The sequence below is a fragment of the Nocardiopsis sp. FIRDI 009 genome (genome assembly GCF_003386285.1).
Classification (GTDB): Bacteria; Actinomycetota; Actinomycetes; order Streptosporangiales; family Streptosporangiaceae; genus Nocardiopsis.
Genome location: NZ_QPNC01000012.1, coordinates 56,405 through 113,588 on the forward strand (window position 1 = coordinate 56,405; position 57,184 = coordinate 113,588).

General features: G+C 71.9%; 52 protein-coding genes and 1 tRNA gene (2 of these 53 cut by a window edge). 32 read left to right on the forward strand and 21 right to left on the reverse strand.

What is annotated here, in order from left to right; genetic code table 11:
• A protein-coding gene (locus tag DVR05_RS10625; RefSeq protein ID WP_116245687.1) for a glutaredoxin family protein crosses the window boundary here: on the reverse strand, positions 1-21 show its start. 246 nt of this gene lie to the left of the window's left edge; the window shows 21 of its 267 coding nt (coding positions 1-21); the start codon lies at positions 19-21; its stop codon lies beyond the left edge, outside the window.
• 34 nt (positions 22-55) lie between these two features.
• The gene (locus DVR05_RS10630) at positions 56-313 is read right to left on the reverse strand and encodes a MoaD/ThiS family protein (RefSeq protein WP_116245688.1); all 258 of its coding nucleotides are present in this window, start codon (positions 311-313) and stop codon (positions 56-58) included.
• 110 nt (positions 314-423) lie between these two features.
• On the opposite strand from DVR05_RS10630, the gene DVR05_RS10635 reads away from it, so the two are divergent.
• The 9 genes from DVR05_RS10635 to DVR05_RS10680 all read left to right on the forward strand — a co-directional run bounded on the left by DVR05_RS10635 (position 424) and on the right by DVR05_RS10680 (position 8,816).
• Entirely contained in the window at positions 424-1,197 is a 774-nt protein-coding gene (locus tag DVR05_RS10635) for a response regulator transcription factor (protein ID WP_116245689.1), read from the forward strand.
• 456 nt (positions 1,198-1,653) lie between these two features.
• On the forward strand, positions 1,654-2,757 hold the full coding sequence (locus DVR05_RS26580; protein WP_157982424.1) for a hypothetical protein: 1,104 nt from the start codon (positions 1,654-1,656) through the stop codon (positions 2,755-2,757).
• 65 nt (positions 2,758-2,822) lie between these two features.
• Positions 2,823-3,815, forward strand: coding sequence for a mycothiol synthase (mshD, locus tag DVR05_RS10650; RefSeq protein WP_116245691.1), 993 nt, complete (start codon positions 2,823-2,825; stop codon positions 3,813-3,815).
• 327 nt (positions 3,816-4,142) lie between these two features.
• A complete protein-coding gene (gene pstC, locus DVR05_RS10655; RefSeq protein ID WP_116245692.1) occupies positions 4,143-5,105 on the forward strand; it encodes a phosphate ABC transporter permease subunit PstC in 963 nt (320 codons plus the stop codon).
• A complete protein-coding gene (gene pstA, locus DVR05_RS10660) occupies positions 5,105-6,187 on the forward strand; it encodes a phosphate ABC transporter permease PstA (protein WP_116245693.1) in 1,083 nt (360 codons plus the stop codon). Before pstC ends, pstA begins: the two co-directional genes overlap by 1 nt.
• Before the next feature lie 55 nt (positions 6,188-6,242).
• The gene (pstB, locus tag DVR05_RS10665) at positions 6,243-7,022 is read left to right on the forward strand and encodes a phosphate ABC transporter ATP-binding protein PstB (RefSeq protein WP_116245694.1); all 780 of its coding nucleotides are present in this window, start codon (positions 6,243-6,245) and stop codon (positions 7,020-7,022) included.
• A 93-nt stretch (positions 7,023-7,115) separates the two neighbouring features.
• Complete coding sequence (locus tag DVR05_RS10670; protein ID WP_116245695.1) at positions 7,116-8,084, forward strand: nucleoside hydrolase; 969 nt, start codon at positions 7,116-7,118, stop codon at positions 8,082-8,084.
• A gap of 58 nt (positions 8,085-8,142) precedes the next feature.
• The gene (locus DVR05_RS10675) at positions 8,143-8,493 is read left to right on the forward strand and encodes a type II toxin-antitoxin system RelE/ParE family toxin (protein ID WP_116245696.1); all 351 of its coding nucleotides are present in this window, start codon (positions 8,143-8,145) and stop codon (positions 8,491-8,493) included.
• Between the two features lie 101 nt (positions 8,494-8,594).
• A complete protein-coding gene (locus DVR05_RS10680; protein ID WP_369974518.1) occupies positions 8,595-8,816 on the forward strand; it encodes a helix-turn-helix domain-containing protein in 222 nt (73 codons plus the stop codon).
• A 56-nt stretch (positions 8,817-8,872) separates the two neighbouring features.
• Here DVR05_RS10680 and DVR05_RS10685 read toward each other — a convergent pair whose 3' ends face one another.
• Positions 8,873-9,490: a DUF47 domain-containing protein gene (locus tag DVR05_RS10685; RefSeq protein ID WP_116245698.1), complete on the reverse strand. Its 618-nt coding sequence runs from the start codon at positions 9,488-9,490 to the stop codon at positions 8,873-8,875.
• Between the two features lie 435 nt (positions 9,491-9,925).
• Here DVR05_RS10685 and DVR05_RS10690 point away from each other — a divergent pair, with 435 nt between their 5' ends.
• From DVR05_RS10690 to purM, 3 genes are all read left to right on the forward strand, one after another.
• Positions 9,926-10,402, forward strand: coding sequence for a sterol carrier family protein (locus tag DVR05_RS10690; RefSeq protein ID WP_116245746.1), 477 nt, complete (start codon positions 9,926-9,928; stop codon positions 10,400-10,402).
• A 9-nt stretch (positions 10,403-10,411) separates the two neighbouring features.
• Positions 10,412-11,914 (forward strand): amidophosphoribosyltransferase, encoded by a 1,503-nt coding sequence (purF, locus tag DVR05_RS10695; protein WP_116245747.1) that lies wholly within the window; start codon positions 10,412-10,414, stop codon positions 11,912-11,914.
• Between the two features lie 104 nt (positions 11,915-12,018).
• A complete protein-coding gene (purM, locus tag DVR05_RS10700) occupies positions 12,019-13,083 on the forward strand; it encodes a phosphoribosylformylglycinamidine cyclo-ligase (protein ID WP_116245699.1) in 1,065 nt (354 codons plus the stop codon).
• A gap of 158 nt (positions 13,084-13,241) precedes the next feature.
• Here purM and DVR05_RS10705 read toward each other — a convergent pair whose 3' ends face one another.
• Positions 13,242-13,469: a DUF3073 domain-containing protein gene (locus tag DVR05_RS10705; RefSeq protein WP_116245700.1), complete on the reverse strand. Its 228-nt coding sequence runs from the start codon at positions 13,467-13,469 to the stop codon at positions 13,242-13,244.
• Between the two features lie 253 nt (positions 13,470-13,722).
• On the opposite strand from DVR05_RS10705, the gene DVR05_RS10710 reads away from it, so the two are divergent.
• The 3 genes from DVR05_RS10710 to DVR05_RS10720 all read left to right on the forward strand — a co-directional run bounded on the left by DVR05_RS10710 (position 13,723) and on the right by DVR05_RS10720 (position 16,991).
• A complete protein-coding gene (locus DVR05_RS10710) occupies positions 13,723-14,556 on the forward strand; it encodes a hypothetical protein (protein ID WP_198659128.1) in 834 nt (277 codons plus the stop codon).
• Between the two features lie 705 nt (positions 14,557-15,261).
• Entirely contained in the window at positions 15,262-15,465 is a 204-nt protein-coding gene (gene bldC, locus DVR05_RS10715) for a developmental transcriptional regulator BldC (protein WP_017600591.1), read from the forward strand.
• 290 nt (positions 15,466-15,755) lie between these two features.
• The gene (locus DVR05_RS10720; protein ID WP_116245702.1) at positions 15,756-16,991 is read left to right on the forward strand and encodes an FAD-dependent oxidoreductase; all 1,236 of its coding nucleotides are present in this window, start codon (positions 15,756-15,758) and stop codon (positions 16,989-16,991) included.
• A 56-nt stretch (positions 16,992-17,047) separates the two neighbouring features.
• Here DVR05_RS10720 and DVR05_RS10725 read toward each other — a convergent pair whose 3' ends face one another.
• Together DVR05_RS10725 and DVR05_RS10730 are read right to left on the reverse strand one after the other, a co-directional pair.
• Positions 17,048-18,361 (reverse strand): hypothetical protein, encoded by a 1,314-nt coding sequence (locus tag DVR05_RS10725; protein WP_232832075.1) that lies wholly within the window; start codon positions 18,359-18,361, stop codon positions 17,048-17,050.
• Between the two features lie 390 nt (positions 18,362-18,751).
• Complete coding sequence (locus DVR05_RS10730) at positions 18,752-20,074, reverse strand: LPXTG cell wall anchor domain-containing protein (protein WP_116245704.1); 1,323 nt, start codon at positions 20,072-20,074, stop codon at positions 18,752-18,754.
• Positions 20,075-20,546: 472 nt separating this feature from the next.
• Between DVR05_RS10730 and DVR05_RS10735 the strand changes: the two genes are divergently transcribed.
• From DVR05_RS10735 to DVR05_RS10755, 5 genes are all read left to right on the forward strand, one after another.
• Complete coding sequence (locus DVR05_RS10735) at positions 20,547-21,449, forward strand: N-acetylmuramoyl-L-alanine amidase (RefSeq protein WP_116245705.1); 903 nt, start codon at positions 20,547-20,549, stop codon at positions 21,447-21,449.
• A 70-nt stretch (positions 21,450-21,519) separates the two neighbouring features.
• A complete protein-coding gene (locus tag DVR05_RS10740) occupies positions 21,520-21,651 on the forward strand; it encodes a DivIVA domain-containing protein (protein WP_116245706.1) in 132 nt (43 codons plus the stop codon).
• A gap of 27 nt (positions 21,652-21,678) precedes the next feature.
• Positions 21,679-22,350: a DivIVA domain-containing protein gene (locus DVR05_RS10745; RefSeq protein ID WP_116245707.1), complete on the forward strand. Its 672-nt coding sequence runs from the start codon at positions 21,679-21,681 to the stop codon at positions 22,348-22,350.
• Positions 22,351-22,478: 128 nt separating this feature from the next.
• On the forward strand, positions 22,479-23,417 hold the full coding sequence (locus DVR05_RS10750; RefSeq protein WP_369974519.1) for a peptidase M48: 939 nt from the start codon (positions 22,479-22,481) through the stop codon (positions 23,415-23,417).
• 120 nt (positions 23,418-23,537) lie between these two features.
• Complete coding sequence (locus DVR05_RS10755) at positions 23,538-23,798, forward strand: DUF6504 family protein (protein ID WP_116245708.1); 261 nt, start codon at positions 23,538-23,540, stop codon at positions 23,796-23,798.
• An 80-nt stretch (positions 23,799-23,878) separates the two neighbouring features.
• Here DVR05_RS10755 and DVR05_RS10760 read toward each other — a convergent pair whose 3' ends face one another.
• From DVR05_RS10760 to DVR05_RS10770, 3 genes are all read right to left on the reverse strand, one after another.
• The gene (locus DVR05_RS10760; protein WP_116245709.1) at positions 23,879-24,232 is read right to left on the reverse strand and encodes a peptidase inhibitor family I36 protein; all 354 of its coding nucleotides are present in this window, start codon (positions 24,230-24,232) and stop codon (positions 23,879-23,881) included.
• 423 nt (positions 24,233-24,655) lie between these two features.
• Entirely contained in the window at positions 24,656-25,123 is a 468-nt protein-coding gene (locus DVR05_RS10765) for an NUDIX domain-containing protein (protein ID WP_116245710.1), read from the reverse strand.
• Between the two features lie 38 nt (positions 25,124-25,161).
• Positions 25,162-25,743, reverse strand: a complete 582-nt coding sequence (locus DVR05_RS10770) for a GNAT family N-acetyltransferase (protein ID WP_116245711.1) — start codon at positions 25,741-25,743, stop codon at positions 25,162-25,164.
• 617 nt (positions 25,744-26,360) lie between these two features.
• On the opposite strand from DVR05_RS10770, the gene DVR05_RS10775 reads away from it, so the two are divergent.
• From DVR05_RS10775 to DVR05_RS10790, 4 genes are all read left to right on the forward strand, one after another.
• Positions 26,361-27,608, forward strand: coding sequence for a hypothetical protein (locus tag DVR05_RS10775; RefSeq protein WP_198659129.1), 1,248 nt, complete (start codon positions 26,361-26,363; stop codon positions 27,606-27,608).
• A gap of 110 nt (positions 27,609-27,718) precedes the next feature.
• Positions 27,719-28,753: an AEC family transporter gene (locus DVR05_RS10780; protein ID WP_116245712.1), complete on the forward strand. Its 1,035-nt coding sequence runs from the start codon at positions 27,719-27,721 to the stop codon at positions 28,751-28,753.
• Between the two features lie 43 nt (positions 28,754-28,796).
• The gene (locus DVR05_RS10785) at positions 28,797-29,093 is read left to right on the forward strand and encodes an MTH1187 family thiamine-binding protein (RefSeq protein ID WP_116245713.1); all 297 of its coding nucleotides are present in this window, start codon (positions 28,797-28,799) and stop codon (positions 29,091-29,093) included.
• A 24-nt stretch (positions 29,094-29,117) separates the two neighbouring features.
• Complete coding sequence (locus DVR05_RS10790; protein WP_116245714.1) at positions 29,118-29,990, forward strand: fumarylacetoacetate hydrolase family protein; 873 nt, start codon at positions 29,118-29,120, stop codon at positions 29,988-29,990.
• Positions 29,991-30,052: 62 nt separating this feature from the next.
• On the opposite strand, the gene DVR05_RS10795 is transcribed toward DVR05_RS10790, so the two are convergent.
• The 4 genes from DVR05_RS10795 to DVR05_RS10810 are packed head-to-tail and all read right to left on the reverse strand — an operon-like array spanning position 30,053 to position 34,135.
• Positions 30,053-30,841, reverse strand: coding sequence for a DUF1295 domain-containing protein (locus DVR05_RS10795; protein ID WP_116245715.1), 789 nt, complete (start codon positions 30,839-30,841; stop codon positions 30,053-30,055).
• Positions 30,838-32,088 (reverse strand): cyclopropane-fatty-acyl-phospholipid synthase family protein, encoded by a 1,251-nt coding sequence (locus DVR05_RS10800; protein ID WP_116245716.1) that lies wholly within the window; start codon positions 32,086-32,088, stop codon positions 30,838-30,840. The genes DVR05_RS10795 and DVR05_RS10800 overlap by 4 nt, the downstream gene beginning before the upstream one ends.
• Positions 32,085-32,858, reverse strand: a complete 774-nt coding sequence (locus tag DVR05_RS10805; RefSeq protein WP_232832076.1) for a DUF1365 domain-containing protein — start codon at positions 32,856-32,858, stop codon at positions 32,085-32,087. Before DVR05_RS10805 ends, DVR05_RS10800 begins: the two co-directional genes overlap by 4 nt.
• Entirely contained in the window at positions 32,855-34,135 is a 1,281-nt protein-coding gene (locus DVR05_RS10810; RefSeq protein WP_116245718.1) for an NAD(P)/FAD-dependent oxidoreductase, read from the reverse strand. The genes DVR05_RS10805 and DVR05_RS10810 overlap by 4 nt, the downstream gene beginning before the upstream one ends.
• Positions 34,136-35,008: 873 nt before the next feature.
• Here DVR05_RS10810 and DVR05_RS27005 point away from each other — a divergent pair.
• Entirely contained in the window at positions 35,009-35,323 is a 315-nt protein-coding gene (locus DVR05_RS27005) for a barstar family protein (protein ID WP_198659130.1), read from the forward strand.
• Between the two features lie 114 nt (positions 35,324-35,437).
• Here the strand turns inward: DVR05_RS27005 and DVR05_RS10820 are convergent, their stop codons facing one another.
• The 3 genes from DVR05_RS10820 to DVR05_RS10830 form a co-directional block, all read right to left on the reverse strand.
• Complete coding sequence (locus DVR05_RS10820) at positions 35,438-37,627, reverse strand: hypothetical protein (RefSeq protein WP_116245719.1); 2,190 nt, start codon at positions 37,625-37,627, stop codon at positions 35,438-35,440.
• Between the two features lie 90 nt (positions 37,628-37,717).
• Positions 37,718-40,213 carry a hypothetical protein gene (locus DVR05_RS10825; RefSeq protein ID WP_116245720.1) on the reverse strand — a complete coding sequence of 832 codons (2,496 nt, stop codon included), beginning with the start codon at positions 40,211-40,213 and terminating at the stop codon, positions 37,718-37,720.
• Between the two features lie 256 nt (positions 40,214-40,469).
• Positions 40,470-40,988, reverse strand: a complete 519-nt coding sequence (locus tag DVR05_RS10830) for a hypothetical protein (RefSeq protein WP_116245721.1) — start codon at positions 40,986-40,988, stop codon at positions 40,470-40,472.
• Positions 40,989-41,058: 70 nt separating this feature from the next.
• Here DVR05_RS10830 and DVR05_RS10835 point away from each other — a divergent pair, with 70 nt between their 5' ends.
• Positions 41,059-41,556 carry an SMI1/KNR4 family protein gene (locus DVR05_RS10835; RefSeq protein ID WP_116245722.1) on the forward strand — a complete coding sequence of 166 codons (498 nt, stop codon included), beginning with the start codon at positions 41,059-41,061 and terminating at the stop codon, positions 41,554-41,556.
• Positions 41,557-41,676: 120 nt separating this feature from the next.
• Positions 41,677-42,933 (forward strand): ROK family transcriptional regulator, encoded by a 1,257-nt coding sequence (locus tag DVR05_RS10840; protein WP_116245723.1) that lies wholly within the window; start codon positions 41,677-41,679, stop codon positions 42,931-42,933.
• A 2-nt stretch (positions 42,934-42,935) separates the two neighbouring features.
• Here DVR05_RS10840 and DVR05_RS10845 read toward each other — a convergent pair whose 3' ends face one another.
• A complete protein-coding gene (locus DVR05_RS10845) occupies positions 42,936-45,731 on the reverse strand; it encodes a glycoside hydrolase family 3 protein (protein WP_116245724.1) in 2,796 nt (931 codons plus the stop codon).
• A gap of 204 nt (positions 45,732-45,935) precedes the next feature.
• Between DVR05_RS10845 and DVR05_RS10850 the strand changes: the two genes are divergently transcribed.
• The 4 genes from DVR05_RS10850 to DVR05_RS10865 all read left to right on the forward strand — a co-directional run bounded on the left by DVR05_RS10850 (position 45,936) and on the right by DVR05_RS10865 (position 49,659).
• Positions 45,936-47,600, forward strand: a complete 1,665-nt coding sequence (locus tag DVR05_RS10850) for an extracellular solute-binding protein (RefSeq protein WP_116245725.1) — start codon at positions 45,936-45,938, stop codon at positions 47,598-47,600.
• Positions 47,593-48,639: an ABC transporter permease gene (locus DVR05_RS10855; RefSeq protein WP_369974520.1), complete on the forward strand. Its 1,047-nt coding sequence runs from the start codon at positions 47,593-47,595 to the stop codon at positions 48,637-48,639. Before DVR05_RS10850 ends, DVR05_RS10855 begins: the two co-directional genes overlap by 8 nt.
• Positions 48,636-49,547, forward strand: a complete 912-nt coding sequence (locus tag DVR05_RS10860) for a carbohydrate ABC transporter permease (RefSeq protein ID WP_116245726.1) — start codon at positions 48,636-48,638, stop codon at positions 49,545-49,547. Before DVR05_RS10855 ends, DVR05_RS10860 begins: the two co-directional genes overlap by 4 nt.
• Positions 49,548-49,586: 39 nt before the next feature.
• A tRNA-Cys gene (locus DVR05_RS10865) sits at positions 49,587-49,659 on the forward strand.
• A 76-nt stretch (positions 49,660-49,735) separates the two neighbouring features.
• Here DVR05_RS10865 and DVR05_RS10870 read toward each other — a convergent pair.
• The 4 genes from DVR05_RS10870 to DVR05_RS10885 all read right to left on the reverse strand — a co-directional run bounded on the left by DVR05_RS10870 (position 49,736) and on the right by DVR05_RS10885 (position 56,069).
• Positions 49,736-50,035 (reverse strand): type II toxin-antitoxin system RelE/ParE family toxin, encoded by a 300-nt coding sequence (locus DVR05_RS10870; RefSeq protein WP_198659131.1) that lies wholly within the window; start codon positions 50,033-50,035, stop codon positions 49,736-49,738.
• A complete protein-coding gene (locus tag DVR05_RS10875; RefSeq protein ID WP_232832077.1) occupies positions 50,032-50,301 on the reverse strand; it encodes a type II toxin-antitoxin system Phd/YefM family antitoxin in 270 nt (89 codons plus the stop codon). Before DVR05_RS10875 ends, DVR05_RS10870 begins: the two co-directional genes overlap by 4 nt.
• 249 nt (positions 50,302-50,550) lie before the next feature.
• Positions 50,551-53,367 (reverse strand): cellulose binding domain-containing protein, encoded by a 2,817-nt coding sequence (locus DVR05_RS10880; protein WP_116245728.1) that lies wholly within the window; start codon positions 53,365-53,367, stop codon positions 50,551-50,553.
• A 170-nt stretch (positions 53,368-53,537) separates the two neighbouring features.
• On the reverse strand, positions 53,538-56,069 hold the full coding sequence (locus tag DVR05_RS10885) for a glycoside hydrolase N-terminal domain-containing protein (protein ID WP_116245729.1): 2,532 nt from the start codon (positions 56,067-56,069) through the stop codon (positions 53,538-53,540).
• Between the two features lie 85 nt (positions 56,070-56,154).
• Between DVR05_RS10885 and DVR05_RS10890 the strand changes: the two genes are divergently transcribed.
• Positions 56,155-57,184, forward strand: partial view of a beta-galactosidase gene (locus DVR05_RS10890; protein ID WP_116245730.1) — the beginning only. It continues 1,151 nt past the right edge of the window; 1,030 of the gene's 2,181 nt are visible here — the first part of the coding sequence; it begins with the start codon at positions 56,155-56,157; its stop codon lies beyond the right edge, outside the window.

Below are 57,184 nucleotides of genomic sequence, written 5' to 3' on the forward strand. Positions count from 1 at the left end.
CCATTCCGGTGTTTCGTCCATGTCTCCTCCGTGTTCCGCACCGTTTTCGACGACCTCACCCGCCCGCGAACGGCGGTAGGACCTCGATCACAGTGCCGTCCGTGACGGCGACCTCGCCGTGCGCCCGCCGACCGACCGGCTGTTCGTCGACCAGGAGCGACGAAGCCCCCAGAACACGCTGGAAGCGGTCGTCTGGGTGCAGCCGACACGCCGCCGCCAGGGCCTCCTCGAGCGTGCCCGCCTCGACGTGTTCCTCGGCCGTTCCGGCCGCTTCCTTGGCCGCGGCCCAGTACCTGATAGTGCACTTCGCCATCTGTTGATTATCCTTGGTGTTGCTCGGAGGCGACGTATTCGACAAATCTTCACCGGGGGCAAAGGCGCCTTCGTTCGTCCGCATCGCGCGGGGTTGACGAGAAGAGACGCATGAGCCATCTGCTGCTACTGACGAACTCGAACGAACCGTCCGACCACGTGCTGCCCGCTCTCGGACTCCTCCTGCACTCGGTGCGGGTGGCGCCCGCGGAGGCCGGCGCGCTCCTGGCCTCCGGTGGTGGTAACGGAAGCTCCAGTGCTCCCGTCGACGCCATTCTGGTCGACGCGCGAACCGACCTGGCAGCCGCCCGGAACTTCTGCCGCCTGCTCGACACCACGGGGCTGGACTGCCCGCTGCTGGTCGTCCTGACCGAGGGCGGCGTCGCGGCGCTGACCCCGGACTGGCAGGTCGACGACTTCATCCTGACCACCGCGGGACCCGCCGAGGTCGAGGCGCGGCTCCGACTGGCCGTGGGCTCGGCCGACGCCGGCTCCGACGACCCGGACGAGATCCGCCGCGGTGACCTGGTGATCGACGAGGCGACCTACATCGCCCGGCTGCGGGGCCGCATCCTGGACCTGACCTTCAAGGAGTTCGAACTCCTCAAGTTCCTGGCCCAGCACCCCGGCCGCGTGTTCACGCGGGCACAGCTGCTCCAGGAGGTGTGGGGTTACGACTACTTCGGCGGCACCCGCACCATCGACGTCCACGTGCGACGCCTGCGCGCCAAGCTCGGCTCGGAGTACGAGTCGCTCATCGGCACGGTGCGCAACGTGGGTTACCGCTTCGTCCCGGACCCGGTCGCCAAGACCGCACCCGGACAGAACGAGGCCGCGGAGTCGCTGCCCGCCGCCCGGACCCCGGAGAACAGCGGGAAGAAGTAGGGCGGGCGCCGCAGGCGGGAGAGCCGCTCGGCGGACACGGTCGGCGCGACCGGGACCGACGCGGGTCCCGGTCACCGCCGCGCCCGGGGACCGTTCTTCCGGACGGCCGCCCCGGGGGGCGCCGTTCGGGCGCCGGCGGGGTTCCGCACGACGGGGTGAGCCGCGTGGCGAGGAACGGGCGACAGGCGCGGCCGAAGGAGAAACCGCGCCGCAGGCCCCCGTCGAGGGTGGTGGCGGGCGGCGGACGGGCCGAAGCGAAGCGGAGACCCACAGCGGACACGGTCACCCACCGTCACCATCGGTGTGAATTCGGGCACCCGGGACACTCGTCTTCCGGGCTCGCACGGCTTAGGATTCGTGGGGCGACCCGAGTCGGGTGAGGGCTGGCGCGGTGCCACTCCCCGGACCGGGAGCGTCCCACCGTTCCGGCGCGCCACTGAGGAGTGAATCGCACCGATGTCCACCCCCACCGCGAGATCCCCGCTCACCGCGCACCCCCGAGGTCTGAGCATCGCGCTCGGCACCACCTTCGTCGGGTCCAGCCTCGTCGCCGTGATGGCTCCGGCCTACGCCGATCCCTCCCCCTCCGAGGAGCCCGGCGTCGGCACCCCCTCGGTCTCCGTCGTGTTCCACCTCAGCGACAGTGAGATGGAACTCGGCTCGGACGCGCCGACCAACACCGTGACCGCCACCAACACGGGCGACCTCGCCGTCTGCCTGGTCAACCTGTCCACCGACGTCACCGGCTTCCGTGTCGACGGGTTCGAGCCGCGGCGTCTGGCCCCCGGCGGGAAGGCCCCGGTGGGCGAGGTCAACGGCACCCCCAAGGAGTCGGTCGACGTCGTCGCCACCCTCACCTACGCCCGCCCCGACGACCAGGCCGGGTGCGCCGAGCCCGGCACGGCCACCAGCGTCGTCACCGGAGCGTGGTCGATCACCGTGCTCGACCCCCGCCCGACACCGAGCCCCTCCCCGAGCCCGGACCCGACCGCGTCCCCCTCTCCCTCTCCGTCCCCCAGCCCCACGCCGAGCCCCAGCCCCACGCCGAGCCCCAGCCCCACGCCGAGCCCGACACCGAGCCCCAGCCCCACGCCGAACCCCAGGCCCACGCCGAGTCCGAGCCCCAGTGCCACGGAGAGTCCCAGCCCCGCACCCACCGACGACGGGTCGGAGGAGTCGACCGGTGGCTCCGGCGGCGACCGGCGTCCGGACCCCACCCCGACCTCGCGGAACACGTCCTCGCCCAGCACCCCACGTCCCGGTGTGAGCTCACCGCCGACCACCGACGGCGACGTTCCGACCATCCCCAGCGGCGTGGCGGACCTGCCCGACCTCTCCCCCGGCGGCGAGGACCTCGCCGACCTGCCGATGGTCACCCCGACCGAGGACGGCGCGGAGGAGACCGAGGTGGCCGCCGATCACACCGACCTGCGCCCGTCGACGGCTCCGTCGATCCTGTTGGCCGCCGTCCTCCTGGCCCTGCTGCTCGCCACGCCCCTGGCGCCCGCGCGCCGTGTCCGGACCGGGACCCGCTACCAGGGCAGGCGCCGCCGTTCCTGACCCGCTCGGCCGTCCCGCCGCTCCCGGATCGGCCCCCGCCGACGAACCGTCGTAGGCTTTCGACCATGAGCACCCCGCACGTCACCGACGGCCTCGGCACGGACCTGGCCGACCAGATCCTGGCCCTCGCCGAGGCCGCCCGCCGCGAGGACGGCGTCGCCCCCCTGTCGGAACACACCATCCTCCGCGTCCGGCACGGCGCCCCCGCGGGCAGCAGCCGGTTCCACACGGTCACCCGGGACGGCCGGGTCGTGGGCTTCGCGTTCGTCGAGCGCATCGCGGGCGAACCCGACTCCGGCGAACTCGTGGTCGACCCGGCCCACCGCCGCCGCGGCCACGGCACCGCGCTCCTGCGCTCGGTCCGCGACGACGCCGGGCCCGACGGGGTACGCGTCTGGGCGCACGGCCGCACCCCGCAGGCGGTGTCGGTCGCCGAGGGGAACGGTTGGCGCGCCGTCCGCGAGCTGCACAAGATGCGGATGCCGCTGCGCGACCTCCCCGCCGACGCCCCGGGCGGCCCCCGAACCGCGCCCGAACTGCCCGAGGCCGAACTCAGGCCCGAGGTGGCCGACCGGGTCCGGGTGCGCGCCTTCGTCGTCGGCCAGGACGAGGAGGCGTGGCTGCGCGCCAACGCCCGCGCCTTCGCCGACCACCCCGAACAGGGCCAGCTCACCCTCGACGACCTGCTCCAGCGCGAGGTCGAGGACTGGTTCGACCCGCACGGCTTCTTCCTCGCGACCGCCACCGACGGTTCGGTCGCCGCGTTCCACTGGACCAAGACGCACGCCGACGGCGCCGGGCTCACCGACGGCGAACCGGTCGGCGAGGTCTACGTCGTGGGTGTGGACCCCGACTGGCAGGGGACGGGGCTGGGCCGCACACTCACCCTGACCGGCCTGCACCACCTGCGCGACGCGGGGCTGCCGTGGGTGCACCTGTACGTGGACGGGGACAACGAGGCCGCCGTGCGGCTGTACGCCTCCCTCGGGTTCGAGGTGTGGGACACGGACGTGATGTACGCGCCGCCGTCGGAGGGCGTCGCACCCGCCTCCCCCTGAGGTGCGACACGTCACATTCACCACCCGAACCCCTTGAGGCCACGGGAGTGCGACATGTCGTTCATCTCCCGTTCATCTTTCTTGGGACAACTGGTCACCTGCCGCGCCTACCTTCGCACTCGGCGCGGAAGGGCCAAACCGCGCGTGGTGACCGTGACAACACGGCTACCGACCGGCTACCTCTGAGTCGTGGCGGACTCCCGGACACACCCCGTGGACGACGCCCGCCCGGATCCACGGTGCCCGGAGCCGTCGCGCGAGCCGCGCGCCGACCCGGCACGGCCCAGGTGACCAGCCCTGACATCCTTTCCGAACCGGAGCCAATCCATGACGACCACGGACGCGCCCCAGGCGGCACCACCGCCCACGGGAAGGCGCCGGATCGGCGACACCGTCTTCGCCGGGCTCGCCCGAGGCTCGGGCCTCCTCATCCTGCTGATCCTCGCCGGGGTCGCCGCCTTCCTGATCATCCAGGCCTGGCCCTCGCTCGCCGCCAACACCGCGAACTTCCTCACCACCCAGGAGTGGGACGCCAACGTCCGGGAGAACCCCGCGTTCGGTGTCGCGGCACTGGCCTTCGGCACCGTCCTGGCGGCCGCCATCGCGCTGCTGCTGGCCACCCCCGTCGCCGTCGGGATCGCGCTGTTCATCGTCTACTACGCGCCCCGCAGGGTCGCCGCCGTGCTCGGCTACCTGGTCGACCTGCTCGCCGCCATCCCCAGCGTCGTCTACGGCCTGTGGGGCATCGGGTTCCTCGCCCCGCAGCTCGTCCCCGTCTTCCGCGGCATGACGGAGTACCTGGGCTGGATCCCGCTGTTCTCCGGCCCCGCCTCCACCTCCGGCCGCACGATCCTCACCGCCTCCGTCGTGCTGGCGGTCATGATCCTGCCGATCATCACCGCGATGTCGCGCGACGTGTTCCGGCAGGTGCCGCAGGGCCACCGTGAGGCCGCGCTCGCGATGGGGGCCACCCGCTGGGAGATGATCCGGCTGGCCGTGCTGCCCTTCGGCCGCTCCGGCGTCGTCGGCGGCGCGATGCTCGGTCTGGGCCGTGCCCTGGGCGAGACCATGGCCGTCGCGATGATCCTGTCGCCGTCGCTCGCGATCTCCTTCGACCTGCTCCGGAGCGGCAACCAGACCATCGCCGCGCACATCGCGCTCCAGTACCCGGAGGCCACCGGGTACGGCGTGTCCGCGCTGATCGCCGCCGGTCTGGTCCTGTTCGCGATCACCCTCGCCGTCAACATGGGCGCCCGCTACATCGTGGCGCGGGGCAGCAAGGAGGCCTGATGAGCACGACGACCACGCAGCCCCCCGGTCCCGAGACCGGACCGACCGAGGCCGCCCTCCGGCACGCGTCCCTGCCCCGCTACTTCCCCACCGCCCTGCTCGCGTCCTGCGCCGCCGTGGTGGCCGGGGTCCTCCTGGCCTTCTCCTCGTTCGGCGCCATCCTGTGGGCGCTGCTGACCGCCGCGTCCTACGTGGTGATCACCGTGACCGCCTCCGCGCGTGTCGAGGGCGGACGCAAGGCCACGGACCGGTTCGTCACGTCGCTGGTGTACGGGTGCTTCCTGCTCGCGATCGCGCCCCTGGTGTCGGTGCTGTGGACCGTGCTCCGGAACGGCTTCGACCGCTTCGACGGGTACTTCCTGTCGGTGTCGATGAACGGCGTCCTGCCGAGCATGGACGCGGGCGGCGTCTACCACGCGATCGTCGGCACGCTGGCGATCACCGGGATGGCCACGCTCATCTCCGTGCCGATCGGCGTCATGACCGCCGTGTACCTGGTGGAGTACGCCAGGGGCCGGATCAAGCGCGTCATCACCTTCTTCGTGGACGTCATGACGGGCATCCCGTCGATCGTCGCCGGCCTGTTCGTCGTCGCCCTGTGGATGGTGCTGTTCGGCCCCGGTCACACCAACGGAGCCGCGGGCGCCATCTCCCTCGCCGTGCTGATGATCCCCGTCGTGGTCCGCTCCAGCGAGGAGATGCTCCGCCTGGTCCCGCGCGACCTGCGCGAGGCCTCCTACGCGCTGGGCGTACCCAGGTGGCGGACGATCACCAGGGTGGTCCTGCCCACCTCGGCCGCCGGTCTGACCACCGGGATCATGCTCGCCATCGCGCGCGTTATCGGGGAGACGGCGCCGCTGATCCTCACGGCGGGCTCCTCGGCGGTGTCGATCAACTGGAACCTGTTCGACGGCCAGATGATGAGCCTCCCGGTCTTCATCTACTCACAGGTCCGCATGGGCGGTGCCGTCAACTACGAGCGGGCCTGGGCCGCGGCGCTGACGCTGATCCTGACGGTGATGCTGCTGTTCTTCCTGGCCCGGATGATCGGCCGCGCGTTCGCGCCGAAGTCCGCCCGCTGACCCGTACCAACCGCCCCGCGCACCGCGCGTCGAGCTCACTCACGAGGAACATCCAGTGGCCAAACGAATCGACGTCTCCGGACTCCACGTCTACTACGGCGACTTCCTCGCCGTGGAGGACGTGTCCATGACCATCGAACCGCGGTCGGTGACCGCGTTCATCGGGTCGTCCGGCTGCGGCAAGTCGACCTTCCTGCGCACCCTCAACCGGATGCACGAGGTGACCCCGGGCGCGTACGCGCGGGGCAAGGTGCTCCTGGACGACCTGGACATCTACGGCCCCGACGTGGACCCCGTGCTGGTCCGCAGCGAGGTCGGCATGGTCTTCCAGAAGGCCAACCCGTTCCCGACGATGTCGATCTACGACAACGTCATCGCGGGCGCCAAGCTGAACAACAGGCGGATGAGCCGCTCCGAGGCGGACGACCTGGTGGAGGAGTCGCTGCGCGGCGCCAACCTGTGGGAGGAGGTCAAGGACCGGCTGCACAAGCCGGGTTCGGGCCTCTCCGGCGGTCAGCAGCAGCGCCTGTGCATCGCGCGCGCCACGGCGGTCAAGCCGTCCGTGCTGCTCATGGACGAACCGTGCTCCGCGCTGGACCCGATCTCGACGCTGGCGATCGAGGACCTCATCCACCAGCTGAAGGAGGACTACACGATCGTGATCGTCACCCACAACATGCAGCAGGCGGCGCGCGTGTCCGACCGGACCGCCTTCTTCAACCTGGCCGGTCCGGGCAAGCCCGGCAGGCTCATCGAGATGGGCGAGACCAACCAGATGTTCACCCGGCCGGAGAAGAAGGAGACGGAGAACTACATCACCGGCCGGTTCGGGTGACCGGTCCCCTCACGCGGCCCCGGCGGGGCCGGTGACCGACCAGGGGTCCGGTTCGGGTAGATTTCCCCTCTGACCTCGGACAAGGGAGGCCCCGTGCCCACTCCTGTGGTGATCGACACCGACACGGCGCAGGACGACTGCGTCGCCCTCCTCGTGGGGCTGCTCGACCCCGCCGCCGACCTGAGGGCGATCACCATGGTCGCGGGCAACGTCGGCTTCGACCAGCAGGTGCGCAACGCCTTCCTCACGCTCAACGTCGCCGGCCGGCTCGGTGAGGTGCCCGTGCACCTGGGCTGCCGGGGGCCGCTGACGCGCGAGTGGGTCAGCGCGGAGAACGTGCACGGCGACGGTTCGGGCGGTCTGCGCATGGACCAGTCCGGGCTGGAGCCGGAGTCCGAGCACGCCGTGGACGCCCTGATCCGGCTGGCCGCCGAGCACCCCGGGGAGCTGTCGATCGTGGCGATCGGCCCCCTGACCAACATCGCCGTGGCCGTGGCCAAGGACCCCGACTTCGCCCGCAACGTCGGCTCGCTGTACGTGATGGGCGGGTCCAACAACGGGCGCGGCAACATCACCGCCGCCGCGGAGTTCAACTTCTACGTGGACCCCGAGGCGGCCAAGGCCGTGTTCGCGGCCGGGTTCGACGTGACGGTCGTCCCCTGGGACCCGCTGACGCTGCGCCAGGCCGTCTTCGGGCAGGAGCGGCTGGAGGCGATCGCGGCCATCGGCACGCCGCTCTCCGGCTTCTTCACGGACGTGTGCGCGGCGACCCTGGAGTTCGACCGCAGCGTGGGCATCGACGGCACCACGCACCCCGACTCACTCACCGCCGCCGTGCTGCTCCACCCGGAGCTGGTCCGCCGGTCCGCGCGCTACCACGTGGACGTGGAGACGGCCGGTGAGCTGACCCGGGGGTACTCGGCCATGTCCTGGGGCGTGCACGGCCTGGAGCCCAACGCCACGGTCGTGGAGGAGATCGACGCCGAGGGGTTCCACGCCTACCTCAGCGGAGTCCTGGCCACCGAGACCACCCCGGCCCGGGAGATCACCCGCGCCGGATGACCGCCGCCCCTTTCGCCATCACCCTCAGTGCCGTTCCGACCTCTATAGCATCAATGCTATGACCTGGGGCACGGTCGAACTGGAACCTGAAGTGGAACGATGGCTTGGGGGTCTGTCCGACGAAGAATGGGCGCAGGCTCTGTTCCACCTGGATCTGCTGGAATGCCGTGGTGTCGGCCCGGGATTCCCGTACACGAGTCAGCTGGACGGCGAACTACGGGAGCTACGGTCCTATTGCGGCGGGCGCCGGGTACGCGTCACCTACTCCATCGCCGCCGGGCGGCGAATCATCATGCCGACCGTGTTCCACAAGACCCGAGCCCGGGAGTCAGCCGAGGTCCGACGTGCTCTCCGCGCGATGCACGACTGTGTCAACGCCGGCCACACGGTCGATGAGGAGTCACCATGAACACTCCCCCGAGGAGATCCCTGTCCGATCTGAAGTCTTCTGGACGGTTCGATCGCCCCGCGGTACGAGAGGCATACGAGCTCACCCGGCTGCGTTTCGAATTGGCTGAAACGGTTCGGCTCCGCCGTGGGGAACTCGGCTGGTCCCAGTCGGAGCTGGGCCGCCGTGCGGGGATGCCCCAGTCGAGCGTCGCCCGTTTCGAACACGGCGGAACCCAGCCCACGCTTCCCACACTGGAGCGGCTCGCCGAGGCCCTGGGACTCGTCCTGCGCGTACGCATGGAGGACCCCGAGGCCCGGGACCACGGCCTCAGCCGCGTGTAGCACGCCCGGTGCCCGCACACCCGGTTCCGGGGCGCCGAGGCGACGCCCCGGACGGCTCAGCTGTTCTTGACGACGATCGTCTCCACCGTGTTCGCCACGTGCTCGAACGCGTCCGCCGCGGTCTCCAGCTCCTCGATCACGTCCTTGAGCTTGAGCACCGTCAGCGCGTCGTACTCGCCGCTGAACAGCTTGGCGAGCAGCTTGCGGTAGATCCGGTCGGCCTGGTTCTCCAACTGGTTGATCTCGATCCAGTACCGGGTCAGGTCCTCCAGCGTCCGCAGCCGCGGCATCGCCTCCGCGGTCAGCTCGGCCGCGCGCTCCAGGACCTCGATCTGGTCGATGATCCCCTTGGGCAGCCGCTCCAGTCCGTAGAGTCCGATCAGGTCGACGGCGGCCTCCATCGAGTCCATGACGTCGTCCAGGTTCGAGGCCAGCCGGTAGATGTCCTCCCGGTGGATCGGCGGTGCCGAGCTCTTGTTGAGCCGCCGCATGATGGCGTGGGTGGCGTCGTCACCGGCGTGCTCACAGGCACGCATCTTCTCTCCGATGGCCTCCCGGTCGGCCCCGTCACTCATCAGCTCCACCAGCAGGCGGGCCGCGATGACCAGGTTGTTCGCCGAGTCGGTGAACATCTCGTAGTAACTGTCATCACGCGGGCGCAGGCGCAGGCGCACGTCGTTTCTCCCGATGGTGCGGTGGTCTTCCTTCGTGGATGGTAAGTGTGCTGGCCAGCCGGTCGGCGCGGCGGCCTCGCGTGGTACGGGCCCGGGGTCTGGCGGTCGGGGAGGTGGCCGGACCGGTTCACCCTTCGTTCACCTGTTCAGTGTCGGTGCGCGGAACTCCGTCCTGCGGGCGTTCCATCGCATTCCTCCCAGTCTCAGTGACATCGGGACGGTTCGGGACGCTACCGTGTCACGCCCCCGCTGGCCAGCGGTGCGCTGAGACAGGAATCACCCAAGTGTGCGGAGAACGGTGGACAGGCCCACCGCGGTTCCCCGATGTCCACCATCGGTCCATATCTCGGCAATGGCAAGTATCCCTCCCGTTCACAGATCCGATACCCCCCTGTGCCCGCCCTCCGGCGCGGCGCCTTCCGTAGGCTGCTGTCCATGCCTTCCGCTCTGACCGCGAGCGCCGTACGGCGGCTCCGCACGGCCCTGGCCGACCAACTCCGCGCCCTGGGGGATCCCCCCTTCGAGGGCTCCGATGAGGAGGCCGCCGCGGCCTGCGCCCGTGCCGTCCTGCGCGCCGACGCCCCCCAGCGCGCGGCGGTCAAGGCGGCCGTACGCGCCACTCTGGCCGTGCTGGCCGACCGCGCCCCGGGCAACAGCCTGGAGGTGCGCGTCCCCCCGCACGGGGCGGTCCAGGCGGTCGAGGGCCCCCGGCACACGAGGGGGACCCCGCCCGGTGTCGTGGAGACCGACCCCCTCACCTGGCTGCGCCTCGCGACCGGCCGGACCCCGTGGGACGAGGCGGTCTCGGACCACTCCGTCCAGGCCAGCGGCGCCCGGTCCGACCTGTCCCCGTGGCTCCCCCTGTGGTCCGACCGCCCCCCGGGTGGCGCCGAGCCGACGGGCAGGCACTAAGCTGTGGGTGTGTCGTACTCCGACGGCCGGCTCTCCATGGACCTCGATCCGCTCGAACGCGGCCCGCAGGACGCCTGCGGTGTCTTCGGGGTCTGGGCACCCGGCGAAGAAGTCAGCAAGCTCACCTACTTCGGTCTCTACGCTCTCCAGCACCGCGGGCAGGAATCCGCGGGCATCGCGCTGAGCGACGGGGAGCGGATCGTCGTCTACAAGGACATGGGGCTCGTCTCCCAGGTCTTCAACGAGGCGACGCTCGAATCCCTGAACGGCCACCTCGCGATCGGCCACTGCCGTTACTCCACCACCGGCTCCCCGGTGTGGGAGAACGCGCAGCCGACCTTCTACTCGGCGCGTGAGGGCGGCCTGGCGCTCGGCCACAACGGCAACCTCATCAACACGCCGGAGCTGGCGGCGATGCTGCCGGACTCCCGGCGGGGCGCCACCACGGACACCGAGGTGCTCACCAACCTGTTGGCCGACCACGCCAACAGCGACTCCGAGCGCACCATGGAGGACGCCGCACTGGCCCTCCTGCCCAAGGTGCGGGGCGCCTTCTCCCTGGTCTTCATGGACGAGAACACCCTCTACGCGGCGCGCGACCCGCAGGGCATCCGCCCGTTCGTGCTCGGCCGCCTGGGCGAGTCGTCCAACGCCGGCGGCTGGGTGGTGGCGAGCGAGACCGCCGCCCTGGACATCGTCGGCGCCACCCTGGTCCGCGAGATCGAGCCCGGCGAGCTGCTGACCATCGACGAGCGCGGGGTCCGCTCCCGCCGCTTCGCGCCCGCCCGCCGCAAGGGCTGTCTGTTCGAGTACGTCTACCTGGCCCGCCCCGACACCACGATCGCCGGGCGCAACGTCAACTCCACCCGCGTCGAGGTGGGCCGCCGGCTGGCCAAGGAGCACCCGGTCGAGGCCGACCTGGTCATCCCGGTCCCCGAGTCCGGCACCCCCGCCGCCGTGGGGTACGCCGAGGCCAGCGGGATCCCCTTCGCCCAGGGCCTGGTGAAGAACTCCTACGTCGGTCGCACCTTCATCCAGCCCAGCCAGACCCTGCGCCAGCTCGGCATCCGGCTCAAGCTCAACCCGCTGCGCGAGGTCATCGAGGGCCGCCGCCTCGTGGTCGTGGACGACTCCATCGTCCGCGGCAACACCCAGCGCGCCCTGGTGCGGATGCTGCGCGACGCGGGCGCCGCCGAGGTGCACGTGCGCATCTCCAGCCCGCCCGTGCTGTGGCCGTGCTACTACGGCGTCGACTTCGCCACGCGCGCCGAGCTCATCGCCGCCAACCTGACGGTGGACGAGATCGCCGAGTCGGTCGGCGCCGACTCCCTGGCCTACGTCGACCTCGACGAGCTCATCGCCGCCTCCGAGGTGCCCAAGAACGATCTGTGCCGCGCCTGCTTCGACGGCGTGTACCCGATCGAGGTCGCCGACGACGCACGCGGCAAGTACCTGCTGGAGAAGCCCTGCGGGACTCCCGAGGACAGCGGTCTCGCCACGAGCGACACCTGATCGGGGCGCGGCGGACGGGGGTCCGCCGTGCCCGGGTTCCGGCGTGCCCCGACCGGGTTCGCCGTGCCCGCACCACCACCGAACACAGCACGAGGAGATCTCGCGTGGCAGCCGAGAGCACAGGGGCGACGGGCGCGTACGCGGCCGCGGGCGTCGACATCGCTGCGGGTGAGCGCGCCGTCGACCTGATGAAGAGTCACGTGGCGCGGACCCGCCGACCCGAGCAGGTCACCGACGCGAGCGGCTTCGCGGGTCTGTTCCGCCTGGACACGGGCAAGTACAAGGACCCGGTCCTGGCGACCTCCACCGACGGCGTGGGCACCAAGGTGATGCTCGCCCAGCAGCTCGACAAGCACGACACCATCGGCATCGACCTGGTCGCGATGGTCGTCGACGACCTGGTGGTCAGCGGCGCCGAGCCCCTGTTCATGACTGACTACGTCGCCTGCGGCTCGGTCGTCCCGGAGCGCATCGCCGAGATCGTCGGGGGTGTCGCGGAGGGCTGCCACCAGGCCGGGTGCGCGCTGATCGGCGGGGAGACCGCCGAACACCCCGGCGCGATGGAGCCCGACGAGTACGACCTGGCGGGCGCGGGCACGGGCGTGGTCGAGGGTGACGCCATCCTCGGTCCGGACCGGGTGCGCGAGGGCGACGCGGTCATCGCGATGGCCTCGTCCGGACCGCACTCCAACGGGTACTCGCTGGTCCGCAGCATCGTGGAGCGGGCCGGTCTCGACCTGCACGCGCACGTGCCGGAGCTGGACGGCGTCCTGGGCGAGGTCCTGCTGACCCCGACCCGCGTGTACGCCAAGGACTGCGTCGCGCTCACGGCGGCGGTCGAGGTGCACGCCTACTCGCACATCACCGGCGGCGGACTGGCCGCGAACCTGTCCCGGTCGCTGCCCGACCACCTGGACGCGGAGCTCGACCGCTCCACCTGGGCGCCCGCGCCCGTGTTCGGCTACCTGGCCGACAAGGGGGACGTGGCGCGGGACGACATGGAGGCCACGTTCAACATGGGTGTGGGCATGGTGGCGATCGTCGCCGCACAGGACGCCGAACGCGCCCTCGGCGTCCTGGCCGAGCGCGGCGTCCCGGCCTGGCGGCTGGGTGAGGTGACGTCCGGGTCCGGCCGGGCCCGCCTGAGCGGCGAGTACCGGAGCGCGTGAGACACGGGTCGCGCACCGGATCCGAACATAGCCGGTGCGAACCACGGCGTGGTTCGCACCGGCTATATCCACCTGTCCACCGTGGCCCCCGACTGGGGACCGGTGGGTGGCACAGGTCTGCGGTTGTTGTCCGAGCGACCTGTCAGTCCCGGCAACGACTACTTGTCGGAGTCCGAGTACTTGTCGGCAAGATCCGCGTAACGGTCGATCAGCTCGTCGTGAGGATCCGCGTAGAGGTCGTCCGGACCCGACGATCCGGAGGGAGACCCCTCGTCCTCAGCGACACCCAGCTCCGACCGCAGCCGATCAAGATCGGTCCCGCCGGTGCTGTACTTGAGCTTCCGGGCGACCTTCTGCTGCTTGGCCTTGGCTCGGCCGCGCCCCATTGGCTCGACCCCCTCAACGATTGGGTTCCGACGAACCCCAGATCACTTACTAACCCGCGGTAACGGGCTGACGGCCGTCAAACGCGACTGACGACCGGCGTCAGCGTACGTACACGTACAACCGTACCTGGTCGCACCCCACCCTGCCTACGCCACCCGGGTGTGACGGGTGTGGCCCGCGTCCGAACGGCCGTTCCGACGAGGGTTTGGCGGGGTGTGTGTCACGCACGGCGATGTGTGCCACGATGCGATCGTGCTGCCCTACACCGCTTACCTCCGGGTCTATCAGCCGATCGACGCGTTCTCGCCGAGTGACCGACGGTACTGGGAGGAGTACGCGGCCTCCCCCGACAGACCACGGAGGGTCAACGCGCTGGCCGCCGAGCACGCGGAGAGTCTGAGCAGGCTCATCACCACTCCCCCGGTGGTGGCCCCGGCGGAGGAGAGCCGGGACGCCTACCTGCGCCGGGTGGACGGTCGGTTGTACGTGTGCCCGTGGCAGACCAGGCTGCGTTCGTGGCGGGCGTTCACGGAGTTCACGAACACGATCCCGGTGCTGGTGAGCGGCGCGTTCGTCCCCGAGCACGAGGCGGACCGGGCCGAGGAGGGCTACCGGGAGTGGCGGGAGTCGGGAGCCGAGGTCCGGCCGGGCATCCTGTCGAGCAACTGGAAGATCCCGGTGCCGTGGTTCGTGCCCTTCGAGGACGCGGAGCGCTGCCTGGTCCTGTCGGCGGACACCACGCGCGCGCTGTTCTACCTGACCCGCGTGTCGCAGGCGCGACGGCGGCTGGACCACACGGTGGCGGTGCTGCGGGAGCGGGTCGGCGAGCACTCGGTGTCCTCGTCGACGGAGCGGCTCGTGGACTGGCTGGCGCTGACCGCGCACCCGAACGCGCTGCTGGAGCTCGACTACGGGGGGCTGCCGCACCTGTTGAGCGACGACGAGCTGAGCGGGGACCGCTCGGTCGCGGAGGTCTCCGAGGCGGTGGCGGCCCTCTCGGCCGGGGACATGGAGCACGTGATGAAGCTGCGCGAACGGCTCATCCGACGCTGGAGGTCGGTGCGCGCCCTGGAACACGCCAACTGAGGGTCACGGTTTCACCATGTTTTCGTGGACACCGATCACCAGAATGTCGTCATCTGAAGCCGTGGTGCGCGCCGCGCCACGCCGGGCGGCAACCTGGTATGCCAGGTTTCTTCGCGAGCGCGGACCGACTTTCCGCACGTGACAACGGTGCGAGCCAGGACGTCATCCCCGCACGCCACCAAGCCCGATGAAACTGGGCATAACGCCCGTTAGGGATCAGCGTAGACTGTAGCCGTTCCATCACCGAACGCACTCTGAGTGACGACGAAACCCTTGCCACGCGGGAGATCCAGCCTCCCGCCCCTCGGCTGAGACGGAGGGAGGCCCGCCCCGCCCGCGCACGACCCGCCCCCACCCGCGCAGCGGCTGACCAGGGACGTCAGCCCGTCTCCCCCAAGCCCGAACCACGGTTTCGGTCATGACCACGTAGCAGTTCGGACGCTCCGGATCGAGAAAAACGAGGCCGGAGAACGAAGTTTTGACCGAATACGCCACATGCCACTAAACGTGTCGCTAGAATCACTTAGCGTGACGCGGCCACGGGCGGCTTTCTTGGCCTCCCACGCGCAAAGTTGCTTGGAGTGGTCGCGCTATCACCTCGGGTGATGCCAATATGGACCCAGTGGAAATATTGGACATCCGGGCCAAGCGCCAGGAATAAGGCTCAAGGATCGGCACACAGATCCAGGAGGAGAGGCCGTACACATGTCAACTCGCACGCCCGAGGCGGAGCCCCTGTTGACCCCCGCCGAGGTTGCCACCATGTTCCGCGTGGACCCCAAGACCGTGACACGCTGGGCCAAGGCGGGCAAGCTGACCTCGATCCGCACCTTGGGCGGACACCGCCGCTACCGCGAGACTGAGGTCCGCGCTCTGCTGGCCGGAATCCCCAACCAGCGTACGGAGTGATCTCCCCGGTCTGTGCCGATTCCGGGGGGAACGGTCGGACAGGCTCCGGCTACTGACACTGACACAGGCGACGGGCGGGTTTCCCAGGGACGGGCCCGCCCGTCACCCTCCACCACCCTCAACCGACGGCCTCCGGCCGCACCAACCCCCACCCCGTCACCCTCCACCACCCTCAACCGACGGCCTCCGGCCGCACCAACCCCCACCCCGTCACCCTCCCACCGAACTCCTCAGCGGGCTCGTTCCCGGCTCCGGCCAACGGGTATCACCCTTGGTGAGGAGCGACGAACATGCGCGAACTGAGCACCCGGTGCTGTGTCGTCGGCGGCGGCCCGGCGGGGATGACCCTCGGCCTCCTGCTCGCCCGGCAGGGCGTGGACGTGACCGTCCTGGAGAAGCACGCCGACTTCCTGCGCGACTTCCGCGGCGACACCATCCACCCCTCCACCCAGGAGCTGATGTACCAGCTCGGCTGGGACGAGGAGTTCCACCGCCTCCCCCACGCGCGCCTGGACCGGATCAGCATCGACCTCCAGGGGCGGCCGGTCACCTTCGCCGACTTCCGGCGGCTGCCCGTGCACCACCCCTACGTGGCGTTCATGCCCCAGTGGGACTTCCTCGACTTCCTCGCCGAGAAGGGCCGCCGGTTCCCGTCCTTCCGGCTGCTGATGTCCACGTCGGGGACTGAACTCGTGATGTCCGAGGACAGGGTCACCGGCGTGCGCGCCTCGGGCGAGGACGGCGAACTGGAGATCTCCGCCGACCTCGTGGTCACCGCCGACGGTCGGCACTCGGCCCTCCGCGAGCAGGCCGGGCTCGCCCCCGTCACCTACGCGCCGCCGATGGACGTCCTGTGGCTGCGCGTGTCCCGCAGACCCACCGACTCCATCCCCTTCTTCACCGCGAGCGGTCGCGGTCTCGTGTCCATCGACCGGGGCGACTACTGGCAGTTGGCCTACCTGATCCGCCCCGGCGGGTTCGCGGACGTGCGCCGCGAGGGGCTGACCGCCCTGTGGGAGGGGATCACCGAGCTCGCCCCCGACCTGGCGGACCGGGTGGAGGAGATCGCCTCCTGGGACGACGTGCACCACCTCGCGGTCCGGGTCGACCGGCTGCGCCGCTGGTACCGGCCGGGGCTGCTGTGCATCGGCGACAGCGCGCACGCGATGTCGCCCGCGGGCGGGGTGGGGGTCAACCTGGCGGTGCAGGACGCCGTCGCCACCGCCAACATCGTGGGTCCGCGGCTGGCGGAGGGCACGGTGGAGGAGGGCGACCTGGCCCGTGTCCAGGCGCGGCGGATGTGGCCGACCCGCATCACCCAGGCGCTCCAGATCGTGATCGGGCGTCGGCTGTTCCGCCCGGACGGGCACAGGGTGCTCAACGTGCCCCTCGGGAACGACGGAGCGCGCGTTCCCGCGTTCGTACGCCTCTTCCGGTGGTTCCCGGCGCTGAGCCGCGTGACGGGCCGTCTCGTCGGCATCGGCGTGCGGCCGGAGCGCGTCGAGCCGGAGCGGGTCCGGGTGTGAGACGGGGCGGCCCGGCGGTGCTCCGCCGCGGCCGCCCCGTGTCCCGGGTTCCCCGGTCAGTCCTCGATCCGGTCGTCCATCGCCGTGGTCCGTTTCCGGGCGAGGAAGGTCGCGGTCGTACCGCCGCCGACGGCGACCACCGCCGCGACCACGAGCGCGGCCAGCGAACCGCCCGTCGTCGCCAACCGGCGCTCGGACGGGTCCTCGGTCCGGGTGGGCTTGGGCGTGGGGGTCGGGGAGGCATCGGGCGTGGGGGTCGGACCGGGGCTCGCCGTGGGGTCCCCGTCCCCCGGGGTGGGGGAGGCGTCCGTGTCGTAGGTGGACCCCAGGACCCGCGCCTCGGCGAAGTCCACGACCAGGCGGTCGCCGTCCTCCTCGCCGACCTGCACCCACACGGTCAGCCACGACCGGACTCCCCGGCCGTCCCAGTCCTCGTCCTCGTCCTCGAAGACGGCCTCGTTGACCGCGATGCCGACCCTGACCACGACCTCGTCGATCACGGAGCCGTCAGGGGCCAGGAAGGCGACACGATCGTCGACCACGTAGCCGTTCTCGGCGTCCTCCACCTCCTCCAGTTCGACGCCGGAGGCGCTCAGGCTCCCGTACTCCAAGGACGCCTCGGTGCGGCCGTCGAACCCGGCTGAGGCGGTCGAGACCACGTCGGAGAGGCGGAAACCGATCGTGTCGGCCGCGCCGGACCGGGGTTCGGCGTCGCTCTCGTCCAGGCGCACCGTGCCGTCACCAGCCGCCGAGGGGCTCGCGGACGGCTCCGTTCCGGTGGTCGGGGACCCGGTGTCCGGTGCTGGCCCGTCCCCGCCCAGGGACCGGTCCGGGGGGCCGGAGGAGGCGTCCGAGGAGTCCGCGGTGGGGTCGGCCGCGGTGGGTGTGGCCGCGGGGGCGGAGGGGGAGGTCGCGACGTCCGGGCCACCCGTCGGGTCGGAGCCGTCGGCGGCGTCCGCCTCGGGGGCGGCGGCGGTGCTCACCGGCGCCCACCCCTCCGGGGGCTCGACCAACCCGAGATCGACGAGGTCGGCCGCGCCCAGGCGGACGGTCGCCGACTCCACGGTGGTCGTGGCGTGGGCGCCGTCGGCGTCGATGGACGCGCCCGCCTCACCGGTGACCACCGCGTAGTCGGCGAGGGGACCCAGCAGGACCCCGGCGGCGGCGGTGTCCTCTATGTCGTCACCGAAGCTGGTGGCCGTCGCGTGCGCGGCGAGGAGGTCGCCGTCGGCCACCCTCGCCTGGGCGGTGCCCCAGACGAGCGCGTCCGCGCTCACGGGGGTGGCGAACGCGGCACCGAACACGCCCAGCCCGGCGAACAGGGCACCGGCGCCGAGGAGTCGGCGGGCGGTCAACTTGGGGGGAGTCACCACGACACTCCTGTCGTCTCAGGGGGATGCCGGTTCCGGCGCCTTCCCGGGGCCACCGCCCGGGCGGTGGTGGGTGGGGGCCGGTCGGCCGGGTGGGGGGAACGGGGGACGGGGTCGGCTCGGCCGGGGGCCGACCGTACCAGGGGCGGCACCGGACCACGCGCCGTGCCGGAGCCACCCGTTCGGTGGGCCCGGTCACGTGTCCCTTCCACCGCACCGGATACGGCATCCCGTCATCCTCGCTTCCTCGACGACCGGACAACGGCGGGCGCGCGCGGGAAGTTCCGCACCGCCGACGCCCGCGACGCGAAGGGCCCCGGGGGCGACGCCCCCGGGGCCCTCGGACCCGGATCAACCGATCCGGCTCCCGCTCGGCTCTGGCCGCTCCGATCAGCCCTCGCTGGACTCGTCGGCGGCGGCGGTCGCGGTCTTCTTACGGCGCGCGAAGAACGCGGCCAGGCCACCACCGGCGGCGACCGCGGCACCGGCCGCGATCAGGCCGACGACCGGAGAACCGGTCTGGGCCAGCGGCTCGACGCTGCGCTGCTGCTCGGGCTTGGGCTCGGGCTTCTCACGCTCGGCGGGCGGGTTCTTGTCGTCGCCCTCGTCACCCGAACCGTCCTGGCCGCCGTTGCCGTCGCCGTCCTGGCCGCCGTCGCCCTCGCCACCCTCGTACATCTCGTCGGTGACGCTGGCGTAGGTCACGCCCAGGGGGTAGGTGGCGTAGGCGACCTCGGGCACCGTGAAGGTGACCAGGCCGACGGTGTAGGCGTCGCTCCAGACCACGCCCTCGTCCGTCATCTCGTCCACACCCTCGTCGGAGAAGATGTCGACCTCGGCGTCGAGCAGGTTGACGCTCTCGCTGACGGAACCCGGCTCGAAGGAGCGGGAGACTTCGCCGCCCCAGGTCTGGGTGGTGGTGATGGTCATCCCGGAGATCGTGACGTCGAGGACGACCTCGTCACCGCCGTCGGTGAGCTCGGAGTTGGTCTCGTCGAGCGTGACCACCTCGTCCGCCCCGGCGGCCTCCGGCTCCTGGGTCTGCTCCGCCTCCGGAGCGGACTCCTCGGCCTCCTCGTCGTCCGAGGCGGACTCGTCGGAGGCCCCGTCACCCTCGCCGGGCTCGGCGGTCGGCGACGGCGACGGAGCCTCCCCGTCACCCTCCGACCCCTCGGAGCCCTCGGAGTCGTCGGAGCCGTCACCCTCGGCGTCGTCACCCTCCGAGCCCTCACCCTCGGAACCGTCGGAGTCGGTCTCGCCGTCACCCTCGGTGTCGGTCCCACCCTCGGACGGGGTGCTGGAGGGCTCCTCGGAGGGCTCGTCGGTCTCCTCGTCGTCCTCGTCGTCGGACTCCTCGGCCTCCTCCAGGATGGCGTCGAGGTCGTCGGTGGTGACCTGGAGACGGGCGCTGTTCACCACGGTCGTGGCCGTCGCACCCTGGGCGTTGACGCTGGCGCTGGTCTCGGCGTCGATCGTCAGGTAGTCGTCCACCGCGACGCTGAAGCTGTCGCTGTCCGACGACTCGTGCATGGTGACGTCGGTGGACGAGGCCCAGCTGTCCCAGTTGCCGGCGACGTTGGCACCGGCCCAGCCGTACTGGTAGACGCCGGCGTTCGCGGGAACGGCGGTGGCGACGGTGAGCGCGCCGAGGGCGGCGAAGGTGGCACCGGCCTGCATGACACGGCGCGCCGAGAAACGGGCAGTGTTCTTCAAGTCAATCCTCTTCGGATCGTCCCAACCCGCACTGTCGGGCTGGCCTGGCCGCGCGTTCGGCCGCCGTGCAGAGGCGGGCCGGAACGCGAAACGGAACCAGGTGCGTATGGGGGACGGGAGGCGGCCCAGAGCCAGGGGCACCTCCACAGGAACAGGGGGTCGCGGCGGCTTCGACATGCGCGGACACGAGCCACCCGGACGGGGACCACGTCCCGTTCCTTCACCGCGAGCATACTTCGACCGAATAGTCTGATTCACACGAAAAGGCATTACAAAATGGTCACATCAAACGCTTCTGCACCCTACGTAACCATTCCCATCATTTTTTCAGATTCTTTGTGACACGTGTAAACCTGACGCCGTGACACGCGTCCCAACAATGAGCGCATCGCTCGTGAACCGCCTTCGCGCCGGGCTTTCCGACCCCCGCCTCCGGGTTCCCGCACCCCGCTGAGCCGCTACGTTGTGGGGCATGCCCGTCCCCACGTCGCCGCGCCCCCTCGGCCGACACCACCCCGCACTGCCCCTGACCGCCCTGGCCCTGCTCCTCACCACCGCCTGCTCCGCCGTCTCCGACGCCGCGTCGGACGCCGATCCGACCGCCGCTCCCCCGCTTCCCGCTCCCCAGAAGGAGGACGGCGCCACGGGTACCGGCGACGGGAACGGCGCCGACGACGACCGGCGCCCCGAGGACGCACCGGCGGTCGGAGGCCCGCTGGACGGCCGGGTGGTCGTCATCGACCCAGGACACAACGGCGGCAACGCGGAGGCACCCGACGAGATCAACGCCCGGGTGCCCGCGGGTCCCGGGGAGAAGTCCTGCGACACGGTGGGCTCACAGACCGCTGACGGCTACGCGGAGCACGAGTTCAACTGGGAGCTGTCCCTGCTCGTGCGCGACCGCCTGGAGGCCGACGGCGCCACGGTCGTCCTCACCCGGGACGACGACGAGAGCGTCGGACCCTGCATCGACGAGCGGGCGCGGATCGGCAACGAGGTCGACGCGGACGCGGCCGTGTCCATCCACGCCGACGGCGGACCGGAGTCCGGGCGCGGGTTCCACGTGATCACGCCGGGCGAGGTCCCCGACTTCACCGACGACATCGTGGAGCCGTCCCGCCTGCTGGCCGAGGACCTGCGCCGCGAGTACCGGGACGGCACCGGCATGCCCTACGCCGACTACCTCGCCGACGAGGGCCTGGACGTGCGGACGGACCTCGGCGGGCTGAACATGTCCGACGTCCCCAAGGTCTTCCTGGAGGCCGGGAACCTGCGCAACCCCCGGGACGCCGCACTCCTCGGCGACCCCGCCTGGCAGGAGGGGGCGGCGGACGCGATCGCCCGCGGACTGGCCGTGTACCTCCTGCGCGGCTGAGCGTCCGACGGCGTCCGCCACCGGCCGCCTACCCCTGGCGCGGGTCCGGGCGCCTCGGCATAATGCGGGCATGGTGTCCGCCGATCCCCGCCCCGAGTTCGACGTCGTCCTGCGCGGTTACGCCCGCGCGCAGGTGGACGCCTACCTCCAGCGGCTCACGGACGCCCTCGCCGCCGCCGAATCACGGAACGGCCGGGGATAACCCCCTGAGAACCTCCTGAACTGCACAATGGGGACCATGCCTCTGACACCGGCGGACATCCGCAACAAGAAGTTCCACACGGTGCGTCTGCGCCCGGGGTACCACGAGGGGGACGTCGACGACCTCCTCGACCGGATCGAGGCCACCCTGGTGGCCCTGGAGGGCGGTCCTCGGAACGGTCCGTTGCTGACCGCCGACGACGTGCGCAACGCACGGTTCCGGACCACCCGGTTGAGCCCCGGGTACCGGGAGGACGAGGTGGACGACTTCCTCGACATCGTCGCCGCGGACCTGGCCGGACGCGGGCTCGGCGGCCCCAGCGGACCGCCGCCGCTGCCGGACCGCCCCTCCCCCGGCGCGGCGCACGACCGCGGCGGGCACGGGCCGACCGCCCTCGAGGGGGACCGGCGTGAGCACCGGCCACGGCTCACCGCCGCCCGCATCAGAGAGCAGCAGTTCGCCACGACCCGGTTGACCACGGGCTACAACGAGCAGGAGGTCGACGACTTCCTGGACCGGGCCGAGTTCACGATGGACGTCCTCCAGCAGGGCCACCCGGAGCGGGCCACGCTCACCTCCGCCGAGGTGGAGCGGGTCCAGTTCGCCACGACCCGCGCCCGACCGGGGTACGACCCGGCGCAGGTGGACCGGTTCCTGGACATCCTCGCCGAGGAACTCCGGCGGTACGAGGGGCGCTGAGCCTCCGAGCGCGACCGGACACGCCGTCCCCCGGCAACCCCATACCCAGGTCAGCTAAAAGTAATATTCGGTTACAGGGAGTAGCGAGCTTCCGCTGTGCACGGATCCGCGGCCCGAGGGGAGGCGGGATGCCACACGCGACACCCCGGGGTGGCGGCACGCCCGCCCGTACGTCCCACGGGGCGCCGTACTGCTCGCCGTCGGTGGCGTCGGGGTTCGCGCACGCGTGCGCGGGCGGCGTGCGGGCGGCCGGGATGTGCGGACACGGGGCCGAGGGGCCCGACGAGGAACTCGTGGCCAGGGCGCACCCGTGGGAGACACCGCTGCTGGTGGTGTGCGTACTCGTGGGGACGGCGCTGCTCGCGGCCGCCGCCCACACCCTGTGGACGGCGACGGGGGCGTGGACCTGGGCGGCGGCCGCGGCGGCCTCGGTACCCGCCGCGTGCTGGACGCTGCGGGGCCTGCGGTACGCCCGCGAGCGCGCGGAGTCGGTGAAGATCTCACCGACGCAGTTCCCCGAGACCTACCGGTCGGTGGTGACGCTGTCCTCCGCGATGGGGCTGGCCCGGCCCCCTGAGGTCTACGTCCGGCCGACGCGCGGCCGGACCGCCCCGGACGCCGCCGCGCACGGCCTGCGGCGGTACCTCGTCCTGCCGTGGGAACTGTTCGGCCCCGACGGGCGGCCACGCGATCCGGACGTGCTGGCGTTCCTCGTGGCCCACCAGATCGGGCACGTGGTCGCCGGGCACACGTCGTTCTGGCGGAGGGTGGCGACGCTGGGCGCGGACCTGGTGCCGGGGCTGGGCGCGGCGCTGGCCCGGAGCATGGAGTACACCGCCGACAACCACGCCTACACGCACCACCCGGAGGGCGCGCACGCCGTCCGGTTCCTCGCGGCCGGCCCCGACCTGTACCCGCGGGTGAACATGGGCGAGATGGCGGACCGGGCGCGGACGGACCGCGGCGGGTCGCTGCTGCTGTACCACCTGCTGACCCGGCGCCCGAGCAACACGCGGCGGATGGCGGCGCTGCGGGACCGGAGGAGGCGCGGCCGGGTGTTCCTGTGACCGCGCCCGGTCCGAGGGCGGAACGGCCGGGCTCCCCTCGGCGCGGCGGGCTCGTCCGGTGCTCGGACGGCTTCCCGACGGGTTTGACTCTCTCGAACACATGTTCGATAAACTGAACACGTGAGTCTTCTGAACGAACGGATCGACGTCCGCTCCACCCGTGGCGGACACCCCGCCCGGTTCACGTGGCGCGGCCACACCTTCCGGGTGCGCAGGATCATCGGCGACTGGCCCGCCCGTCCGGAGCGGCCCGGCGCCCCCGCCACGCAGACGCACCTGCTGCGAGTCTCGGCGGAGTCGGAGTCCGGCGAGCCCAACATCATCGACATCACCCGCGACGTGTCCTCCGACCACTGGACGATGCGCCGCAGGTGGCGCTAGATCGACACAGGCGACCGCCCTTCCCGCAGTCCGGGGGAAGGGCGGTCGCGCGTTTCTCACCGGTGAGCGACCAGAGATCGCTAGCAGCGACCCCGGCGAGCGGAGAAGGCGTCGAAGCCGAAATCCGCGTCGTACTCGAAGGAATCCAACTGCACACGCTCGCCGTCGAAGCGACGCTCCCCGAAGACGCACCAGGGCACGGAGTCGTGGTTCACCGCGCTCCGGACCGGCGGTTCGATGACGCCCTTGCCCTTGACCAACAACCGAAAACTCCCCTGCCCGTCGGTCTCGGTGAACGCGCAGAGCGTCCCGAGGACCCGGGGACACGTGGGCTGCGCGGACTCCGCGCTCGCCGCCGGCGCCGCGGTGGCGGACACGGCCGCGACCGCCACCGCGAGCCCGCTCACCAGCTTCCTGAGAGCTCCCACCATCATCGCTCCCTTTCCTCTTCTCACACGGAATGCCCTCGACATCGGGCGCGACAACCGTAACCCGAAATCGCCGGAAAGCGAGGAACGAACACGCGCCGCAAGAATGGGACACACCGAACCCAAAGAAAGGAAAATTCGAACACCGCTCGAATTACGGGATTTGTTCAGCCCGAGGGGCACACCGGACCCAGAAATCACCGCATATGGAGAATCATCGGCGGCGGACGAGGGATCCGACCTCCCCGGCCGCGAACCGCGCGAAGCCCTCGGGGTCCGGCTCGTCGGCGGCCGGCTGGAGGACCACCGTGTCGGCGCCGGCCTCCGCGCGGTCGGCGGCGGACGACGGCGCCGGGTGTGGTCATGGGAGCGTTCCTCCCGCCCCGGCCTCCCCGGCGGCGCGACGGGATGACCCCGGGAGCGGGCGGGTCAGAGGCGGAAGTAGGGCTCGGCCCGGTCCTCGCGGGCCCAGGCGATCCGGTCCAGGATGCGCGGGGGCATCTCCGGCAGGTCGTCCAGGGGGAACCACCGCACGTCCATCGACTCGTCCCCGGAGGCGTCCGGTGCGCCGCCGACGTGGCGGCAGCGGAAGGCGATGTCGAGCATCTGCACGACGTCGCCGTTGGGGTAGGTGTAGGGTTCCTGGGCGACGACGCTGGTCATCCGCTCGACCTCGACGATCAGGCCGGTCTCCTCCCACGCCTCGCGGACGGCGGTCGCGGCGGGCTGTTCGCCCGGTTCGAGGATGCCGCCGGGGGTGCACCAGCGGCCGTCCTCGGAGCGCTGGTGCAGGAGCACGTGTCCGTCGGCGAGGACCACCGCCGTCACCCCGGTGAGCGGTAGGAGTCCGTGGCCGACGTGGCGGCGCAGTTCCAGGATGAAGTCCGGGACGGGCATGCTCGGCAGCCTATCGGTGGGGCCTCCGCGACCGGGTGTCAGCGGACGGCGGCGCGGCGGTCGGCGTACTCGTGGGCGAGGATCGACATGAGGACCGCGTCGTGCCACTCGCCGTCCCAGTACAGGTGGTCGCGCCAGACGCCCTCGCGGACGAAGCCGGAGCGGGCGTAGGACTTCTGGGCGCCCGTGTTGAAGTCGAACACCTGGAGCGCCACCCGGTGCAGGCCCGCCACGGTGAAGGCGTACTCCAGGACGAGGTCGGTGGCCTCGGTGCCGTAGCCCCGGCCGGTGAGGGACACGTCGTTGAGGGCGATGCGGTAGTCCACGCCGCCGTTGTCGGCGTCGAGGTCCATGAGCGCGCAGTCGCCGACGCAGCGGTCGTCCTCGTTCCGCAGGATCACCCAGTCGGCGCGGTCGGAGCGGGCGGCGCACGCGCGGGCCCACTCGCGGACCTGCCGCTCGGTGAACCTCGCGTGGGTGCCGGTCAGGCGGCGCACCTCGGGGTCCAGGTCGACGAGGACCGGGACGAGGTGTTCGCCCGTCCGCTCGTCGAGGGGTTCGAGCCGGACCCGCTCCCCGCGGAGGGTGGGCTGATCGTGGAAGACGTCCGAGGGCACCATGCCCGGAATCCAACCACGCACACGCCGCCGGGCCAACCGGTTTTCCGCGTGGCGTCGGACCCGCCCGCCGCCCCTCGTGCAGCAGCGGGCGCGCCGACCTCCCCGAAAAGGGATTCGGGGCCGCGAAATCCGCCTTCACGGGCACCCCGGACGAGCATTCGTCCGTCCGTTTCACCCCCGAATCCCGGGACGAGAGAACGTCCGGAGCCCACCTCGGACGCGACCGCGCCGACAGCCCCCGAGGGGAGGCCGGGAAAGGGGAGACGGCCACCGAAGCGACCACGATATTCGGACAGCAGCCACTCACTCCCCTTACACACCAGCAATCCCCTTCCCATCGGAGCACGACACTCACTCTCAGAAACTTCATGGCGACCCTGGGTGAATTTTTCCCAGAAGACCCTTGACAACCAGCAGAAATCTGCCTGTGACTCACATCACTGTGGAAGGCTGAGCGACGGCATGGTTAACATGCCCGTGGCACAAAATGCCGAGCAATTCCGTGCCACCCAGCCACCGGTCTCGGAGCCCGACCGGGAAAAACGCGCACCACTTGCAATAGCTTCACCGAAAACGTCGAGTCGAAGATATTCAAGGGAGTAGAATTGCCGCTCTCCATGCCCTACGGCCACACCCCCCGCTACACCGACTTCGAAATCTCCGGGATCTCCGACGAGACCATGCGCGAAGGCGGCGAACGAGCCCTCTACGGCGCCGACGACGACCGCAAGCTCCAGCTGATCGAGGCCCTCGCCGCGGGAGGGCTGCGCGACATCGACCTCGGCTCCGGACTCACCGAGCCCCGTTTCCTCCTCCGCTGCCTGGACGCGCAGCACCTGCTGGGCCGGATCCCGGGGGACACCAGATTCGTCTTCAACCTGACGCTGAAGACGTGGGAGCCCCTGAGCGAGGCGCTGAAGGTCATCCCGCGCGACTACCTGGCCAAGATCCAGGTCAGCCTGGGGATGGTGGAGCACCGCCAGGACGAGAAACTGCTCGAACGCGCCCACGAGCACCTCACCTCGATCGGGGTCGGCTCCTTCCGCGCCAGCATCCTCAACGCCTTCTCCCACGAGATCGACGAGGACCGCTACGCGTTCATCAACGAGCAGATCGCCCGCGTCCGGGCGCTGGGGATCAGCCTGGTCCGGGTGAACGACTCCATCGGCACCCTCTACCCGGAGGCGACCGCCGTCCTCGCCTCGAACCTCGTCCGGGACAACCCCGACATCACCTTCTACCTGCACTCCCACGACGACAGAGGGCTCGGCCTGGCCAACTCTCTCTCCTCGGTCTTCCACGGCTTCCAGATGATCGAGGGCGGGGTGGCCGGGTTCGGCAACCGCGCTGGGCTCGCCAACCTGGAGGTGATGAGCCAGATCTTCGCCGAGCGGGGGATCACCGTCGCCGGGACCGAACTGGACACGGAGAAGCTGTCCCGCGCCGCGGCCCTCGCCGAGGAGGTGTTCATGGTGCTGCCGAACGTCTACCGTCCGGTCAGCGGCATGCTCGTGCGCAACGAGAACGCCGGGATCGTCAACGTCCCGGACTACCTCGGGGTCAGCCGTCCGGTCGACTACTTCCTCAACCCCATCGGCACCTTCCCGACCACCGTCGCCCAGGTGCTGGAGAACGCCGGGTTCCCCGACCGCCTCATCCGGGACGAGGAGTTCGTGCGACAGGTCGCCGACCGCCTCACCGAACACATGGAGGACACCCTCTACCCGGCCAAGCGGGAGCGGTTCGACGCGCTGCTGCGCGAGGTGCACGCCTTCTACACCGACATCGTCCGGCTCGACGCGGTGCACAACGCCGCGCTGGACGTCCTCCAGCTCCGCGCCCCCGACCAGGCGCCCCTGGCCTGAGTCCCCCGGCGGCGCGCGGCCGACCCCGTCCACGCGCCGCTCCCGGTGTCCGCCGACCGACGGGCACCGGGCGCACCGCCCACCGCCTACCTCCGAGAGGTCCGCCCGCAATGGGATTCGCCCCACTGCTCACGACGATGATCCCCCTGTTCGCCATCGTCCTCATCGGCTACCTCGCCAGCTACTCCACCCCGTTCCAGGGGAACGCGCAGAAGGCCGTCAACGACTTCGTCTTCTACATCGCGCTCCCCGCCCTGCTGTTCTCGGCGGTCGCCGACTCCGGCCTGTCCGAGGGGATCTCCTGGACCTTCATCGCCGCCAACCTCACCGTCCTGGTCCTGGGGGCGGGGATCGGTCTGGTCGTCGGCACGGCCCTGTTCCGGCGTCCGGTCACCCGGGCGCTGACGACGTCGATGCTCGCCGGGTACGGAAACGTCGCCTACCTGGGCGTCCCGCTCCTGGTCACCGCCGTGGGGGCGCAGGCGGCGCTGCCGGTGGCGCTGGGCCAGCTGCTGCACAACATGTTCTTCATGGTCCTCTACCCCCTGAGTGTGACCCTGGCGGTCCAGCGCACCCGCGTGGCCCGGGCCGTGCCCGTGGGAGCCGGCCGCCCCCGGGGCGCCGCGGCGGACCGTCCCGGGGGCGCCGTGGCCGCCCCCTCCCCCGCCGGGGGCACCGGACGCGCCATCTTCCGCAGCGTCGTCCTCAACCCGGTCAGCCTCTCCGTGGTCGCCGGGTTGCTCTTCGCCGTGTTCGGGCTGAGCCTGCCCGGACCGGCCGAGGACACGGTGGGCATGCTCGCCGGGGCGGCGGCGCCCGGAGCCCTGTTCGCGGTCGGCCTCACCCTGCGCCGCGCGGTGTCCGCGCTGCGGGAGGGCAGCGTGGCCGCGGGCGAACTGAGCTGCACGGTCCTGGTCAAGCTCGCGATCATGCCGCTCATCGCGGTCGCCCTGGTCACGTGGGTCTTCCCGATGCCCGCGGTGTGGGCGTTCACCACGGTGGTGATGTGCGGGCTGCCCAACGCCGCGACCGCCTACGTCCTGGCCCAGCAGAAGGACTCCGGGGCGCAGCAGGCGGCGGCCTCGGTCGTGGTCACGAGCGTGCTGTCCCTGCTCACCCTTCCGCTCGCGGCCCTGGTCGCCTGACGCGACCGACACAGCCACACCGACACAGCCACAAGGAGTACCGATGCTCGTCGCATTCTCAGTGAGCCCCCTCGGCGCGGGGGAGTCCGTGGGGGAGGCCGTCGCCAGGGCGGTGAAGGTGGTCCGCGACAGCGGGCTGCCCAACCGCACCGACGCGATGTTCACCACCGTGGAGGGCGAGTGGGACGAGGTCATGGACGTCGTCAGGCGCGCGGTGGAGGCGGCCGGGGAGGGCGCCTCCCGGACCACGCTGGTCCTCAAGGCCGACATCCGCACCGGGGCCGAGGGCGCGCTCGACGGCAAGGTCGCCTCCGTCGAGTCCCACCTCCGCGACATGTGACCGCCCCCGCGACGAGGAGTCCCCATGTATCTCATGCGCATCGGCCCCGTCGGCGCGGAGGCCCCGGCCGTACGCGTCGGCGAGGACCGCTACGTGGACGTCTCCGATCTGGTCGGCGACGTCGACGGCCGCTTCCTGGAGTCGGTGGCGGCCGCGTCCCTGTCCTCCGCGGTCGCCGAACGGGTGGCCGCCGGAGCCGCCCGACCCCTGGAGGGGGTCAGGGTCGGGCCGCCGATCGCCCGACCCCACCAGATCCTGTGCGTCGGGTTGAACTACACCGACCACGCGGCGGCCACCGGCCAGCCCCTGCCCGCCGAACCGGTCCTCACCACGAAGGCGCCCAACACCCTGAACGGCCCGAACGACCCGCTCGTCCTCCCGCCGGGGTCGACCAGGACCGACTGGGAGGTCGAACTCGGCGTCGTCGTCGGGCGCCGCGCCTCGTACCTGCCCGACGAGCGGGCGGCCGAGGAGGCGATCGCCGGGTACACGCTCGTCAACGACGTCTCCGAGCGCGCCCTCCAGTTCGACCGCGGGGGGCAGTGGGTCAAGGGCAAGTCGGCGCCCACGTTCACCCCGTGCGGCCCCGTCCTGGCCACCCGGGACGAGATCGACGACGTCCACGGCCTGGACCTGTGGCTGGACGTCAACGGGACGGCGCGGCAGCGCGGTTCCACCAAGGACCTGGTGTTCGGACCCGCCCACCTCGTCCACTACCTCAGCCACTTCATGGTGCTGGAGCCCGGTGACCTGATCTGCACCGGGACACCGGCCGGTACCGGGATGGGGTCCGAGCCCCCGGTCTACCTCTCCCCCGGCGACGTGGTGGAGCTCGGCTGCTCCCCCCTGGGCCGCCAGCGCTCCCCGGTGGTCGCGACGACGCCCCGGGAGCGGTGACCTCGGGGCGCGGAGCCGCGCTCCGCGCCCCACCCGGTCGGGGGACGGCCGGGGCCCGGCGGTCACCCCCGCCGGGGCGGCCGGGGCAGGAACGCGCTGGTGCGGTCGGCGTAGTCGGCCCACCCGGGCCGATCCGACATGTACTCGTCCAGCAGGCGCTGGCCCGATCCGCGGGTGAGCAGGTAGGTCATCACCGCGAGGGAGGGCAGCGTCAGCAGCACCCACCAGGAGCCGCAGGCGACCAGGAACAGCCCCCACCACACGCAGGCGTCCCCGAAGTAGTTGGGGTGGCGGGTCCACGCCCACAGCCCCCGGTCCATGATCCGACCCCGGTTGGCCGGATCGGCCTTGAAGCGGCGCAGCTGGGCGTCACCGACCGCCTCGAAGCCGAACCCGAACAGCCACAGGGCCGCCCCGGCGAACGCGACCGGGCCGAGCTGCGACGACACGTGCGCGGACACCTGGACCGGAAGGGAGATCAGCCAGATCAGCCCGCCCTGGAGCAGGTACACCATCCGCAGGGCGTAGGCGTCGCGGCTTCCCGGCGCACGGGACAGGAGGCGGTCGTAGCGGGGGTCCTCCCCGTGGCCGAGGGCGCGCGTACCGATGTGGACGGCGAGCCGGACGCCCCACACTGCCGTGAGGGCGAACAGCAGCCAGGCGCGGGCGGGGTCGGCGGTGGCCAGCGCGGCGCTGATCCCCGCGACCACGACGAAGCCGATCCCCCACGCCACGTCGATGACGCTGTGCCGCCCCACCCTCCTGCCGACGGCGAAGGCGACCAGGACCAGGGCCAGCAGGGCGACCGCGGCGGCGGCCAGGTTCGCGCCGAGGGCGGCCACGGCCGTCACCCCCTCCGCTCCATGACGAACTGCTCCACGTCGATCATCCCCGCCCGGAAGCCCGCCTCGCAGTAGGAGAGGTAGAAGGTCCACATGCGGCGGAAGACGTCGTCGAAACCGAGGGCGGCGACCCGGTCCGCCGCGCCCCCGAAGGACTCGCGCCACAGGCGCAGGGTGTCGGCGTAGTGGCCGCCGAACGCCGTCCGGTCGACGATCTCCAGTTCGGTGCGCTCCTTCAGCTCCCGCTCGATCACCGTCGCCGAGGGGATCAGCCCGCCCGGGAAGACGTACTTGTGCATCCAGGTGTAGGAGCCGCGCGAGGCGCGCATCATGGCGTGCCCCATGGTGATGCTCTGGAGTCCGACCCGCCCGCCGGGGCGCGTCAGGCGGCCGAGCGCGGTGAAGTAGACGGGCCAGTAGAGGTCGCCGACGGCCTCGATCATCTCCACGCTGACCACCGCGTCGTAGTCGCCGGTGACGTCCCGGTAGTCGCACAGGTCCACGGTGACCAGGTCGGACAGACCGGCGGCGGCGACGCGTTCGCGGGCCAGGTCGCGCTGTTCGGCCGAGAGCGTGACCGAGGTGACGCGCGCGCCGCGGCGGGCCGCGCGCAGGGCGAGTTCGCCCCACCCGGTGCCGATCTCCAGCAGCTCCGTGCCGGACGTGACCCCGGCCCCGTCCAGGAGGCGGTCGATCTTGCGTCCCTGGGCCCCGGCGAGCGTGGCGCGGGTGCGCGGCTCGTCGGGGGCGAACAGGGCGCTGGAGTAGGTCATGGTCGGGTCGAGGAAGGTGGCGAACAGGTCGTTCGACAGGTCGTAGTGGTGGCTGACGTGCCGTCTGGCTCCGCTGCGCGTGTTGCGCTCCGAGGCCGGTCTCCGGGGAAGCGCGATGTGCCGGAGCGGTTGGAGCGGGCGCGGCACGAGGTCCTCGTAGACGCGCGCGAGCGCGGTGAGCAGCCCGACCAGGTCGGGGGAGTCCCATTCGCCCGCCATGTAGGACTCGCCGAGGCCGATGAGCCCGCCGGCGGCCAGTCGGCGGTGGAAGGCGTCCGGGGCGCGCAGGAGGAGGACGGGGGCCTCGCCGGGACCGGTGGGCTCGCCGTCGCCGACCCGCACGTGGACGCCGAACCGCTCGGCCACCCGTCTGGTCAGGAGGCGGGCCAGGCGGGCGCGCGCCCCGGCCGCGGGGACCCTGGCCACGTCGGGCCAGCGCCGGGCGTCCACGGTGGGGGTCTGCGGTGTGTCGATCGTGTTCATCGTGTGCGGCCTGCCTGTTCGTGGGGTGCTTCGTGGGGTGCGTGGTCGTCGGACACGCGGGGCTCGCGGGGCTGGATCGGGAGACCTCGGAGGTAGAGGCCGATCCCCTGGGCCCTGATCCGCAGCGCGTCGGTCAGGGGCGCGACGGGGTGGCGCAGGGCCAGCCGCGCCAGCGTCGCGGCGGTCGCGGGCCGGTGCGCGCCGTGGACGGAGGCGGTGAAGGGGGGCCGCCCCTCGCGGTGCAGGGCGACGGTGAGGGCGAGCCGCCGCCCCGGGGGCGGGAGGCTGAGGCGGTAGCGGCCCTCGACCCGGTTGAAGGGGGAGACGTGGAAGACCTTGTCCGCCTCCGCGCGGCCCCGTGCGTCGGTCTCCAGGAGGTAGCGGTGGCGCTCTCCGTAGGTGTTGTGGACCTCGGCGACCACGCACCGGAGGGAACCGTCGCGGCCGTGGCACCAGTGGACGGTGAGCGGGTTGAAGACGTGGCCGAGCACCCGCGCGTGGGCGAGCATCAGGACCCGGCCGCCGTCCAGGTCGACGCCGTGTCCGGCGAGGAAGGCGTCGAGGTCGGCGCGGAGCGTGGGCGCGGTGCCGGTGCCGTGGTCGGCGGCGCGGAAGTCGCACCACAGCCGCAGGGGCCACCGCGGCCGGGGAAGGTCGTCGAGGTCGACGAGCCAGTAGTAGGTGCCGTACGCGAAGGCGTTGCGCACCGGATCGGCGCGTACGTGGCGGACGGTGGCCCGGTACAGCGCCGGGACCGGGACCGTGCTCACCAGCGCACCCCCAGGCTCGCGGCCGCCAGGACGCCCGACCGGCACCCGTCCTCGTGGAACCCCCACCCGTGGTGGGCGCCCGCGAAGGCCACCAGGCCGTCGTTCAGCTCGCCCAGTCGGCGCTGCGCGGCGACGGACTCCGGAGTGTAGACGGGGTGGGCGTAGTCCATCTCGGCGAGGACGGCGTCGGGCTTGACCGCGCCGTCGTCGTTGAGCGTGACGAGGTACTGCTCCCCGCCGTCCAGGCGCTGAAGCCGGTTCATGTGGTAGCTGACGCGCGCCGGGTCCTCGTCGGGGTCGCACGAGGCCAGCCGGTGGTTCCAGCTCGACCAGGTTCCGCGGTCGCGCGGGAGCACGGAGGTGTCGGTGTGCAGCAGGGTGCGGTTGCGGGAGTAGCGGAAGGCGCCGAGCACCTCGCGCTCGGCGCGGGTCGGCTCCTCCAACAGCTCCAGGGCCTGGTCGGCGTGGGTGGCGACGACCGCCGCGTCGTAGTGCTCCTCCTGGTCGTCCACCCGCAGGCGGACCCCGCTGCGGGTCCGCGCCAGGGAGGTGACCCGTGCCCCGGTGCGGACGCTGTGCAGGTTCTTCGCCACCCGCTCGACGTAGACGCGTGAGCCTCCCGCGACCGTGCGCCACTCGGGCGAGCCCCACACGCTGAGCATGCCGTGGTTGGCGAGGAAGGCGAAGAGGTAGCGGGCGGGGTAGTCCAGCGCGGTGCCCGACGGGCACGACCAGACCGCCGACACCAGCGGCAGCAGGAAGTGGGCGACGAAGTGGGGGCGGAAGCGGTGGGCGCGGACGAAGTCGCCGAGGGTGGGCTCCCGGAGGCCGACGCGGTGCCGCACGCCCAGGACGCGCCGGGCGGCGCGGTGGAAGCGGGGGATCTCGGTGAGCATGTGCGCGAAGGCGGGGCCGCGCCCGGACCGGCCGGGCAGCAGGGCGAGCGGACCGCGCGCGCCCGCGTACTCCAGGCCGCAGCCGTCGCAGCTGACCGACATGCTCATCTCGGTGGCCCGGGTGGGCACGCCGAGTTCGTCGAACAGACGCAGCAGCCGGGGGTAGGTGCGTCGGTTGTGCACGATGAAGCCGCTGTCGACCCAGGTCCCCGGGGCGGGGCCGACCCGGTGCGTGTGCGCGTGCCCGCCCAGGCGGTCGTCCGCCTCCAGCAGCGTGACCCGGAAGTCGTGGCGCAGCACGTGCGCCGCCGTCAGCCCGGCGACGCCCGCGCCGATGACCGCGACCCGTCTGCGGACGGATGTGTTCTGGTCGGTGACCATGCGTCCTCTCCGCTCGTCCTCTCATGGGGTGTGGGGGATTCGGAGCGGACACCGTGGCCGGATTGCCCGGGGAACGGTCACGGAGCGGAGGGAAGGCCGGAGGCGGGGGTGTCCGCGGGGGCGGTCGTGGCGAGGAGCGAGCCCCGGGACGCCCTCGAACGCACGCCCCACCGCTGGCGTGCCGGACCGGTCCGGCATGATTCCCGTCGTGCACGGGAACGGGGAACGCCGCCGACACGGGCGGTACACGCTGACGGAGACGGAGCACGGCCACGTCTGGGGCGTGTGCGCGGAGGTGGACGGGCTGTTCGGGGACCCCGGGCGCGGGACGTACGAACTGTTCGGCTGGGTTCCGGAGGGCGCTGGGGCGCGCGGCTGGGTCGGTACCCGGGTGTGGCTGGTGCCGGAGGACGAGGCGCTCGGCCCCTGGCCGCTGGAGGACGTGGAGAGCCTCGGGCCGCACCCCGGGACGGACGGTCTCGTGCTCACCGGCCTGGACGACCACGAGGGGCCGCCCGAGGGGTACCGGGGCGCCGTCCGGGTGCACGACCAGCGCCGGTGGCTGGGCTCCTGCCGGGAGTTCGCCCGCGTCCTGCCGCCCGAGCGGGCGGCGTCCCCGCTCGTCCTGCGGGGACTCGATCCGAGCGATCGGTTGCGGGCGGCGTTGGCGCAGGGCACCCGGCGGGCGCTGGACCTGGAGGAGGCCGCCCTGGAGGTACGGGACGACCTGGGCGAGCCGCTCACCGAACGGCTGCTGTGGACCCGGGTCCGCGACTGGTGGCCGCACGCCCACGGGAGTGGACTGATCGACCTGGCGCTCGTCGGGGCGTCGTTCGCCCCCGTTCCCGAGCACGCCCGTCCTCTCTGGGAGCGGTGGTTCGCCGGGCCGCCGGACGTGCCCGGGGACTCGACGGCCGGTACGTCACCGACGAACCGGGGCTCCACCTGGCGCTCGGCGAGGCGGTGGACGGGCCCGGGGGTTACTTCGGCGGCTGCCTGGACGCCCTCGACGACTGTCTGCGCGGCGCCTTCGGCCACACCGCCCCCGCGACCCTGCTCTGGCGGGACTCAGCGACCGCGCGCGAGCACCTGTCCCGGGTCCTGGCACCGGACGGTAGGCCCTACGACCTGTTCGCCGAGGTGCTCGACGTGCTGGCCGAGGGCGGCACGCGCGTCACCCTCGCCTGATCCTCAGCGCGGCCATCCCTGCCGTCCAGGGCGTTCAGGGCGGCGCCGCCGCGATCGGAGCCCACGGGAGCGCCCTCCTCCCACCCGGAGATCCGGCGCACGCCCCGGAACGCGTCATTCCCCGAACTCCCGCGGTCCACCGGGAGGGAACCCCCGCGATTCGGGGGGAAGGGGTGGAAGGAGTTCCATCGGCAGTCTCCAGAACCTCTCCAGCCAGGTAGGCCCCCGATCACGCCGAGGGGGCGTCCCGAGCTCCCGCGACGCCCCACCGTCACCCGACGCCCCCTCGTTCCACACGTCCGCGGTGATCCTTTCCGGGCGCTCGTGGAGGAGGTCGATGAGGGCGCTCCGGTACAGGGTGGGCGGGGCCGTCGTCTTCGACGCGAGATCCGTGCGTGTCCTCTCGTAGAGGTCGCCGAGGAACTCGAACTCGTCCATCCCCAGGAGCAGCAGCGTCGACATCGCCCCCGCCAGCCCCTCCGCCTGTCGGCGCACCGCGGCGACGCCACTCGCCACCTCGACCGCGGCGGTGCCCGCGGCCTCCGCCGTGGCCATCCCGGGCTGTTCGAAGGCCCGCACGGCGGCGCCGACGAACGAGGAACCGGCACCAACCGCGATCTGCACCGGGGTCAACGTCACGTGCAGACCGCCCTTCGCGACCATCAGCAGCCCGACGGCGACCTTGGACAGCGCGCGGTGGACCTCAAGCCGCCTCTGCAGCATGTCCGTGCCCTGGACGTAGTCGGTGGCCCGGAAGTGCCTGAGCAGGCTGTCGCAGTACTTCCACGCCTCGCCGACGGTCAGTGAGGGGTCGCTCTCCCATTCCTTCTCCTTCACGGGCTTGGGCTTGGCCGGTTTCCCCCGCCGGTCGGCGATCGACTCCGCCGCCAGATGGGCCCGCACGTAGCGTTGGAGGCGGGACATGGCTTTGAGGGCCGGTTTCAGTTCCCGGATCTCGGCGGCGCCGAGCATCGAGCGCAGCTCGTGCACGGGCAGGGCACGCAGGCCCTCCCTGATATAGGTGAGGGCCTTTCTGGACACGAGGTCGGAGCGGATGGTCGCGTCGACGGATCCGCCCGTGGCGCGCAGGAGACGGGGGTTGAGCAGATCCGTCTTCCTGACCTCGGTCGTGCCCACGAGATGGTCGATGGCGAGGTTCCCCCTCAGCGGGTGCGGACCGTTGGGGGACCGGAGCATCCATTTCGGTCCGAGTGCCCTGTCCAGTTCCCGGGTCAGAACCGAGGCGTGGACGGTGGAGAGCAGGTCCCTTCGGCGTTCGAGGTCGGCGTCCACCGTGTCGTCGATGAAGGACCCCCAGCGTTCCCGGTCACGCGGGAACAGTTGCTCCCGGTGCTCTTCGAGGAAGTCCGAGTACTTCCTCGCGGCTTCGACCGAGGCTTTGACCTCCTTGCCCAGACCGAGCCGGTCCACCACCGGTTTGTCGCCCAGTCGGTCCCTCGCGCCCGCCTCCAGGACCGTTCCCAGGGAGGTCGGGTTCCCCAGTTCGACGAACTCGTGCAGCGGGGCCTGCTGTTTCTCCGTGCTGCCCAGTCCGTCCTTGACGTAGGCGGTGACGATCCGGTCCGGGTCGTACCGACCGGAGAGGGCCATCCCCGCCCGGCTGAGCAGACGGCCGAGGAGCACGGCCCCGTGCTCCAGCTGGCCGTCCGTCTCCAGCCACGCCACGTGGGGGAGGGAGACGACGCAGCACGACCCCCGCCCGTCCTTGGCGTGTTCGGGGCTCAGCGCCGCGATCCGGGCCTCCCGGGTGTCCGGACCACCGTCGCAGACGAGGACACGCACCTGGCCGGGACCGGCGTGCCAGCCCCCGGGAAACCCCTCCCTCGTGAAGTACTGTCCCCCGGCACCGCCCGCCCGGTCGAGCCGGCCGAGCCCGTCGAAGAAGTCACCGATGCCGAGCGGGGGGTTCTGCGGGTCGAAGTTGCCCGGAATGGGGACGAGCCCTCCGACCGCCTCCCTCAGGTTCCTGCCCGACGGCAGAGTCCCCAACGTGTCGAGCATGGTCTCGGTGTACCGGGTGAAGTCCCTGATCCGCGGCGGCGTCCTGGCGAGTTTGCGCTGCCGGGCATCGATACGGCGTTGACGGCTCGCCTCGTCCTCACCCGCGGGCCGCTCCGGACGCTGCGGATCCGGTATGCCCAGACGGTCGACCACGGACCTGAAGGAACTCGGTGTGACGGCGATTCCGGGGGCCAGCATCCGGGCGTGCTCGACCCCGCCGCCCGGCAGTGTGATGCGGACCTCCTCATGGCGCCGTCCGCCTTCTTCCGGGTTCTGCGTCACCTGGCTCCCCGCCCCTCGACCGGCCCACCCCCGCGGTGGGGGCGAACGCGTGGTTCTCCTGCCTCCGTCGGCACGTCCGGTGCCCTCACCTCACTCCTCGGCGAACGGGCTGTGGAAGAAGTAGTGCCTGGTCCCACTGCTCGCGTAAGCGACGACGGGGTACCGGAGTTCCACCGGGAAATCGGCGTAGGGGGTCGGAGACGGATTCCCGATCTGGCCGGTGTCCTCTTCGCGCAGGACGCCCTCCCACTCCGTGGCGGGGATCGCGACCAGGCTCTCGTCCGAGAAGAAGACGAGGTGGTCCTCGATCCCCTCCAGCTCGCCGAGACGGCCGACCGAGCGGAGGGGACCCGCCAGGAGGGTCTCCATCTCCGCGTACGCCCGTGCCAGCGATGGCTCGGACACCTCGAAATCGGCGAGCTGGGGCTGGTCCGGGGTGATCCGGACCGTGGCGAGGGCGAAGGACCTGTGGTTCCGGTTCCCCAACAGGACGAAGAACTCGTCTTCGTTCGCGGTCAGCGTCGTCCCGAAGGAGAGACCCTCCAGACCCGGAGGCATCGGACAGACGTGGGACTCGGGGAGCACGGAGGCACCGAGGTGGGCGGCGTCGATCAGTCGGTAGCCGCCGCGCCAGGCGAGCAGCTGGGGATCGGCCATCGCTCCCGCGGCTTCCACACCGCCGGGCGTCTGGGGAAGAACCGCGTCCGGAATCTCCGGAAGACCCAGGTCCAGGACACTGACCAGGTCGGTCGATCCGGTCTCCGTGTCGTGGACCGTGCACGTCCCCGCGTCGTAGTCCTTGGGGGAGATCCACACCTGGTACGGCGCGTCGGGGGCGTGGTGCTCGACGAAGACGGCGCGCTTGCCCGGCAGCCATTCGTACGACCACTCGTCACGCAGGTGGGAGCAGTGCACCTCGAACCCGTCCGGGTAGTGGATCATGCGCTCCTCGGGGACGGAGATCTCCACGCTCGCGGTGCCGGAGTCGATCATCCGCACGCCGACGGGTGACAGGTCGCGGTACTGGAACCGGGTGCGCCGCTGGGCGGGAGCGGGCGGCGGCAGGGGAGGGTTGAACAGCTCACGGGCGAGCTGCTCGGGGGGAAGCCGGTCTCCGCGCACGAGCTCCTTCGGCATCCTGCGCTCCTCCAGGGAGTTGAGCAGCTCCTCGACCGCCTCCTCCACCTCCTTGACGACGGCTTGGCGGAGCGTGGCCACGTCCGGCTTGATCAACAGCGGATCGACGCCGCCGCCGTAGTCGTTGGAGCCCAGGACGTAGACCCGGCCGGTGTCCCAGTCCACCACGTAGGTCTGCATGAAGATCTGCGGAATGAGCCGTTTTTGGACCTCCACCTCCTTGGGCATGTAGTGCATGGGGATCCCGAGCCCGGTGAGCGAACCCAGTGTGTCCGCGAGCGACTCCCCCGTCTTGGACATGATCCTCTGGTGCTCCACGAGGTCGTAGTCGATCGTCGCCATCGTGGAGAAGGCGGAGTAGCGGGCGGGCTCGACCTCGGACCTGAGGCTGAACACGGCCTCGAACCTCGGGGTGAACGCGGAACGGGCGATGTCGGTGTCCGCGGCCTTCTCGTCGTTGCGGCGGAACACCTGCCACCCCACATTGGGGGTGTGCCGCCGGGTGCGGCCCCCCGTGCTCACCAGGTCGTAGTCCCTGATCGTCCAGGACGTCCCCGTCGTGTAGCTGTAGCTGAGTCCGCCGGTGGCGGTGTTCCCGAAGAAGCCCAGGTTGAGGCCGAGACTCGTGGACGTCGTCATCTGTTTGTCTCGGTTGGTGCTGGTGGGCGAGAAGTCCACCAGCACCCAGTCGGACGACTTCTGCGCGACCCCCGCCGCGCCGTCGCCTCGGCCGTCGTGGTCAGAACCGCGCGGATCGATCTGCTCGATCGAGAGTGCGTAGCCCCTGAAGATGGCACCGGTGTCCACGATCTCGGTCTGGTGTTCCAACCGGTCCATGATGCTGTCGGCGTACGGCGTGATGGACCTGCTGTCTCCACCCCGGAACAGAGCGTTGTTGACCACCGTTCCGTCGGTGCTGACGCGGATGGCCCGACCGCGACGCCGCGTGTTCAGCGAGGCGGCCTCCTCGAAGAGTTCGATCACCAGGGACTGCTGGTACCACCGGAACGGCCCGGGGTTGAAGCTGGTGGCGCGCCTGGTGCTGTAGCGCTGGTTCCGCGCCGCCGTGCTCGGCGCGTTGGCCGCCTGGTGGTGGGTGACGCTCTGCCAGAACTCCTTCAGGCGCTGTTCCTCCGCGGCCGCCCTGTCCTTCTCCTCCTGCGTCTGCTCGCCCTCGATCACCTTTTTCTGCTCATCGATCTTCTGTTTCTCCTTCTCCTTTTTCTCCTCCTCCTTCCTGCGCTGCTCCTCAGCTTCCTTCTGCCGCTCACCGGACTCGAACTGCTTCCAGTTGTACCCCATACGGGTGATCGATTTCCGGAGGCGCGCGATGAGGGACTTCTTGTAAAGACCGTCGGGCAGTTGCTCGGCCTTCTGCAGCTGGTCCTTCAGCTTCTCGATCTGCGAGTTGTACGACTCCGATATGTGCTCAGACCACTCTGACCGCATCAGACTGAAGCCCTTCCGTGGATGACGGTTCGGGCGCCAGAGTAGTTCGATCCTCCAGCCGGTTCCACGAATCGTTATGCGTGTCCCGCATCGAGGCCGTGGAAATCGACTTTCATCGCTTCTCTTATTCCCTTATTTGCGGGCGTGGGACGCTACGTCTCGACCGGTATCGAACTGTCGGTGAGGTGTTCCGTCCCCTCGGCACGGCGGGTGACCGGCTGGCGGGCGGCCCCGCCACCCGGTCACCCGATGCCGCTCACCGGGACGCGCCCTCGATGACGTCCTCCGACCACGTGGTGAGGCGGTCGGACACGTCCCCCTCGCCGTCGAGGACGTGCCAGGCGAACACGTCGCGCTCGTGCGCCAGGATCTCGGCCTCCCAGACGCAGGGGGCCAGACCCGCGCGCGCCGGCCGGAGCAGTTCGGGGCGTCCGGCCGGGCCGGTGAAGATCGCCAGGTCGGACATGTGGCCCTCGATCCAGGTGTGGACGAGGACGTAGTCGCCGTCGCCGCCCGCGTGCGCGATGACGACGGCCAGTCCGAGGGAGCCCCGGGACTCGCCGAGGGACAGGTGGCCCTCCGCGATCCGCAGCGCCTCGTCCTCGTCCCCCTCCGTCACGGTGCGCCCGGGCGCCTCCAGGGCGTAGGCCTTGACCAGGTGGCCGCTGATCTCGTGGGTGCCCAGGAAGCGCATGGTGCGTTCGTGGTGGTCCTCGGAGAGGGCGAGGAGGGCCTTGGTGTCGACTGCTTCGGGAAGGTCCGCGTGTTCGCTCATTCCGTCATTATGGTGACCCGCGCCGACCGCCCCTCCGCGGGATGTCCGTACGGGGCGGTAGCTTTCGGCCATGACCGACCTCTCCTTCCCCCCGATGCTGGCCGACCTCGCCCGGATCGCGGCCACCGACCCGCCCGAGTTCGAGGTGTACGAGCAGTTCGAGCACCCCGACGAGACCGCGTGGTGGTTCCGCCAGTGGACCGGAAACCAGGAGGCCGACGGGGGCGAGTTCCGCTTCTTCGGGATGGAGGGCGCGGGCGGCTACGTCGGCCTGTGGCTGGCCCGGGAGGGACGGCCCCTGACGGAGCAGCCCGTGGTGTTCCTCGGGTCGGAGGGGCAGACCGCGGTGATGGCCGCGGACCTGGCGTCCTTCCTGTGGCTGCTGGCGCAGGGGATCGGACCGTGGGAGGCCGTCGACGGCGGCGAGCCCGAGGGCGTCGATCCCGGCGCGGTGGCGATCGCCGAGCGGCACGCCCCGGACTCGCGGCGGCCGTGGCAGGAGATCCTCCGGCTGGCCCGGGAGGAGTTCCCCGACTTCGAGGGGTACATCGACGAGCAGTGCCGCTGAGCGGTACCCTCCCCGGTCCGCCGGCGTCCCGTCCTCCCGCCGCTCCCAGGCCGTCGGGCGGCCCGGCCGTCACTGTACGATCCCGGCGAGGGAACGCGCGGTGGACGACGGGGGAACCAGGTGGCGGTCGGCGGGGAAACGGTGAGCTTCCAGGCGGTCCGGGAGACCAACCTCGGCGTCGTGCTGCGCACGGTCCGCGCGCTCGCGCCCTGTTCGCGGTCGGCGGTCGCCTCGGCCACGGGCCTCAACAAGACCACCGTCTCCAGCCTGGTCGCCGACCTGATGGCGCGCGGGCTCGTCCGCGAGACCGGTGAGACCGCCCAGCCCAGGGTGGGCCGGCCCGGGGTGCTGCTCGCCCTGGACGACACCTCCGTCGCCGCGGTCGGCCTGGAGGTCAACGTCGACTACCTGTCCGTGATCGCCGTGGACCTGCTGACGCGGGAGCTGCTCAGCGAACACATCCCCTTCGACGCCCGTTCGGCCGGGGCCGAGGCGTGTGCCCGACGTGTCGCCGAAGCCCTCCGACGGACCCTGGGGCGCCCGGCGCTCCAAGAACGCACCGTCGTGGGGATCGGGATCGCCGTCCCCGGACTGATCGACACCGAGACCGGGACGGTCACCCGCGCGCCCAACCTGGACTGGTCCGGTGTGCCCCTGCGCGAACGCGTCCTGGCGCTGCTGCGTGCGGCCGGGGCGGACGACGTCCCGGTGCACGTGGACAACGACGCCAATCTGGGCGCGCTCGCCGAGTACCGGGTCGGCTCCTTCGCCCGGACGCCCGACCTGGTGTACGTCACCGGGGAGGTCGGCATCGGGGCGGGCGTCCTGAGCGGCGGCGAACTGCTGCGGGGCGCGAACGGGTTCGCCGGTGAGATCGGCCACGTGTCGGTGGCGCCGGAGGGGCCGGAGTGCTCGTGCGGACGCGGCGGCTGCCTGGAGGCGCTCGCCGGGATCGAGGCGATCGTCCGCGCCTGCGTACCGGACCTGGTCCCGGCCGCCGCCCTCTCCGGCACCGACGTGGCCGAGCTGGTCGAGGCGACCGTGGAACGGGCCTCGTCGGGGGACGCCACGGCCGTGTCGGCCCTGGAGACGGCGGGCACGTGGCTGGGCCGCGGGTTGGCGGCCCTCGTCAACATCACCAACCCGCGGCGGGTGGTCCTGGGCGGCTACTTCGTCCCGCTGGGTCCGTGGCTCCTCCCGAGCTGCCGGACGGCGGCACGCGAGGGCGTGTTCGCGCCGGACACGGGCGGCTGCGGCATCGAACTCTCCGACCTGGGCCTGAGCGCGGCCGCCAGGGGCGGAGCCGCCGCGATGATCCACGCGCTCGACGCCGGGAGGCTCCCCCTCCCGACGCCGCGCACCACCGCGACGAGCTGACGTCAGCGTCGGACGAAGCCCACCGACGCGACGGCGGCGCCCTCCGCCAGGACCAGATAGAGGTCGCGGACCCCGTCCGCGCCGTCCGTGTCCGCCCGTACCTCGGTGAAGTCGAACGGGTCCGCGGCGGCGGGCACGGCGACCTCCGCGACCACCGCCCCCTCGCGCGGGTCGTCCAGCCGCAGGCGGATCCGCGTCCCCGCCGCGGCGTTCACCACCAGACGGCACTCCGCCGCCCCCGTGCCCAGGTCCACGTCCCGGAAGGCCACCCACGCCGCGTCCCCCACCGCGCGCACCGCGTCCCCCCGTTCCCGGGTGACCGGGCACAGCTGGACGCGGTGCGCCGCGTCGTACCCGTCCGCCGACCACGGCCCGGTGAAGGCGTCGCGCGGCGGGATCGGCTCCCCGGGCACGTCCAGCGCGGTGGTGGCGCGGATGTCCTGCGCCGAGCGCCCGACCAGGACCTCGCGCGGGGCCTCCTCCACGACGAACCGGTCCCGGGTGGTGTCCCACAGCGCCAGTCGGTCGACGTCGAAGGCCACCTCCGCCACCGCGCTCCCGCCCGGCGGCACCGACAGCCGGGCGAACCCGCGCAGGGCCCGCAGCGGCACCCGCACGCGGGACGACAGCTGGCGGGTGTAGACCTGCACGACCTCCTCGGCCGTCCGCGCGCCGGTGTTGGTGACGGCGGTCCGGACGGTGACCCGGCCGCCGTCGACCGTGACCTCCGGGTCCCCGTACTCCACGGTCGTGTAGCCGAGCCCGTGCCCGAAGGGGTACAGCGGCTCGCCGCCGAAGTAGAGGTAGGTGCCCTCCGCGCCGATGATGTCGTAGTCGAGCAGGTCGGGCAGGTCGTCGGCGGAGCGGTACCAGGTCTGGGTGAGCCGTCCGGCGGGTTCGGCGTCCCCGAACAGGACGTCGGCCAGCGCGTGCCCGTACTCCTGCCCTCCGTGCGCGGACCACAGGATCGCGGGAACGTGGGTGTCGGCCCACGTGACGCCGAAGGGGTACCCGCTGCTGAGCACCAGGACCGTGGCCGGGTTGGCCTCGCGCACCGCACGCAGCACGCGCTCCTGGGCGGCGGGCAGCTCCAGGTCGGCGCGGTCCTCGGTCTCGCGCCCGTTGACCATGGGGTGGTCGCCCGCCACGACGACGGCGACGTCGGCCGTGGCGGCCACCCGCGCGGCCTCGCGGGCGCCCGAGCCGAGCCCGTGGACGGTGAACGGGGTGCCCGGACCGGGGTCGGCGGCCAGACGGAGGAGCGAGGTCGCGCCGTCGACCACGACGTGGCGGCCGGTGTGGATCTGGACCAGGTGGTGACCCCCCTGCGCCGCCTCCTCCAGGCGGAAGGTCTGGCGGACCTCCCACGTGCCGGGGCCGGGGGCGGTGCAGACCAGTGTGCCGTCCGGCCCCTCGTCGACGTACCGGCCCGTCCGAGCCGAGCGGAGGGCGTGCGCCCCACCGCCCCAGTCGAGGAGGTCGAACTCCGTCCCGGGTGCTCCGCCGGCCGCCGCGCGGAGCGGTCCCCCGTCGTCGGGGGCGACGAGGACGCCGCGGCCCGGGGCCGCCACGGTGACCCGGTCGGCGCCCTCGTGGAAGACGGTCTCGACGCGCGCGGCGATCCCCTGGTACGCGGTGACCGCGTACGGCAGGGTCCCGCTGTACCAGTCCTCCAGGACGGTGTCCCCCAACTGCCCGATGACGGCGACCCGGCGGACGTCGGTCAGCGGCAGGAGCCCTTCGTTGCGCAGCAGGGTCAGGGAACGCGTGGCCGCCTCCCTGGCCAGGGCACGGTGCTCCGGGGTGTCGATCCGGTCCGTCTCGGTGGGGGGCGGCTCGGGGTCGAACTCGCCCAGCCGGGTCCGCACGGACAGCACGGACCGCACCGCCCGGTCGACGTCGGCCTCGGTGAGCAGCCCGCGGGCGAGGGCCTCCCGCACGTGGCCGACGGTGGCCTCGGGTCGGTCGTCGTCCTGGGTGAAGCTGTCCAGCCCGGCGCGGATCGCGTGCGCGTAGGCGGTCGGCAGGTCGGGGTGGAAGCGCTGGAGCTCGACCAGGTTCGCCGGGGCGTAGGCGTCGCTGACCACGAGGATCGGCTCCGGCGCGGCCTCGCGCAGCACCTCGCCGACCAGCGGGCTCAGATGGGCGGGACGGCCGTTGACCAGGTTGTAGGAGGGCATGACGGCCACGGCCGCGCCGTCGCGCAGGGCGGGCAGGAACGCGGGCAGCTCGTACTCGCGCAGGACCCGCGGCGGCAGGTCGCTGGAGGTCGTGCAGCGGTCGGTCTCGTTGTTGTAGCCGAGGAAGTGCTTGAGCGTGGGGGCCGTTCGCAGCCGGGGGCCGTCCCCGGCCAGCCCCCGGGCGTAGGCGGTGGCGAGGACGCCGGTGAGCCAGGGGTCCTCGGAGTAGCCCTCCTCGTTGCGGCCCCACCGGGGGTCGCGCAGCGGGTTGACCACCGGCGCCCAGACGTTGCGCCCCGCGCCCTCGGGGTCGCGGGCGTGGAGGGTGAGGACCTCGGCGGCGGTCGCCTCGCCGACCCGGCGGAGCAGGTCGGCGTCCCAGGTGGCGGCGAGCCCGACGGCCTGCGGGAACACGGTGGCCGGGCCCAGCCAGGCCACACCGTGCAGGGCCTCGGTCCCGGTGCGGAACGGGCCGAGGCCCAGGCGTTCGACGGGCGGCTGGTGCTGGTGCAGGAGCGTGACCTTCTCCTCCAGCGTGAGCCGTCCGATCAGGTCGTCGACGCGCCGCCCGAGGGGGAGCGAGGGGTCGCGGTGGGGCGGGGTCTGCGGGTGGGTCATGGGGGGTGTCCGTCTCTCGTCAGGGGAGGGCGACGCTCCGTGGCGGTCGAAATCGAATCGCTTCGACTTCACCGTCGCGGGGGCCTTGTGTGCCAGTTCACAGTGCAGTAATTTGTCTAAACGGCCAACTAATTCATAGCAAAACGACCCCTCGTTTCCTACCCCTTGGGCCTCCCCCGCCCGCTCACCCGAAGGAACGACGTTATGCCCCCCACTCCGTACCGGCCGGTGCCCTCCCGCCGCCGCTTCCTCGGCCTCCTGGGCGCGACCGGCGCCGCCGCGCTCGGCGCGAGCGCCCTCCCCGGATGCTCGTCGTCCTCCTCCGGCGGCGGTGGCGGATCCTCCTCCGCCGCCACGTCGCTGGACGACCTGATCCCCGCCTACATCCCCTTCGGCGCCGTCACCCCCGACATCGAGGGCCGGCACGGGGCGCCGGACGGCTTCACCTCCTACCCGGACACGCTGCTGGAGGCGGTGCCGAGCCCTCCGGGCAGCGGTGGGCGGTACACGGCGATGACGCCCCTGTGGGGTCCGCTCCCGCCGGGGCTGGGCGACAACTCGTTCTTCGACCACGTCAACCAGCGGCTCGGCACGACGGTCGAGTTCAACTTCCAGGACGGCAACACCATCATCGACAAGATGAACGCCGTGGTCGCCGGGCGCGACGTCGCCGACATCACGATGTTCCCCGACTGGCTGATCAACCTGATCCCCCAGTTCAACCGGGCGGTGGGGGAACTGTTCGAGGACCTGACCCCCTACCTGGCCGGTGACGCCGTCGAGCCCTACCCCCTCCTGGCCAACCTGGACAGCGACGCCTGGCGGTGGAACGTGTTCAACGGGCGGCTCCAGGGCGTCCCGTGGCCCGCCGAGCCGTTCGGCAACTGGGTGCTCTACCGCCGCGACCTGCTGGTGGACGAGTACGGGCTGGAAGCGCCCACCTCCCCCGAGGAACTGATGGAGATCGGCCGGGAGATCAACGACCCGGACAACGAGCGCTGGGCGTTCGGCGACTTCAACCTGAGCATGCGCCAGGTGTTCGGCGCGCCCAAGCAGTGGCGCTACGAGAACGGCGAGCTCATCCACATGTTCGAGACCGACGAGTGGCGGGCCAGCGTCGAGTTCATGCGCGAGGTCTTCGACGCCGGGCTCGTCCACCCCGACATCGTGGCCCAGGGGGACAACGCCAAGGAGCTGCTCAACTCCGGGCGGATCATCTTCAACCAGGACGGTCTCGGCGGCTGGAACGAGGCGTACCAGCAGATGTTGGGGGACAACCCCGACCTGCGCATCGACCTCATGCCCGTCTTCGGCAGCGGCGGCAACGACCCCGTCATGCACGGGGCCGACCCCTCCGCCCAGTCGGTGTTCATCCGGCGGGGCATGGAGCCCGAACAGGTCGAGGAGATCCTGGGCGTCCTCAACTTCTGCGCCGCGCCGTTCGGCACCCGGGAGTACATGGACTACCGGTACGGGGCCGAGGGCGTCCACCACGAACTCGACGACGACGGCGCCCCGCAACTCACCGACCTGGGGCTCAGAGAGGTCAACGACGGCTACTACTTCCTCAGCGGGCGCCCCCCGGCGATCACCGAGAGCCAGTACCCGGACTTCGTGGAGTGGAAGACCGCCTGGTACAACCACGCCGCCCAGTTCACGGAGGAGGATCCGTTCGCGGGTATCCGCATCCAGCGGCCCGAGCGCTTCGCGGCGGCCGAGACCCCGATGACCGACAAGGTCGAGGACATCATCCGGGGGCGCGAGGACCTGAGCCAGCTCGACCAGGCCATCGCCGACTGGCGGCGTGACGGGGGTGACGAGGGCCGCGAGTTCTACATGGGGGTCCTCCAGGAGCACGGCCGTGACTGACCGGTCCGACACCGTGCCCGAGCTGGCCCGCCCCACGCCCCCCGCCCCCAGCGGCGGCGGGGGGCGGCCCCGGGCCGCCCGGAGGATCCCCGACCACCGGGGCGACCGGCGCCCCGGCGGCCGCAACCGGCGTCCGTTCCTGGCGCGGCTGCGGCGGGACTGGCAACTGCTGCTCATGACGCTTCCGGCGGTCGGCCTGCTGGCGGTGTTCCACTACACGCCGACGCTCGGCAACATCATCGCCTTCCAGGAGTACAACCCGTGGGACGGGCTGGTCGGCAGCCCCTGGGTGGGGTTCGCGCAGTTCGAGCGGCTGTTCACCGACGCCCGGTTCTGGAGCGCGGCGGGCAACACGCTGCTGATCGCCGCCGTCCAGCTGGTGTTCTTCTTCCCCGTGCCGATCGCGCTGGCGATCCTGTTGGACAGCGTCCTCTCCCCGAGGCTGCGGCTGGTGCTCCAGAGCATCGTGTACATGCCCCACTTCTTCTCGTGGGTGCTGGTGGTCACCCTGTTCCAGCAGATTCTCGGCGGGGCCGGTCTGCTGTCGCAGCTGCTGCGGCAGAACGGGTACGAGGCGCTGGACGTGATGACCAACCCGGACGCGTTCCTGTTCGTGGTCACCTCCCAGCTGGTCTGGAAGGACGCGGGGTGGGGGACGATCATCTTCCTCGCCGCGCTGGCGGCCATCAACCAGAACCTGTACGAGTCGGCGGCGGTGGACGGCGCCGGGCGGTGGCGGCGGATGTGGCACATCACCCTGCCCGGGCTGCGGCCGGTCATCGTCCTGCTGCTGATCCTCAAGCTCGGCGACATCCTCAACGTCGGGTTCGAACAGTTCTACCTGCAACGCGACGCGTACGGCGCGAACGTGTCGGAGGTTCTGGACACGTTCGTCTACCACCAGGCCCTCGTGACGGGGAACTACAGCGCGGGCGCGGTGGCGGGCCTGGTCAAGGGTCTGGTCGGGCTGGTCCTGATCCTGGTGGCCAACAAGATGGCCCACGTGATGGGCGAGAACGGAATCTACAGGCGAGCATGAGCACACTCTTCTCCGACCGTCCGGTGTGGGCGGAGCGCCCCAGCCTCCCGGCCCGCGCCGCGAAGAACACCGCCCTGGCGGCGATCGCCGCCGTCATCGTCTTCCCGCTCTACGTCGTCGTCCTGACCAGCCTGTCCCCCGCGTCGGCGGTGAACGAGGCGGGCGGTCTGGTGATGGTGCCGCGGGGCATCTCCTTCCGGGCCTACGCCGACCTGTTCAGCGGGGGCGTGGTCACCCGCTCGGTCCTGGTCAGTCTGGGCGTGACGGCGGTGGGCACCGCGGTGAGCCTCGTCGCCACCATCCTCGCCGCGTACGGGCTGTCCCAGCCGGGGTCGCTGTGGCACCGGCCGCTGCTGTTCACGGTGCTGCTGACGTTCCTGTTCGCGCCGGGGATGATCCCGCTGTACCTGCTGGTCAGCAACGTGGGGCTGATCGACAGCTACTGGTCCCTGATCCTGCCCACGGCGGTGAACGCGTTCAACCTGGTGGTGATGCGGGCGTTCTTCATGAACCTGCCGGGCGAGATCGCCGACAGCGCCCGGGTGGACGGGGCCAGCGAGTGGACGATCCTGACCCGGCTGGTCCTGCCGATGTCCAAGGGCGTGACCGCGGTCATCGGCCTGTTCTACGCGGTGGGCTACTGGAACGCCTTCTTCAACGCGATCCTGTACATCAACGACAACGCCAAGTGGCCGCTGCAACTGGTACTGCGCCAGTACGTCCAGCAGGGCCAGCAGCTGAGCAGCAACTCGGTGATCGGCGACGCGGTCCAGGGCACGGCGTCGGCGCCCAACCTGGCGATCCAGATGGCGATCGTGGTGGTGGCGCTGGTGCCGGTCACGGTCGTCTACCCGCTGGTGCAGAAGCACTTCACCAAGGGAGTGATCATCGGCGCGGTGAAGGGCTGACCGCCGGTTCCGCCGCCCAGCGCTAGACTCCCGCGTGGCGGGGCCGTAGCGCAGAGGTCGTCGCGCCGGTCTGCACAACCGGAGGACGCCGGTTCGAATCCGGTCGGTCCCGCCGCCCCCACGCCCGGAGCCGTTCCGGGCACCGTGCCGAACGACGGCGGCACGGCCCATCCCTCGCCGTGCCCGGATCAGAGACCCCGCTGGTATATGTTCCGGCGGTCACCGACGGAGATGACCCAGACCCAGATGATCGGTTGGCCTTCGTCGTCCTTCTCCAGGGTGTAGACGGCCCGGTAGTCACCGACGCGGAGTCCCCAACGACCGTGGTGCCCGGTCAGGGGCTTGATGTCGAACGCGCCGGTGTCACCGGCATCAAGGGCCTGCTGGAGTTCGGAGAGGCAGCGCAGGATCTTGACCGCCGCGCTGCGGGGGATCCCGCGCATCCTGCGCTGGGCGGCGGGGGTGAAGCGGGTGATGTGTCGGATCACTCCTCCCCCTGGGCGAGTTCACGGGCCATCTCCTCCAGGGAGACGGAGTGTTCGCGCCCTTCCCGCTCGGCCTCGTCCGCCAGGCGGTTGAGCCACGCGTCCTCAGCGGCTTCTTCCACCGCGAGCAGGCGGCGGTACTCGTCGGCGTCGAGAAGTACGGCTGTGGTCCGGCCCCGCTGGGTGATGAAGGTCGGCGTGTGGTCGTGGCGCGCGCGCTCGATCGTGTCGGCGAGGTGTCGTCTCACCTCGGCCATGGTCGCAGTCACCGGCTCGTTCATACAACCAATGTACTGGATGTACATCCGTTGGGCATTGGATTCGACTGAACCCCGCCTCAGCGCGGCCCGGGACCCCGCGACCGCGCATGGGTGAGGGGCCGGGAGGGGTTCACCCGTGTCTCCCGGCCCCGGGGCGTGTACGGCGGACACCTACCCTGCCGCGCGACGCCCCGGCGTCCACCGCACACGCCCTCGGCCCGCCCCCGGACGGGGGCGGGCTGTCGGTGGGTCAGCCGGTCACCCGCACCCGGTCCCGTTCAGGGCGAACGCCGTCGGGGTCCCGGGCCCGCCGTCGACCGAGCCGTTGAACCCGATCTCCGCCGTCGCCCCCGGATCGAGTCGCGTGCTCCACCCGGGCGCGGTGACCGTCACGTGGTCGCCCTCCTGCGTGTGGTCGCCGCCCCACAGGTCGGTGACGCTCTCACCCGAGGTGAAGTCCCACGCCAGCTCCCATCCCTCGACCGGCTCACTCCCGGTGTTGGTCACCTCGACGGCGGCCTGGAACCCTCCGTTCCAGGAACCGGCCACCGTGTAGTCGACCTCGCAGGAGGCGGGTCCGAAGGTCGGCTCGGGCGAGGGGTCCGGGGTCGGATCGGGTGACGGTCCGGGGGTCGGGTCCGGGCTCGGCGTCGGGTCGGGTCCCCCGCCTCCGTCCGCGAGGTCGCCGTAGACGATCCCGCGGCCGTTGGTGCCGATGTAGACCCGCCCGTAGACGTCGGGGTCGCCGGTGACCACCGCCCCCGTCCAGCCCCACTGGTGCCGGTCGTCGTTGATCCGGACCCACGTCCGACCGGCGTCGTCGGAGCGGAAGATCCCGCGCACGCCGCCGATCCGCGCACTGGTGTACACCGCCGGGTAGTCGGCGCCGGGGGCCGGGGCGCCGAAGCCGACCGCGTCGCCCTCGTCGACCGCGGCGATCCGCTCGAAGGTGGCCCCGGCGTCGGTCGTGCGCCACATGCCGTACTCGCCGTCCTCGGCGCCGCCCGCGACCCACACGTCGCCGCTGTGGCCGGGCACCGCGCCGAAGCGGACGTTGCCCTCCCCCGGGAGGCCGCCGAAGCCGGAGGCCGTGAAGGTCGCGCCCGCGTCGGTGCTGGTGTAGAAGGTGCCGTCGGAGACCGCGTAGAACACGTCCGGGTCCACCCGGTCGGCCTCCACCCTGGCGCCCTGGGGCACGCCGGCGGACGCCGTCCACGACGAACCGGTCGTGGTGGAACGGTGGACGCCCGCGCCGTCGGGGCTCCACAGGATGACGGACCCGTCGGCGTTGACCGCGACCGTCCCGCCGCCGGTCACCCCGCCGGGCTCCTGACCGCCGAACCAGTTGTTCCCGCCGTCGGTGGAGATCCCGATGTGGGAGTTGTCCTCGTCCTCCGCGTCCCCGACCCGCACGACCGTGTCGGGCGCCAGCTCGGCGAAGTCGACGCCGGTGCCGCTGCCCCAGTAGGGCCGCTGGTGCATCTGGTCGGGGACGGCGTCCAGGTCGCGGTGGACGAACCCGCCGATGTCGGCCATGACCGAGACCAGTGGTCCGCCGGGCAGGGCGGCCAGGTCGCGGATGGAGGTCTCCTCCAGCCCCCGGGCCCTGACCCCGATGTCGACGGTGCCGCCGGAGTCCCAGGCCGTGAGGTTGTCGCTGCCGTAGATGGTGGCGCCGGTCCCGTACATGAACCGGTCGGAGTCGAACGGGTCGATCGCCATGCCCTGGCTCATCCAGCCGAGCTTGGGCTGGTTCTCGGGCGGCTCGCCGGGTCCGCCGAAGTCCAGCCAGGGCGCGGCGGAGATGTCCATCTCGTAGCGCGTCACGCGTTCGGGGTAGTTCCCCCAGTCCCAGGCCCGCGTCCAGGTCTCGCCGCGGTCGGTGCTGCGGAAGATCTGGTTGTCCGGCCACCAGGAGATCTGGGAGGTGACCATGAGCGTGTCGGGGTCCTGGCGGTCGATGGTGAGTCCGCCGTAGCCGAAGTAGGCGTCCTCGGAGGTGGAGGGGACCGGGCTGATGTTGGTCCACTCACCGGACTCGATGTCGTGGCGCCACACGTCGCCCGACGAGCCGTCGTAGGGGCCGGGGGTGTCGGTGGTGGCGAGGTAGAGCTGGCCGCCCTCGTGGTCCAGGACGGCGTGCGCGGGCAGGTGTCCGGTGGGGGCGCCCTCCAGGGGCTCCCAGGTCCGGCCGCCGTCGGTGCTGCGGTAGACGGGGTCGTCCAGGTCGGCGACGCCGACGTAGACGTCCTGGGTCGCCTGTCCGGCGGAGCCCGTGCGCGGGTCGAACGCCACCCAGGTGACGCCGGTGATGTCGCTCTGCAGGTCCAGCGGGTCGTCGGGGTTCTCGACGTAGTCGCCCGGGTTGGGGAAGGACCCGACCTCGGCCCAGGTCTCGCCGAAGTCGGTGCTGCGCCACAGACCGTGGCCGCCCCGGACACCGAGGTAGACGACGCTGTTGTCGTTGGGGTCGACGGCCATGCGCTCACCGAGGCCGCGGCCGGGCATGTTGCCGCCGAGCTTGAAGGGCAGCTCGGTGACCTCCCAGGTCTCGCCGCGGTCGTCGGAGCGGAGGATGGCGCCGTTGCCCGGGTCCCAGTCGTTGGTGTAGCTCCCCGCCGCCGCGTAGACGCGGTCGGGGTCGACGGGGTCGGTGGCCAGGCTGACGATGCCGGTCCACCCCCACTCGTCCCAGCCGACCCAGTCCAGGAGGGGGTCCCAGGTCTCGGTGGCCGGGTCCCAGCGGTAGGCCCCGCCGACATCGGTGCGGGCGTAGACGAGGTCGGGTTCGGACTCGTTGAAGACGATGCCCGGGACGTAGCCGCCACCGACGATCTGGACGTTGTCCCAGGTGTAGGCGTCACCAGCGGCGGCCGTCGGTTCGGCCGAGAAGGCGGACCGGACGTCGATGACGGTGAGGGAGGCGGCGGTGACCGCGGCGGTCGCGGCCACCGCCGCCACCGGCCGGACGCGGGAGCGGAGGCGGTGGGGAAGGCGGGAGCGGGAGGCGGGATGCTCCTCCGGGGAGGGCGGGTACCCCTCCGGAGGAGGCGGTTTCTGGGGGTGGGGGGTCATAGGGAACTCCAGTGACGCGGGGAACCGCCCGCCTCCCCGCGTGGTGCGGTAGGGGGTAGGCGGAGGCGGGCGGAAATTCCCCATTAGTTTGAATAGACAACTAACAAAACGTCAACGGGGGTTCCACGGAAATTTCGAAGCGCTTCGACTTGGAGGCTCCGACCACAAGCTCACCCCGGCTGTGGGGTCCCCGGTCCGGGGGGCTGACGGTCTCCGCGCCCCACCCCCGTACGGAAATCCACTCTCACCTGCCGTTCCGGGGCGAGGGACACGCGGCGGCGGCTCGCGTCGGGCAGCCGGACGACCGTGCTCCGGGGCTCCACCGACCGCAGGAGCGTGGACGCCCGCCCCTCGGACCACTCCAGACGGTCCACGACCACCCCGCCGCGCGCCCGCAGGCCCTCCACCCGGCCCGAGGGCCACGCACGCGGCAGGGCGGGCAACGGCTCGATCCACCCCTCCCCCGACCCGGCCAGCATCGCCGCCGCGACCGCCGGGAACCCGCCGCCGATGTCCACGTTGAACAGCTCCCCCCGGTTGTGGGTGGGGACGAGGGTCGGACGCCAGTACCGCGTGGCCATGAGCGCGAGGGTCTCGTGGGCCTCCTCGGCCAGTCCCAGGCGGGCGGCCGCCAGCCCCAGCTGGACCAGTCCGAAGGCCATCTCGTCGGACTCCTGCCCCCGCCACCAGGCCAGGCGGGAGCGCACGGCGCGGACGGCCGCCGCGCGCCACCGGGGCGCGGCGAAGATCGGATCACCCTCGTACCAGAGGGGGAACAGGTGGGAGGCGTGACGGTGGCCGTGCCGCTCGGTCTGGGCGACCGCTCCGGCCGGACCCGCCCACTCGGCGAGCTCGCCCCCGGCGGCGATCCGGTAGCCGGGGAGCCGCGCGGCCAGCCGCGCCCACCTGCGGGCGCCCGGCACACCCAGGGCGTGGTGCGCGCGGACGAGGTTGCGGGTGAGGTCGCGGACGGCCGCGACGTCCATGGTGGCGTTGACGGCGGCCTGTCCGTCGGAGTCCCCCGGGGTGTTCTCGGGCGAGTAGGACGGCACGAAGCCGTCCTCGGTGAGGAAGTCCTCGTGGAACTCCCCGGCGGCGGTGAGGAAGGGCAGCGCCCGCTCCCGCAGGAAGTCCCGGTCCCGGGTGTGGGAGTAGTGGTCCCAGTGGAGCCGGGCCATCCACGCCGCGCCCGCCGTCCAGCAGGTCAGGCACCACTGAGGGCCGAAGTGGTTGTGGCGTCCGCTGGTGGAGGCGTGCGGGGGGACCAGGATCCCCCGGCAGCCGTAGAGTCGGCGCGCGTTCTCCTCAAGGTCCGCGGCCATGCGGTCGAGGAGGTCGAAGAGCCCGGTCATGAGCTCGGGGGTGCCGGTGGGGTGCAGGGCCGCCACGGCGGAGGGGAGGTTGCCGTCGAAGGTGTACCCCGACCGCCACGGGGGTGCGTAGGTGCCGCTCCACACCCCCTGGAGGGTGGGGGGAAGGTCGCCGCAGCTGGACACGATGGCGTAGCGCCCGGCGTCGACCAGCCGGGTGACCAGCTCCGGCGTCGGTCCGCCCGCCAGGAGGTCCTCCCCCAGCGGGGGTCCGGCCGGAAGCGGGGTCGCCAGCGGGGGTTCCGCCGGATGGTCCGCCGGACCGCCCGGGACGGTCGGGGCGGCTGGGGTAGCTGGGGTGGTCGGGGCGGTCGGACCGCCCGGGGAGGTCGATCCGTCCGAGGAGGTCGGGACGGTCGAGGCACGGGGGCCGTGCAGGGTGAGCCGGAAGCGGTCCATGAGGTCTCCGTGCACGGCGCGGTGCCGGTCCAGCCACCGCCGGTGGCCGGCGGTGTCGGTGGGGTGCGGTCCGGGCGCGGGGGCGGGCGGGTCCGCCTCACCGGGCTCGCCGACGTGGACGCGGAGCACCAGCCGGACCCGGGTGACACCGCGCAGTTCCAGGCCGACGCCGTCGCGGCGGACCGTTCCCCCTTCGCCCGCGTCGGGGCTGGGGACCCGCCGTCCCCCCGCCCCGCAGGTGCCCCCACTCAGGTCACCGGCCGACGCGCCGGGGGACACGACAACGGAGCAGGTCACGGCGTACCCCGGGAGGGCGCCGTCCGGGCGGTCGGGGAACGCGACCCGCAGCGTCAGGAGGTCGGGGACGGCGGTCGCCTCGACCCTGAGCGGGACCGGCGGGCGCTCGTCCAGCAGGGTGAGCCGGAGCCAGCCGTCCAGTCCCCCTGAATCAGGGTTCGCCGACAGCTCGGCGACGACCGCGTCGTCCGGGCGGGAGGCGAACACCCGGTGGACGGTCCCGTCCGGGAGGTCCTCGGTGACCAGGCCGGAGTCCAGGTCGCAGGTCCGCGTGACCGGGCCGCGCCCCGGATCGGCCGGGGTGAAGCCGAGGACGGCGGCGCCGAACAGGGGGTCGATCCAGCGGGTCTCCGCGTAGCCGGGGTGCTCGTCGGCGGCGAACGCGACGATCCGCTCCGCCGCCGCGCGCGACCTCCCCTGGCGGAGGAGCCTCCGCAGCTCGGGGAGGATCCGCGCGGTGTTCGGCGCGGGCAGGGCCTCGGCGGTCGGGAGGAAGAGCCGTTCGTGGCCGAGGGTGAGTCGGGTCCCGGCCGCGGTCCCGTGAACGAGCGCGCCCAGGCGGCCGTTTCCGGTGACCAGCGCGTCCTCCCAGTCCCTGACCGGGTGTCGTGTGCGGACGTGTCGGGGGTCGGACATGTCGCTCCTCGTGCGGCGGAGGGGTGGCCCGCGGGGACCGTCCTCGCCATACTTGGTTTGTTTTCCCCCCAAACTAAGGAGTCCCATGCCCTCCCCGCTCCCTCCCCCGCCGCCCTCCGGGCTCTGGTTCGGCGGCGACTACAACCCCGAGCAGTGGCCCGAGGAGGTCCGCGCGGAGGACGTCGAGCTCATGCGGCGGGCCGGGGTCACGCTGGTCACCGTCGGCGTCTTCTCCTGGGGGCTGCTGGAGCCCCGCGAGGGCGAGTACCGGTTCGGGTGGCTGGACCGGGCGCTCGACCGGCTCCACGCCGCCGGAATCCGCGTCGCCCTGGCCACCCCCACCGCCTCGCCGCCGCCCTGGTTCGGCCTCGCCCACCCGGACGCGATGCCCGTGACCGCCGACGGGGTCCGGCTCACCCACGGCAGCCGCGACACCTACGACGTGTGCGCCCCCGCCTACCGGGACGCCTCCGCGCGAATCGCCCGCGCCCTGGCGGACCGCTACGCCCACCACCCGGCCCTGGCCATGTGGCACGTCCACAACGAGTACGGCACCTGGTCGCACTCCGAGCACACCGCCCGCGCCTTCCGCGCGTGGCTGCGAAGGCGGCGCGGGGACCTCGACGCGCTCAACCGGGCCTGGACGACCGCGTTCTGGAGCCAGCACTACTCGGACTGGGAGCAGGTCCGGCCGCCGCGCGCCACCCAGTACCTCCCCAACCCCGCGCACGTCCTCGACTTCCGCCGGTTCCTGTCCGACGCGATGCTCGACCACTTCCTCCTCCAGCGCGACGTCCTGCGCCAGGCGCGGCCGGAGGTGCCCGTCACCACGAACCTGGCCTTCGGCGACTGGGTGCCGGTCGACCCGTGGCGGTGGGCCGAACACATGGACCTGGTCGCGATCGACGACTACCCGGACCGGCCCGGCACGGAGGGCGCCGAGCAGACCGCGTTCGCCGCCGACCTGGCGCGGTCGTGGGCGGACCGGGTGCCCGGCCGGGGACGCCCGTGGCTGCTGATGGAGCAGGCGGCGGGGGTCACCTACACCCCCGGCGGCGCCCGGCCCACCGCGCCGGGGGAACTCCTGCGGCGGAGTGTGTCACACGTGGCGCGCG

Bases quoted from the DNA above. Each gene is read 5' to 3' on its own strand.
- DVR05_RS10860 (WP_116245726.1), top strand. From the start codon at position 48,636: ATGAGCACACTCTTCTCCGACCGTCCGGTGTGGGCGGAGCGCCCCAGC.
- DVR05_RS10780 (WP_116245712.1), top strand. From the start codon at position 27,719: ATGGGATTCGCCCCACTGCTCACGACGATGATCCCCCTGTTCGCCATC.
- DVR05_RS10690 (WP_116245746.1), top strand. From the start codon at position 9,926: ATGCCTTCCGCTCTGACCGCGAGCGCCGTACGGCGGCTCCGCACGGCC.
- DVR05_RS10630 (WP_116245688.1), bottom strand. From the start codon at position 313: ATGGCGAAGTGCACTATCAGGTACTGGGCCGCGGCCAAGGAAGCGGCC.
- bldC (WP_017600591.1), top strand. From the start codon at position 15,262: ATGTCAACTCGCACGCCCGAGGCGGAGCCCCTGTTGACCCCCGCCGAG.
- DVR05_RS10775 (WP_198659129.1), top strand. From the start codon at position 26,361: ATGCCCTACGGCCACACCCCCCGCTACACCGACTTCGAAATCTCCGGG.
- DVR05_RS10770 (WP_116245711.1), bottom strand. From the start codon at position 25,743: ATGGTGCCCTCGGACGTCTTCCACGATCAGCCCACCCTCCGCGGGGAG.
- DVR05_RS10825 (WP_116245720.1), bottom strand. From the start codon at position 40,213: ATGCGGTCAGAGTGGTCTGAGCACATATCGGAGTCGTACAACTCGCAG.
- DVR05_RS10810 (WP_116245718.1), bottom strand. From the start codon at position 34,135: ATGGTCACCGACCAGAACACATCCGTCCGCAGACGGGTCGCGGTCATC.
- DVR05_RS10735 (WP_116245705.1), top strand. From the start codon at position 20,547: ATGCCCGTCCCCACGTCGCCGCGCCCCCTCGGCCGACACCACCCCGCA.
- mshD (WP_116245691.1), top strand. From the start codon at position 2,823: ATGAGCACCCCGCACGTCACCGACGGCCTCGGCACGGACCTGGCCGAC.
- DVR05_RS10885 (WP_116245729.1), bottom strand. From the start codon at position 56,069: ATGTCCGACCCCCGACACGTCCGCACACGACACCCGGTCAGGGACTGG.
- DVR05_RS26580 (WP_157982424.1), top strand. From the start codon at position 1,654: ATGTCCACCCCCACCGCGAGATCCCCGCTCACCGCGCACCCCCGAGGT.
- DVR05_RS10750 (WP_369974519.1), top strand. From the start codon at position 22,479: ATGCCACACGCGACACCCCGGGGTGGCGGCACGCCCGCCCGTACGTCC.
- DVR05_RS10675 (WP_116245696.1), top strand. From the start codon at position 8,143: ATGACCTGGGGCACGGTCGAACTGGAACCTGAAGTGGAACGATGGCTT.
- DVR05_RS10705 (WP_116245700.1), bottom strand. From the start codon at position 13,469: ATGGGGCGCGGCCGAGCCAAGGCCAAGCAGCAGAAGGTCGCCCGGAAG.
- DVR05_RS10845 (WP_116245724.1), bottom strand. From the start codon at position 45,731: ATGACCCACCCGCAGACCCCGCCCCACCGCGACCCCTCGCTCCCCCTC.
- DVR05_RS10835 (WP_116245722.1), top strand. From the start codon at position 41,059: ATGACCGACCTCTCCTTCCCCCCGATGCTGGCCGACCTCGCCCGGATC.
- DVR05_RS10880 (WP_116245728.1), bottom strand. From the start codon at position 53,367: ATGACCCCCCACCCCCAGAAACCGCCTCCTCCGGAGGGGTACCCGCCC.
- DVR05_RS10720 (WP_116245702.1), top strand. From the start codon at position 15,756: ATGCGCGAACTGAGCACCCGGTGCTGTGTCGTCGGCGGCGGCCCGGCG.
- DVR05_RS10800 (WP_116245716.1), bottom strand. From the start codon at position 32,088: ATGAACACGATCGACACACCGCAGACCCCCACCGTGGACGCCCGGCGC.
- DVR05_RS10740 (WP_116245706.1), top strand. From the start codon at position 21,520: ATGGTGTCCGCCGATCCCCGCCCCGAGTTCGACGTCGTCCTGCGCGGT.
- DVR05_RS10790 (WP_116245714.1), top strand. From the start codon at position 29,118: ATGTATCTCATGCGCATCGGCCCCGTCGGCGCGGAGGCCCCGGCCGTA.
- pstC (WP_116245692.1), top strand. From the start codon at position 4,143: ATGACGACCACGGACGCGCCCCAGGCGGCACCACCGCCCACGGGAAGG.
- pstA (WP_116245693.1), top strand. From the start codon at position 5,105: ATGAGCACGACGACCACGCAGCCCCCCGGTCCCGAGACCGGACCGACC.
- DVR05_RS10635 (WP_116245689.1), top strand. From the start codon at position 424: ATGAGCCATCTGCTGCTACTGACGAACTCGAACGAACCGTCCGACCAC.
- DVR05_RS10830 (WP_116245721.1), bottom strand. From the start codon at position 40,988: ATGAGCGAACACGCGGACCTTCCCGAAGCAGTCGACACCAAGGCCCTC.
- DVR05_RS10745 (WP_116245707.1), top strand. From the start codon at position 21,679: ATGGGGACCATGCCTCTGACACCGGCGGACATCCGCAACAAGAAGTTC.
- DVR05_RS10850 (WP_116245725.1), top strand. From the start codon at position 45,936: ATGCCCCCCACTCCGTACCGGCCGGTGCCCTCCCGCCGCCGCTTCCTC.
- DVR05_RS10785 (WP_116245713.1), top strand. From the start codon at position 28,797: ATGCTCGTCGCATTCTCAGTGAGCCCCCTCGGCGCGGGGGAGTCCGTG.
- DVR05_RS10765 (WP_116245710.1), bottom strand. From the start codon at position 25,123: ATGCCCGTCCCGGACTTCATCCTGGAACTGCGCCGCCACGTCGGCCAC.
- DVR05_RS10760 (WP_116245709.1), bottom strand. From the start codon at position 24,232: ATGATGGTGGGAGCTCTCAGGAAGCTGGTGAGCGGGCTCGCGGTGGCG.